Origin of the sequence: Microbacterium caowuchunii (assembly GCF_008727755.1) — a bacterium.
Classification (GTDB): domain Bacteria; phylum Actinomycetota; class Actinomycetes; order Actinomycetales; family Microbacteriaceae; genus Microbacterium; species Microbacterium caowuchunii.
In genome coordinates this window covers 2,610,457-2,668,127 of sequence record NZ_CP044231.1, presented here as the reverse complement: position 1 = coordinate 2,668,127, position 57,671 = coordinate 2,610,457, and the positions used below count along the sequence as shown (strand labels likewise).

Genomic DNA, 57,671 nt, shown 5'->3' with positions numbered 1-57,671 from the left:
GGTCGGGGACGGGGGCGACCTGCATCTCCGGTATCTCCGAGCGGAAAGCTGAGTGGATCAGGCGAGGTTGCCGTACCTCCCGCTGAAGAACACCAGCGGGGATCCGTCCCCGGCCGGCGAGCAGGCGCGTACTCTTGCGATGACCATTTCATGGTCTCCGGCATCGGCTACCGTCTCGACGGTCGCATCGAACCAGCTCAGTGAATCCTCCAGGACCGGGTGTCCGGATGGGGACGATGTCCAAGTCGAGGTGGCGAACCGGTCGATGCCGCGCTGCGTGAACCGGCGAGCGACGGGCTCATGATGGAGCTGCAGCACTGAGACGGCGAAACCGCCGATCTCGCGGATGTCGAGCCACGACGCGCTGGTGAGCATCGCGCAGAACGAGATCAGCGGCGGGTCTAGAGAGACCGAGGCGAACGAGTTGACCGCGAGCCCGACCGGGCCGCGTGACGTCGTCGCCGCCACGATGGCCACGCCCGTCGGGTACCGACCGAGAGCGTCGCGGAACGCCCTCGAATCGCGGTGCGCGTCGATAGCGAGCGGCTGCGCCGCGGAGGTGTCGGTGATCGTGCTCATAACGTTCCTCGTTTCGGTGCCGGTCTTTGCTGGTGGCGAGGACGTTACCCCTGTATCAATAAGTGCACAACAGGTATCAAATATGTACTCATATTTGTCTCTTGACGTAGTGAGTGCGACGCGGTCAAACTGAACCGATAGTACGAAAAGTATTCTTCGGGTCTCATAATGAGACTCCTCTCGATCCGGAATGCCCCTCGAAAGGAACGCGGATGAGCATCACCGTTGATACGCCGCAGGGCCCGCCTGTGCCGGGCGTGGACCGGCCCACCCTGTTGGAAGCCGCGCGCGAAATGGAGCCGATGCTTCGCGCGGCGGAGGAAACGATCGAGACCGAGCGCCGTGTTCCGGCGGAGATCACCGACGCCCTCTACGAGAACGGCATCTACCGAGCCTTCCTGCCGTATGAGCTGGGCGGTATCGAGTCACACCCCCTCGAGTGGCTCGACGCGGTCGAAGAGCTCTCTCGGGTCAACGGGTCGGTGGGGTGGCTGTGCATGCTCCACTCAGGAACCACGTTTCTCGCGCCGGATGTGATGCGCAACCTGCTGGAGCAGGATCGGTGGATCACAGCCTCGAACGTGGGGCGAGCCGGTGGGAAGGCCGTGAGGGTTCCTGGGGGATACCGAATCAGCGGCCGCTGGCCGTTCACCAGCGGATCTCCCGAGGCGAACTGGCTGTCCGGCCGGTCCGTCCTGTATGACGAGAACGACGAGCCCGTCATCCACCCCCACGACGGACTCCCGTGGTTCGTCGTCGCGTTCTTCCCGGCATCCGAGGCGACCCTGCACGACACCTGGGATGGTCACGGGCTGAGGGGGACCGGCAGCGGTGACTTCGAGGTGAACGATTTGTTCGTCCCCTCTGAGATGGTGAACGAGGCGGGGATCTGGGAACGCGAGTACGACCGGCCGCTGTATCGCTACTGGTTCAATGTGACGGCGCACGGCGCGCACGCCCTTGGGCTGGCGAAGGGGGCCATAGAAGAGTTCGTCGGCCTCGTCCAGACGTCAGCGAAGCGCGGTTCGTATCGCCAGGCCCGCCTGGGCAAGGAAGCGATGCACCAGTACGCACTGGGCAAGGCGGACACGATGGTGCGTGCGGCTCGTGCCCATCTCTGGGACCTGGTCGGCAAGGCATACGAATCGGCGGAAGAGCAGTGGCCGATCGACTACGAACTCCGAGTTCAATTGCACGCAGCCAATATCAACGCAGTGCACACGGCACGCGCTGCCATCGACATGATCTTTCAGCAGGCGGGTGCGCCGGCGGTATTCCGGGGTCGGCGGCTCGAGCGCATCCACCGCGACATCCTCACGGCGGCGAACCACGCGCTGATGGCGGAGTCGTCGTTCGACCGGGTCGGGCAGTACATCATGTCCAAGGACAGTCCGAACGGACCGGAGATTGAGATTCGGGAGATCGGGTATGTGCCCGGGCCGCACCCTCAGCACGACCGCAAGGCGGGCTCGGGTTCGGAGCGTTCCTTCTGAGGGTCGGGCGTGGTGCGGCGTCCTATCGGCGCATCCGCCCCGTCACCCTCGGTCACCCTCCAGCTTTCGACGAGCATCCCGTGGTGCTCTCGGGGTGACCTCATAGCAAGACGTCCTCGAAGACGAGGGCGGTAAGACAACCGCAAACGATGGAGTTTCCCTTGTCTTCAGTAAGCGTGCGCAACCTAGAGAAGCGGTTCGGCGATTATCACGCGATCCGCGGCGCAGATCTGTCGGCCGCCGACGGTGAATTCGTGACCCTTCTCGGCGAGAGCGGTTGCGGTAAGACCACGACGCTTCGATGTCTCGCAGGTCTGGAAACGCCGTCGTCCGGTCGGATCAGCATCGGTGACCACCTCGTGTACGACAGTGCAGAGCGCATTGACGTACAACCCGAGCGCCGGCGCACGGGCATGGTGTTCCAGAGCTACGCGCTCTGGCCCCATCTGACTGTGCTGGAGACGATCTTGTACCCGTTGCGGCGGCGAAAGGTGGCCAAGCCTGAAGCGCTGCGGCGCGCGCAGGAGATCCTCCAGACGGTCGGACTGGACCACCTCGCGACGCGGCCGGCGACGTCGCTGTCCGGGGGGCAGCAGCAACGCGTGGCGCTCGCCCGTGCCCTCGTCAGCCGCCCCGAACTCATCCTGTACGACGAGCCGCTCTCCAACCTCGATCCCTCGTTGCGCCGGCAGGTGCGCGACGAGATCCTGCGCATGCACCGGGACAACGGCACCACCTCGATCTACGTGACGCACGACCTCGAGGAGGCGATGCACCTCTCGGATCGGATCATCGTGATGCAGTCGGGGCTGCTGGAGCAGACCGGCACACCGGCGGAGATCTTCGCGAAACCGACGAACGAGTTCGTCGCGAAATTCGTGGGCTTCGAGAACCTGCTCAAGGGTTCGGTGAGCGCATCGTACGCCGACGCGATCACCGTGCACCTGGACGAGGCCGGCGTGGATGTCAGCCTCCCGAAGGAAACGCTGACCGGAGCGGCCGGACCCGGCGAGGAGGTCGTCCTCGCCTTCCGCTCCGCGAACGCGGAGATCGTCTCGGGCGAGGCTCCCCGCGGGACGGGGCTGCGGCTTCCGGGCACGGTCGAGCGGGTGGACTTCCTCGGTTCACGGAACGAGTTCCGGATCCTGACGGGGACGGCGACTCTCCGCGTGGCTGAATCGGAGCGCGACTATCGCCGGCAGAGCCTGCGGCGTGAGGCGGGGGCGGACGTGTGGCTGCACGTCGATGCAGAGCTGTGCTCGGTGATCCCCACCGGTCGGGGGTCCGACGGTGCCGTCGCGCCGGCGCCCGAGATGGTCGAGGTGGCAGTGTGAGGCGGCTGCCCGCCGAGTGGCGCGGGGAGCGCCTGTTCGGCAAGGTGCTCCTGGGCGTGGCGCTGGTCATCCTGTTCGTCCTCTTCCTGTGGCCGCCCATCATGATGGCGATGGCCGCGTTCCGCGTCGGCAACCTCGCCGGACAGGGCGCCTGGAGCATCACTCCGTTCCTGGAGACGCTCGGCAAGGAGAGCACCTGGCGGGTATCGCTGAACTCGGTGATCCTCTCTGCGGCCTCCAGCCTCGGAGCACTGGCGATCGGCACGTTCCTCGCCTGGGTGGCGGTGCGCACGACCACCCCGCTGCGGCGCTGGATGACACCGGTGATGGCGGTGATCCTGGTGATCCCGTCGCTCTTCTACGGCCTCGGGTGGTATCTGGTCGTCAACGGCAACGCGGCGCCGGTCAACATCTTCCTGCGCGAGGTGTTCGGCATCACCGGATCCCCGCTCGGGTCGGGGTGGCCCACGATGCTGTTCGTCGTCATCGGCTTCGTCGTGCCCGTCGGCTACCTGTTCATGGTGGGGCCGATGGCGCGGATGGATGCGGCCCTGGACGACGCGGCGCGGATGAACGGCGCCAGCCGGGGGAGTGCGTTCTTCACCGTGACCCTGCCGCTGCTGCGTCCCACGATGTTCGGCGTCTTCGTCCTGATGACGTCGTACGGGTTCAGCGCCTTCGAGCTCCCGCTCCTGTTCGGGATCCAGTCGGACATCAACGTCTTCTCGACCGCGGTGTACACGACGCTGACGGCGCAGGAGTCCGTGCCCAACTATGCCGGAGCCAGCACTCTCTCCCTGATCCTCATGGCGCTCGTGCTGGCACTGGTGCTGTTGCGGTCGCGGGTACTGGGCGGCCGGAAGTTCTCGACCATCACCGGAAAGGGGTTCCGGCCCGACCCGAAGAGCTATGGGCGAATCCAGTGGTTGTTCCTGGCGGTCTTCCTCGCTGTCGTGTGCTGGGCGGGTGTGATCCCGCTGGTCCAGATGATCCTCGGTTCGTTCCAGCCGATGTTCGGTATGACGCTGGGATTCACCACCGCGCACTACGACAAGCTGCTCTCGAACCCTCGGACCGGTTCCCTCATCGCCTTCACGCTCGCGCTCGCGGCCGTGGGCGGGTTCATCGCGGCGGCGGTCGCCCTCATCATGAGTCACCTCTCCGCTCAGTCCGGGCGGTTCCTGCGCTCGGCCACCGCCGCGGTGAGCTGGGCACCGGTGGCCATCCCCGGAGTGCTCGTGGGGCTCGCCCTCATCACGGCCTACCTGCCCATCCCGGGGCTCCGGAACCTGATCGGCACCCCGGTGATGCTGCTGTTCGGCTTCATCGTGGTGGTCACCCCGGTCGCCACACGCGCCATCGAGGGCGGTGTCCTGCAGATCGCGAATGAGCTGCAGGAGTCGGCCCGGATCTCCGGCGCCTCGAAGATCGTCACCTTCTTCACCGTCGTGGTCCCGCTCGTCCTCCCGAGTTTCCTGGCCGGGTGGTTCATCGCCGGAGTCGGTATCGCCGGCAATCTCAGTCTTCCCGTACTGCTGTCCTCGCCCAGCATGCAGACGGTCGCCGTGCAGGCGTACGACTCCTACCGGCAGGGTTACGCGCCGGAGGCGGCCGCCATATTCCTACTGCTCATGCTCACGGTCGTCGTGGTCGGCGCCGTGGCCTGGGCGGTGCTAGCGGGAGGGGCTCGTGTGCTCAACAGGCTCCGACTCACCCGCATCGAAAGAGCAACCCTATCGAAAGGAAGTGTCGTGCATGTCTAGGAGCCAACGGTGGCTGATGGCAGCTGCGCTCGTTGTTCCCATGGCCCTGCTGGGGAGTTGCGCGGGGTCGGCAGACCCCACGCAACCCGGCGCGGCGGCCGAAGAAGGAGGCTACGGCGGTGCGCTCGGTTCGGACGCGGAGGAAGCAGAGTTCGCAGAGCTCTACGCCGCCGCGATGGATGCGGGCGAGAATCAGGTGATCGCCTATGGTCCCCCGCCCGCTCGAGCCCTCATCGACGCGTTCCAGGAACGCTTCCCGGGGATCGAGATCACGTACCAGCAGCTGCAGACCGCTGAGCGCATCGCCAAGCTCGAGCAGGAGAAGCAGACCGGCAACTATGTGGCCGATGTCGCGTCGGACGGCCGCACCCCGATCGTCGCGATGGCGCTCGACAAATGGTGCCAGCAGATGGATCCGATCATGGACATCCCGGCGGAGTGGGTCGGTCCCGAATCCCGCGCGTTCTTCCCCTACGTCTCCGTTTTCGGGCTCGTCGTGAACACGGACATGATCGATCCCGAGGACGCCCCGAAGAGCTGGCAGGAGCTGGTGTCCCCGGAGTGGGAGGGGAAGGTCGTCATGGTGAGCCCCGCGGGCGGTGGCGCCGCCGCCTTCACCTTCGCGATGATGATGACCCCTGAAGAGAATGCCGAGAAGTACGCGGGTATCCGCGAGGGGATCAAACAGAACGTCACCCTTGTCGCCAAGGACGCGCTCGTCCTGCAGGAAGTCGCGCAGGGCACCTATCCCATCGGGGCTCTGGCGTACTACCCGTACTTCATGGAGACGGTCGCGCAAGGCGCTCCCATCGAGTTCGTCTTCCCGTTCGCCGAGGGCGGCGGGAACATGTGGACGAAGAGCGGGAACTGTCTCATCGAGAACGCACCGCATCCGAACGCCGGAAAGCTGTGGATCAACTGGCTCACGAGCGTCGAAGGCCAGGAGACGCTCGCTGAGGCAGGGTGGTATCCCACGATGCCCGGGATGGCCGGCCCTGGCGGCCTTCCCGCGCTCGAGGAGATCGACAAGATCAAGACGCTTTCGGACGAAGAGGCGATCACGGGTTACGGCCCCTACGTTCAGGAGGTCATCACGTTCTTCGGCGGATGACGCGAGCGGTCAATCCCTCGGTGCGGCGCACACGTGCCGCACCGAGGGCCATTCTCTGATGGCATGATCAGACTGCTCTGTTCCGAACCTGCGACGAAAGTAGATACTTGCCTGACACTGAAGCAGGTCAACCGTTCTCCACGACGGTTGCCCGGGCGGGGGAGGTCCTTCACCTCCTGGCCGAGAGCCCGGCGGGAATCGGAATCACCGATCTGACGCGCCGGCTCAACACGCAGCGCGCTCCCCTCTATCGGATCCTCGAGGCGCTGATCCGCCACCGTCTGGTGAGCCGAGATGACCAGAAGCGGTACCGGCTGGGGGTGGGCACGATTCAGCTCGCCCGCGCGTACTCCGCGCAGTTCCCGGCGGGGATGGAGCAGATGCTGCGCGACCTGGCGAATGAGGCGGAGATCACCGCGACGCTCGTCTCGGCGGACGGCGACGTCCTCACCACCGTCGTCTCCGTCACGCCGAGCACCAACGCCGAGCACGTCTTCACGCCGCCCGGTTTCCGGCACCCGATGGGTCCACTGGCGACGAGGATCGCGATCGAGGCGTCACGGCCCCCGGCGGAGGGCGACTCGGAGGCGGTGCGTGACGCGCGGAAGAAGGGCTATGCGGTGGCCCAGGGGACGGTGGCGCCCGTCCGGTTCGCCGTCGCGGCGGCGGTCCCGTCGGCGTCCGCCACCGGATCGACTCTGGCGGTCGCCCTCGTGTCGCTCGAGGACTTCGACGCGGACGCCATCGCGCCGAGCGTGGTGCGGACCGCGCAGCTGCTGTCGATGACGATGTGACGATGCGGTGTCGCCTCTGGCACCCGGCGACGCGCGGATGCTGGTGAGCGAGTCCACCCGCAGGCCGGAGGCGACGCCCGCGGGCGTCTCCCGGGCGAGCGTCTCGGCCCCCTAGTTCATCGCTCCGGCGAAGCCCTCTCGTCGAATCGGCTCAACCAGCCCCGGTAGACAGGCCCACTCGTCCGAGATCATGTCGTGCCCGACGCTCGGAGCGAGGCAGCAGACGGTGTGCCCGGGGGCGGCGAAGTCCGCGAATCGCCGCGGCCGGGCGCGGGGATCCGGCCGACGTTGTCGGCGGTGATCCTGGCGAGATGTCTGGCGGCACGCGCAGTGGCTCTCTCGTGATCGGTCTTGCCGCGTCCTCTGCGCCGCGACCGTGTGGGAACGGAGAGGTCATGGTGGGCACGCCCGCGGCCCCCGCCGGCGCGACCTTCGGCGCGAGATTCCCGGGTCATTCCGGCTGTGCTGGTGCGCCATCCATGGTGCAGAACCGGGTGTAGATGATTCGTCGGCTCCGGAGCGAGGCCCTTTGAATGACCTCACTACCGGCGCGCACATACCCGACACAGCGATCCCGCTCCCTGATGTGCCGCTGGATTCACTACCGCTGGGGTGCGCACCGCATCCACCCGAATGGAGCATCACTCACGATGAAAAAACACACATCCTCGCGCGTCCTCGCCGCGCTCGGCGTGGTCGCGCTCAGCACGCTCGCCATCGCCGGTGGTTCGTCCGCGGCGTTCGCCGCCCCGGCCGAGTACGGCAACATCGACTTCACGGAGACCGGCTCGCTCACGGTGCACAAGTACCTGCACCAGGCCGCCCCCGGCGCCATCGGCGACATCAGTGAAGCCCCCGAGCCCGGAACCTTCACCCACCCGGTCGAGGACGTCATCTTCACGGTCTACCCGCTCACGCAGAGCGGCGGCGCGGCGCTCGATATGACCGCACCGGCGACCTGGGAGGGGCTCCGGGCGATCCAGCCGAACTCCGCGTGTGCCGCGCCCTCCGGGTACAGCCTGGGCACCGGCATCCCGATGCCCGCCACCGGCGCGGACGGCGTCTCGACCACGAGCCTCCCGATCGGCTTCTACCAGGTGTGCGAGACCTCGGCCCCGGAGCGCATCACCGAGATGTCGCAGCCGTTCATCCTGGCGGTGCCGATGCCGCACGAGGGTGGCTGGGTGTACGACGTGCACGCCTACCCGAAGAACGGCGAGACCGGCGCTCCCGTCAAGACCGTGAGCACCCTGGACCGCACCAACGGACTGGGTTCGATCCAGAACTTCCCCGTGACGCAGCAGATTCCGCGCAAGGTCGGCGACTGGACCCAGTTCGCCATCTCGGACGCGTTCGACGCGCGGCTGAAGCCGGTCGACACCGGCGTGCTGTCGGTGGAGCTCGATGGAACGGCGCTCGACACCACGTACTACACCGTGTCGGCTGCCATCGTCTCCGGCAAGACCAAGGTCACCGTCGCCTTCACTCCCGCAGGCCTCGAATGGCTCAACGCGGAACCGCGGAACGTCCAGGCCGGCAAGACGATCGAGATCGTCTTCACCACGAAGGTCGTCTCCCTCGGAGCGGATGGCGTGATCCACAACACGGCGGAGTTCTCCGGTGACGAGACGGTGGAGTCGAATGAGGTCACCGTCAACTGGGGCAGCGTCGAACTGCTGAAGCGCGCGGCCGGTACGACCGGTACGACCGGGCTCCTGGAGGGCGCCAGGTTCGAGGTCTACAACGCCGTGACGCCGTACGCGGCGGACTGCACGGCGGCCGTAGCGGATGTCGCAACAGGGCCCATCACGGTGGGCACCGCGTCGACGTTCACGTCGAACGCGTCCGGTGTGGTCGCCATCCCGGGTCTGTTCGTCAGCGACTCCGTGAACCCCTCGGTGGACGCGGTCGAGCGCTGCTACGTGGTGAAGGAGATCGCGGCCCCCACCGGTTACCTGCTTCCGACCGGCGCCGCCGCCTTCACCGGTGTCACCGTCACCGCCGGGGCGACACCTGCTGTCCTCAACCTGGACCTCGTCAACACCCCGGTCGATGGCCCTGACCTTCCGCTCACCGGTGCCAACGGCCAGCTCATCCTGCTCTACGCCGGTGGCGCTGCCGCTGCGATCGCCGTCGGCCTCGTGCTGGTGAACCGCCGCCGCGCCCGGGCGAACAGCTAGCACCATCCGCACACCGTGGGGGCGCATCTCCGAATGCGTCCCCACGGTATGCACCCTTTGTCACAGATCATGCGAAAACCAGAGGTCGGTCCCGTGCCACACCCCACACCCATGTCACGACGCGTGAGAAGGCTGCCCCGTGCGGCGCGCGCGGTGCTCCTCTTCGGCGTCGCGCTCCTCGGTGTGGCCGTACCCGCAACCGTCGCCGCCCCCGCTGCGCAGGCCGCGGACGAGGCGGCGCCTCCGGTGGCGTTCAACCCGCTGTACCCGCAGGTGTTCATCGGGCAGCACATTCCGACCACCCTGCTCGGCGGCCAGCAGCAGAACGGCAACCTCGCGCTGACCGACCTCGGCACCGCCGACGGCATCGGCTACAACGCCATCGGCTTCAACACCAACGACGGATTCATCTACGGCATCCGGGCGAACGAGGATGCGAACGGCACGAACAACCTGGTGAAGATCGGTCAGGACGGAGTGACCGTCGACCTCGGCAGGATCGCTGGCCTGCCCGCCCCGGAGCCGTCGACGGGCGGCAACGTGAATACCTACACACAGGGCGCCTTCGGCGGCATTCCGGGTCCAGGCGGCAACAGTCATCTGCTGTACGTCCGCGATTACAACAACTCGAACCACAACAAGACCATGTGGGCGGTCGACGTCGCGCAGAAGACGGCGACCAAGATCACGTTCACCGCGAACAGCCAGAGAATAGAGGGCGTCGCCGACTTCACCTGGGTGGGCGGCAGAGACTTCCTGGGCACCCGCGGAAGCCTCGTCGGTGCGTCGCCCACGCACATCTTCGTGATCACGGAACAGCCGGCGGGCACGTTCGTGGTGACGTCGTTCCCCAATCCGATCCCGAACACGGACGGGCGCCAGTTCGGTGCGGCTTGGACGCTCGGCAACGGACGCCTCGGTTTCTCGGACAACAAGACCGGCGCGGTCTTCCTGGTCGACATGGATTCCACCGGCGGGGGGAACATCTCCTTCACCCTCGCCGCCCAGTTGACGGGTCCCCCGACGAGCAACAACGACGGCACGAGCGCGCCGGGTGGTGACGTCGACCTCGGAATCGTCAAGGACGGCCCCGCGCAATACGCGGTGGGCGACACGCTGAACTACACCATGACCGTCACCAACCACGGGCCGGAACACGTGTCCAGTGGCAGCGTCCTCACCGACACCGTGCCGGAAGGACTGGGCGAGGTCGCGTCGACGACCGAGGGGTGCACGGTCGTGGGCCGCGCCCTGACATGCGTGCTCGGTGCGCTGGAGGTGAATGAGACCACGGAAGTGCAGATGTCGGCGAAGGTAATGACCGAGATCACCGCTCCCGGGAGTCAGGTCATCAACACGGCCCACATCGAAGGCAACGAGCACGACCCGAACGAGGCGAACAACTCGTCCACGACCGCAGCCGACCCGTACCCTCCGGTGCTCGAAAGGGCGAAGAGCTCGATTCCGGTATCGGGAACCTCTGTGACCGCCGGTGACCTCGTCTCGTACGAGCTCACCTTCCACAACCCGGGCCGTGTTCCGGTGCAGGTCGATCAGGTCGACCGATTCGCCGACGTGGCGGATGACGCCGACCTGGAGGGGCCGGTCGTCGCCGAGACGCCGCTCGCGGTCGTGTCAGGAGCCACGGAGATGTCCATCACCGGAACGCTCGCGCCCGGGGCCACCGCCACCGTGCACTATGCGATGCGCGTGAACGATCCCCTCCCCGACGACACGAACGGGGTGCTCGGCAACTTCCTTGTGACGCGCGGCGAGACCCCGCCCAGCACGTGCGACCCGACGACCCGGCTCTGCACAACGCATCCGCTGGTCGGCACGCTCACCTGGAACAAGGTCGACGGCCAGACACCCGCGGCGGCGCTCGCCGGATCCGAGTGGACGCTGACCCGGTACGACGATGCGGCAACGCCCGCGCTCGTGCCGTCGTCGCAGATCGTCGTGACCGACTGCGTCGCCGAGTCGGATGCGGACTGCACCGGTGCCGACAGGGATCCCGCCCAGGGCGGTTTCCATGTGCGGGACCTGCCGATCGGGACCTACCAGCTCGCCGAGACGCGAGCGCCCGCCGGGTACCAGCAGATCCAGCCGATCGACATCCGGGTCGTGTCGAACGTCGACTACGGCGACATCGTGAACATCCCGGTGGAAGGGCCGACGCTGCCGCTGACGGGTGGCATGGGCACGTCGATGTTCTGGGCACTGACCGGCGGGTTCGGCATCATGGCGATCACCGCGCTCATCCTCCAGCGTCGACGGATGCGGGCCTGATCCGGTGACCGTAGAACTCGAGACGCGTCGGTCTCGCTCGCGCCGCTCGCGCGGGCGAGGCCGGCGGTGGCGGCCGAGCGTGCTGACCCTCACGGTCGCGCTCTTCGCGCTCGCCGGTCTCGGGGCGGGTCTGTATCCCATGACCGCGTCCTGGTGGTCGCAATACAACCAGTCGCAGATCCTCCGCAACTATGAGCGCTCCCTCGAACGGGTCACCCCGACTGCCGAGGAGCAGCTCGCCGCTGCGCATGCCTACAACGATGCCCTGAGCGCCGGCGTCGTGCTCGGCTCGAACGCGAACGTCCCGGTCGGTGACGGGACCTCGAGCGACGACGCACTGGAGTACTCCCGGACGCTCACGGCGTCGGATGCGGGACTGATGGCGCGGGTGCGGATCCCGCAGATCGACGTCGACCTGCCGATCTACCACGGCACCAGCGATGAGGTGCTGTTGAAAGGCGTGGGCCACCTCGAGGGCTCGCACCTGCCCGTCGGTGGAAGCGGGACCCACGCGGTGCTCACTGCTCACCGCGGCCTCGCGAACGCGACCATGTTCACCGACCTCGATGGCGTGGACGTGGGCGATCGGTTCACCGTGGAGGTGTTCGGTGAGGTGCTGACTTACGAGGTGCGCACGAAGGAGGTCATCGACCCCGCCGACACCGGCACGCTGCGCGCTGAACCCGGGCGGGACCTCGTCACCCTCGTGACCTGCACACCGCTCGGGATCAACTCGCACCGCATCGTCGTCACCGGGGAGCGGGTGCTGCCCACCCCGCCGGAGGATGTCGTGGCGGTGGGGAGCGACCCGACCATCCCGGGATTCCCGTGGTGGAGTGTGTACCTCATCGCGGGGATGACGGTGGTGACCGGGTACGTCTGGCGACAGGGCTATGCCGACGCGCGGCTCGTTTCACGACGGGGGGAACGATGACAGCCGGGCCCGTCGTCGTGGCGATCCCACCCGCGCCGACCGAGCGACGCTGCTCAGCCCGAGTTGCCGTGGCCGGGCAGCAGCCCCATCCGCGTGGCCTGCAAGATCGCCTCCTCGCGGCTACCGACCCGGAGCTTGCGATACACGGCCAGCCGGTGGCGCTTCACGGTCGCAGGGGCGATGTCGAGGGCGAGCGCCGCATCCGCCAGCGCGGGGTGGGTGGCCATCGACTCGAGCGCACGTTGCTCCATGTGCGTGAGGCTTTCGCGCCGCACGCAGCGCGCCGCCTCGGGGACGCTGTCGATCAGGGTGGTGATATCGCAGACGCCGGCGTCGCGCGCGGCCGCCGCGATCTCGACGAGCGGGTCGAAGGGGACGGACCGCAGCATCATCGACAACTCGCACCGCTCGATGAGCTCACCGGCATCGCGGAGCGACACGAACGCCTCCTGGGTGCGTCCGCATCCCCATGCCGCCACCGCTCCGATCAGCAGGGCATCGATCCGCTGCCGCAGGTTCAGGGCGGCCGTTCCCAGACGTTGGATGGTCAGCAGCGCCCGCACGTCGTCGCTACGGAACAGCGCGAGGCGTGCCTGCTCGATCTGCACGAACGAGTTCTTCGCCGGAAGGGAATCGATCATGCTCTTCGACGTCGCGAAGTTCCCCGACGTCGTGTTGAGCATCGCCTGGTACAGGGCGAGGTAACCGCCCCACACGCCCACGCCGTGCCGCTCGCGTTCGACCTGAGTCACCGCCGCGCGCAGATGAGGCAGGGCCCAGTCCGGTCCGCGCTGGTAACGCACGCTCTCGGCCTCGGCCATGATCACCATCGGCCATTGCTCGATCCGGTCGTACCAGGGGGAGATGCGTGCGACCGCCTGCGCGAGCAGGTCAGGTCGCCGGAACTCATAGGCGTGGTGAGCGCGGACGACCTCTGCGTTCACCCATCCGAGGGCCGGGCCCGGACCGTGTGCCTCACGTATGTCATCGGATCGGGCGAGGAGCTCCGCGCCTTGTCTGAAGTCCCCTTCGTTCGATTCGACCAGAGCGAGTCCGCTCAGTGCCACGTGCAGCCAGGGGCCGTGCCGCACCGTGCTGCGGGTCATCCCGGCACGGGATGCGGACGCTTCAGAGCCGGGACTGAGTTCCACCAGGGTGGCCAGCTTCTGCCATGCGCGGCGGGCAAGGCCGGCGTCTCCGCCCATGAAGGCGGTGAAGGCGATCTCGGCGAGGAGGGCCGGGTCGGTGTACGGGCCGTGGGAGGGAACGTCGTCGGGATCGCCGTCCACGAGTCCCGCGGGAGAGCTCAGCCGGGCCTCGATCTCTTTCGCGATGGCGAGGGCGGCGGGGGCGTCGCCCCGCACGCGCTCGCCCACCATGACCTGCGCGCGGTGCGCGAGGTACAGCGGGTCGTCCGGGTCCGGGTTCATCTCGAGTCGGCGCTGCGCGCCACGGTAGGACAACTGTGATGTGTGCCACAGGCGTTTGGGTGAGACGGTGGCGAGTTCGAACTCGAGGAAGAACCGCGCTGCCGCAAGAGTGGGGTGCGTGGACAGATCGTCGTCCGTCAGGGGATCGAGCGCGGCCAGGCAGGTGGCACGGTGGTCGGTGATCAGGGTGAAGTTGGCTGCGAGGACCCGCTCGGCCTCAGGCAGGTACGAGAAGCGAAGATATGCCCGGAAGGCGTCGAGCGGTGTGCCGCGTTCTCTGTCCCGGGTCGCGCGGAGCACCAGTGCCCGCCGCTTCGACGAGCTGATTTCGCGGGTGGCTTGTGCGGCGACGGTGGCACGCACGGCCGGGTGCACATGGAAGGTCTCGGTGGGCGTGGACCCGACCGCGGTGATCACCCCGAGTTCTCGCAGCGTTCTCACGTGCATCAGCGTTGCGACCGCCGGCCTTCCGAGGACCTCTTCTGCGTGCTTCAGGGTGAGCCCGTCGACGAGGGATGCGGCGAGCACGAGCCCCCGGGCGGCGGGGTCGAGCTGGCCGAGGACGTCGAGGATGTCGACGGCGAGGCGCTGGAGCGCGGGGTGGGGGGTGGACGAATGTCGTGGGCTCGGGTCGTCATTCCCCTCGCGCAGATCGGGGGAGCTCTCGGATGACTGCGCGGAGCGGAGGAGGGCGGTGACGGCGATGGCCCATCCGCCGGCCTGAGCGAGCGCGTCGGTCAGGGCCGGTGAAACGTCGACGCCCCACTGTGCGGCGAGGTCGCGCGCTTCAGCGGGCGTGAAGGCGAGGTCTTCCCGGGTGATGACGCGGACACGGTGCCGGTAGAGCGGGCCGTCGAGGATGTGCACGGATCGCGCGAGCACGCAGAGGCGGAGATGAGGGCTGGTTCCACTCAGTTCCAGGAGGGCGCGGTCGTTCTCGACGCTGCTGACGTGATGGTAGTCGTCGATCACGAGCAGTGTCGGTTCCGTCATCGCGCCGACGAACTGGCGCACGTGCTCGCGGGCGTCTGCTTCGTGGAGGACCGGTGGCGCGGCCTCCCTCTGCGCGAGGGCGTCGGCGAGCGTGCGCCAGAGCGAGCGGTCGGGCCGCGCAGATGCATGTGTCACGTATACGCGGGTGCCGACCACCGAGGGCGAGTCGATCAGTTGAGCTGCCAGGGTGCTCTTTCCGGAGCCGGCGGGAGAGACGAGCAGCACGAAGGGGGTGAGGTTTTCCTCTGCGTCCCAGAATCGCCGGAGTAGTCGCTCCCTCACGATGAGTTCGCCGGTGTCCACAGCCGAGTTCGTGCGCATCGGTAGTCGTCCCCCACAGGTGCCCCGCCATTCTCCGCTTCGGGGCGGAGGCGGGCGTTCGTGATTGTGAGTGTATTGGCTGCGGCGAGCGCAGGCGGGCCTGCGTACCAACCAATGAGACAGGAAGCCCGACGTGATGCGGTGTTCAGAAGTGCGGCGGGCCGCCTGACTGCTCAGAAGGGTGGTGGTTCTCCGTCGGGGGTGAAGGTGACCGACGGTCTGCCGGTGCCTGTGCCGACGAGGGATGCCGCGGTGGCGCCGGGGAGTGCGGGTCCGGGTGGGTGGTCGGTGTAGGTGTGTCCGGCGGGGGAGGTCCATTCCAGGATCCCGGCGGCCAGTTGCCTGACCCGCCAGGGTGTGGCGTGTTTGAGGGTGTGGTGTCCGCGGCAGAGGTGGGCGAGGTTGCCGGCGTCGGTGGGTCCGCCGTGGGCATAATCCCGGGTGTGGTCGACGTCGGAGCGGATGGCGGGCATGCGGCAGCCGGGGAATCGGCAGCGGTGGTCTCTGCCGCGCAGGAATCGTTTCAGGTCGGCGATGGGCTGGTACCGGTCGGTGGCGAGCACGGCCCCGGTGATCGGATGGGTCAGGATCCGGTCCAGCCCCGCGCTGTTCCCGGCGAGTTTCCGGGCGGTGGCCCCGTCGACGGGGGACATTCCGGCGAGGTCGGCCGGTTCGTCGCCCGCGCCGAGGAGGGTGAGGACGGGGACGGTGACCTGCACGACTGCCCGGATCGCGCCGAGTCCGCCCGCTCCGTCACCATCGAGGTGCGGGTCGGTTCCGGGGGTGGTGGTGAGGAGCATGTCGGCGAGCAGGTCGGCACGGATCTGATCGGTGGTCCGCTCATCCGACGCGAGGACCTCCGCGGGTGACGGCTCGTCATCCACCCCGAGCAGACCCTCCTGCGCCGTGACCGCCACCCGTGCGCGTTCCCGGACGTCCTTCACCGCGGTGGCCTGCCGGGTGAGCCGGTCCAGGATCGCGTGTGCCAGCGTGGCCGGGAGCGTGACGATCAGTTCCGCCATCCCGTCTTCGAGCGGCAGCACGCGGACGCGGCGGTGTTCCCTCGCGTCCTGGTGCCGATCGGTGAGCGTGCGGGGCTGCAGGGATTCCGCGAGCATCTGCAGCAGGGGTCTCGCCCGGTTGGGGGAGTTCTGTTCGCACTGCACGACCGCGGCCGCATCCAACAACCCGCGCGCCTCCGCATCCAACGGGGCGCCGCATTCCACGACCAGATCCACGTGCCGGCGGAGGATCCGGCCCTGCTCGTACGCGGTGAACGTGTCGGGGTAGTGGTCGATGAGGGTCATCGCCCGGTTCATCCGGGAGAGCACGGACCGGTCGGAGTCGTTCCACGCCGCCGCGATCTCCGCCGCGACGGACCGTAACGCCATCTCCTTCGCCTGCACGGAGTTCTTCCCGGCTTGGCGCAGCGCGAACGCTCCCGCGTCGGCGAGGAACCGGACCTCGCCCGCATCACCGGCGTTCTTCTGCGCCAACACCTGCCGCGATGTCGACACCAACCCGGCCAGCACGGCGGCGTCAGCGTCGCTCGTGCCGAAGGGGAGCCTCGATGTCGTCATACCCCCATTCTGGCCAGGGCCACCGACATTCCCCGGCCCGATGAAGCCCCAGATCAGGGGATGTTTCAAACCCGTGGATAAGTCGTAAACACGCCACCTGTGGAGGACAAGACGGAGCGCGCGTCGCTACCGCGCCGCACGCGTCCCCGGAGCCTCGTCGCGCCGAGCGGCGGGGGCGGCGGGATGGTCGAGATCGGCGATGGCCGCCTGGAGCCACTCTTCCAAGCGCCAGGACGGCACACGGAACAGACGCGCAATCGCCGAGACGGGATACCCCGCCTCCAACACCGCAGCGACGGCGAAGTCCTGCATCGACGCGAACTCGCGGTCTGCCAGCATCGTCCGTAGATCCCGCAGTGAGCGCACCGGGCGACGCGCAGGGCGGCCCGCCCGCTTCATGGCACCCCCGGCCGAGGCGCCGGACACCGGGATGCTCCCGCTCACAGGCATCGGCGCGTAGCCTGCACTGTCCCCCCGCGGCTGGCCGGCACTCGGTCCCCTCGCGTCGGGACCTCCAGGGCCGGAGGAAGCGGCCGACCCCACCGACGCGCCGGCATTATCGACGCCATCGCACCCCTCCTTTGGTGGGCTCAGGCCGCAGAAAGCGCCCAAGTTCGCCCTCGTGACGGAGGTCGGGAGGGACCGCGCCGAGTTCGTACACCCGCCGTTGCCGGGCCGAGGTGGAGAGCCCGCCGCCTTCAAAGCTCCGGGAACGACGCGCCACGCACGACCGTGTCCGCCGTGACCTGCTTGAGTAACGGCTGAGAATTCTCGACGGGTCGCTCGCTGCTGATCGAGCACAGCGCGGGTTTCTCCGTTCAACTTCCCCCGCCCGTGATGCTGGCCTGCGCCGAACTAAGGGTTAACCACCATGGTGGTGCTCAACCTATCGCCCCAAGCCATGGTCATTGCGCCCCAAGGTAACTGGGGACTGCTGAGGGTTTGGGTAGTTCTGGACCCACGCCCGACAAGGTGCAACGTCGGCCGAATGCTACCCTCCGATGGTGGCGGGGGAACCGATTGATTCGGCACCGAGCGTGCACCGGTATGACAGCATCCAGGCCCTGCGGTTCGTCGCAGCACTGCTGGTGGTGATCACTCACTCGACCTACTACGTCGCAGACAGGCTCGACCCGAGCTTCTTCGTCTGGAAGGGCGGCACAGTCGGCGTCGACATCTTTTTTGTGATCTCGGGATTCGTGATGATGATCACCGCATCGCCGTTCCAGAAAATCCGCGGCGGCTGGAAGTACTTCGCGATGCGCCGCGTAACCCGCATCGTACCGATGTACTGGATAGCCACGACGGCGAAGATGGCTACCCTACTAGTCCTGCCCGGTGTCGCTATAAACAGCGCGTTGAACCCTCAGCATGTCCTGTTTTCGTACCTCTTCCTGCCCACGCTGAACGAGGCGGGCAAGGGCGAACCCGTGCTTGGCGTCGGGTGGACGCTCACCTTCGAGATGTTCTTCTATGCCGTGTTCGCGATAGGACTTCTGGTCCGCGCGAACCCATACATGTTCGCCAGCGCAATTATGGTGCTGGCCGCAGCAGGCCACCTCATACGCGGAGACGGCGTCTGGCCGATCTGGGCGTTCTACTTCGACAAGGTGGTGCTGTACTTCGTGATTGGGATGACCATCGCAAAGGTCGCCACAAGCCCTACCCTCCGGCGATACATCCCGCAGATGCTTGCCGGGCTCGCGGCTGTCGGAGTCGCACTGGCCGTGATCGGCCATGGCGACTGGTCGCGCAACGCGTGGTTCCGCACCGTGGTTGTCGCAGCGATTGTCCTCGCCGCTGTGGCGGCCGAACGCTGGGTCGGTCACAGCATCCCGCGCCCGGTTCTGTTCTTCGGTGACGCCTCGTACTCTCTCTATCTATTCCACCCGCTGATCGCCCCGCTGGTGCCCGCGGTGCTTGCCATCATCGGGGTGAGAGTCGGTTGGCTCTCCGTGCTGGGCTCGATCATGGCTGCACTCGTTGGTAGCGCGCTGATCTACCTGTGGATAGAGAAGCCCATTACGAAAGCAGCGCGGAAGCTGCCCTACGCCGGGAAGCTCCCGCGCCACGCATCCAGCGTCAACCAACCATGACAGCCCCGCGTGCCTGCACGGAAATGTTCAGCACTCCGGACGTTAGGTTCACGGGCGTTACCTGGGGATACAGTTCACTGCGCGAGTCGACAGAAGCACATCGATGACGGTCTTCCATCCGGCGAGTCCTTCTAGCCCTACGGCCTTGCCAAAACGCTGTCGGACAAGTGCCGCATCACCGCCGACCTGCGCTGCTCACGTCCCGATCGGCCGCCGTTTTGAGCCGCGACGCCGGAGGGAAGCATGATGGGTATGACGAAAGTGCGCCCGGTGCAGGTTGTCACCATCAAAATGAACACTCCCCAGCCGGCACCGACGCAAGTGCCCCCACACTTCGGGCAGACTTTCCTGCCGGTGACTTGAATAGATCCATTCCCGCCGAAAAGAGAGCGTAGGGCTGATAGCGCTGGATTCGGCCTGCCGCGTGGAAGACGACAACGAGCAGGATCATCGCCCCACGTAGCGCATCCATCCAAGCAAGACGACTTTCGGGGCCCGCGAACGACACATTTACCAGCCTGAGGCCCACGGTGCGGCGACTCGGCGCTGCGATTTTCGCGCTTGGGGATCTTAGCCCTGCATCGCCATCGCGGCGAGCGCCACCCCCGCGACGAGGCAGATCAGGGTGAATCCGACCTTCTCTGTCTTGGTGAGAGTCGCGCGGCGCGAGAGGGCATCAGGCGAGAACTGTCCTACGGGGTCTGGGCGCCGGAAGAGGATCGATATGATCGGCCAGATGATCGCGCTCGCGGGCGCCAGGATCAACGCGCGCAGAGGGTCCTCGATTACCGACAACAGCAGAATCGTCATCAGCACGAGCAACGGGACCGCATCGTACGCGTAGCGGCGTGCACCTGATGTGAGCATTGTAAGGAGCGCGACCACGAACCCGACGATGCCGATGAGGCCACCGATCGTGGCAACTGTCACGAACACGTTGTGACCAGTGTTGATGATGTCCCCGATCCGAAGGGACAGATCAGACGCCTCCATAAAGGCGTTCGCGGCGGTCCCAGTCAGCGGCGACTCCATGAAGGAGATTAGGCCTTGCTGCCAGATCATGCCGCGCTGCGTGAAGGCTGTCGGGTCGTCGTTGATCAGAGGCAGCGCAACCATCGCCACAAAGGCTGCGACCGCCGCCCAAAGGACGAGGACCCGACTCGCCGCACGGTGGGCCCACAGCGTAACCAGGGTGATAATTAGCACCGCGACCGCAACGAGTATTGATGTGCGCGACGCCGACCAGAGAAGCACGAGGCCTACAAGCCCAATTGCCCCCACGCGCCCGAATCCACGGGTCGTCCACGCTACGAAGGGCAGACCCAGGGCCATGTTGAGGCCAAGTTGATTCGAGTGCCCATAGGGGCCAGCGAGGATCGACGAACCGATAATCGCTTTCTCCCCGCCGCTGTGGAAGCTCATCGGCATCATTCCGGGTTGCCCCGGGAGCAGGGCAAGCATGAGGCTGAGGCCCGCGATGAACAGTGTCATGTTCCGGATCAGCGTGTAGACCCGCTCGGCCGGGAGGTTGGCAATGCTGAGTATCGCCATCGCGGGCGGGTACATCCAGGCTTGCCATGGCACGCCGCCGTTCGTGAAGACGTCCACAACGTAGATGGACGCCCACGGGACGATCGCAAGCAGGATGCGCCCGAGGTCGACTTTCGCGCGCGCCACAGCTGCGTCGAGCGCAGCGACCAGAATCAGCCCAATTGACAAGTATTGGAGTGCCTTAGCGGCGAGACCCGCTAGCGGGCTCACGACGACGTCGCCCAGGCCCGCGTACTGGCGGCCGATAAGCACCGCGTTGATGAGCGAGGGAACCCAGAAGTGCGCCCAGATCGCGAGGATCATCCCAAAGGCGGCCCACTGGTAGATAGCTAGGCGGGGCTTACTCTCCTCGAGCGCTCGACTGCGCGCGCGCTCAGCTGCCCCAACTACACCGCCTGCTCCTCGACTCATCCCCGAGCGTCCTCCCCGGAAGACTCTCTCGCGCCCCCCCGCCTCAACGACGAGCCTATGGGGTACACGGCGCCGAGGACAGCTACCACCCTCATGGGTCGCGCCAACATCAAGAGTTATCGGCGCGACCCATGAGTCGGCACTATCAGGGGGCAGTGATCCGCGACCAAATGTTCACGGCACCGAACTCGGGCTGGTTGAACTCAACCAGCCGCTGACCCGTCATGTCATTCGAGTACACCCCGAAGCGGAACTCTGGCCCGTCGTTCCGGCTGTAGCCGAGCGGAACGTTGCCGTTGAAGCTCTGCGCACCGTCAATGCAGAAACGCTCGTAAACCGCCGCCACTCTTCGAGGACCGCATGCGGAAATACACCTGGTACCGCTGTCCGATGTCGATCGCCTGCGGGCAGGGCACCTCGGTTTCAAGGCCAGCGGGTAGCCCGATTCCGTCAGGTGAATCGGCCTGACTTTCGTTCCGTTCTTCAAGCAAGGATGGAACACGGTGAACAGGAAGTACTCGCCGGAGATGCGTGAGCGTGCGCTACCGATGCTCGCGGAAGTCAGGCCGATTCAGAGGGCATCGCACGGCCTAAAACCCTTAGCGCTTGACACGCATGCCGAGCTGACGAGTCAACCCAACGCTCCCATGGGTTTCATGCTCTTACCTGCTCGCAAAGGCGGGGCTTCGTTCAGCGGCGCGTTCACTTGGGCGCGCATCGGTGTTCGCGTCCGGATAGGCCGACGATCCCATTACGCACCTGGGAGTTCCGCTGCGAGCTCCTCCATAACCGGATGATCGGGTGGTTGGACGGGGCCGGCGCCGCAGGCGACAACGACGCCGCGGAGTCGTTCTTCGCTCCGCTGCAGGAGAACGCACTCAACGGGCGCTCCTGAGCAAGTCGCGAGGAGCAGGGGATCACGATCGTGACCTGGATCGAGGGAACCCGCCGCCGCCGCCGCCAACGATCGGGCGTTGGACGTCTGACCCTGGCGTAGTCCGACACCCATCGTGGACACGCCACCGCCCTCGCGGCGTGACTAGAACTTTTCACCTGCACCTGCCCCTGCCCCTGCCCCTGCACCAGCGCCGATTCGGCGAATAGGCGGTGGCTGGGCGTGTGCCGGGATCAGAGCGCCCTTCGCGCTGCGCGGCGTCAATATGCGTCGACGGTCACTTCGGGATCAGCATTAACCAGGCGTGAAGCGATGAAACGGTCGTGTTCACCAGGAGACCATCCTGGTGAACACCACCGAATAGCGGTTAGTAGAAGGCCTACGGTCGACCCATCCCGTAATAGGTCCAGCCAGCCTCACGCCAGGCAGCGGCATCGAGGCAGTTGCGTCCGTCGATCACGATCCGCCCCTGGGTCAGCGTCGCGGCGTGCTCCGGGGAGAGCTGGCGCCGGTATTCGTCCCATTCGGTGACGACGATGACGGCGTCGGCGCCGCGGAGAGCTTCGTCGCGGTCGTCGACGTAGTTGAGCTGGGGGTGGATGCGGCGGGCGTTCTCGATTGCGGCCGGGTCGGTGATGGTGACCCAGGCGCCGAGGCCGTGCAGGCGAACGGCAACGTCGAGAGCCGGCGAATCGCGGATGTCGTCGGAGTGGGGTTTGAACGCGGCGCCGAGGACGGTGATGTTCTTTTTGAACACCGATCCGCTGAGGCCTTCGACGACGAGGTCGACGGCGCGGTCGCGGCGGCGCATGTTGATCTCGTCAATTTCGCGCAGGAACGCGACGGATTCACCGCGACCGAGCTCTTCGGCGCGGGCGGAGAACGCGCGGATGTCCTTGGGCAGGCAACCGCCGCCGAAACCGATGCCGGCGCCGAGGAACTTCCGGCCGATCCGGTCGTCGTAGCCGATCGCGTCGGCGAGCTGAGTGACGTCCGCGCCCGTGACTTCCGCGATCTCAGCCATCGCGTTGATGAAACTGATCTTCGTGGCCAGGAACGCGTTCGCGGACACCTTCACCAGTTCCGCGGTGGCGTAGTCGGTGACCAGGAACGGAGTGCCCTTGCCCACGGACGGGTGGTACACCTTGCGGAGGATCTCCGCGGCCCGCTCGCCCGCCGGGCCTGCGGGGACGCCGGCGACGAGCCGGTCCGGGTCGATGGTGTCCTGCACCGCCCACCCTTCGCGGAGGAACTCGGGGTTCCACACCAGCGTCGCCCCGGTCGGAGCCACCCGCTCGGCGAGGGTTGCGGCGGTGCCGACCGGGACAGTCGACTTTCCCGCGACGATGTCACCCTCAGCGAGGTACGGCAGGAGAGCGTCGATGGCGGCGTCCACGTAGGTGAGGTCGGCGGCGTAGCCACCCTTGACCTGCGGGGTACCCACGCCGACGAAGTGCACCTGCGCGCCGGCAGCCTCGGCCATATCGGTCGTGAACCGCAGCCGCCCTGACGCGATGCCCTCAGACAGGATCTCCGGCAGCCCGGGCTCGAAAAACGGCGCCTCCCCCTTCGACAGCGACGCGATCTTCCGCTCGTCCACGTCGATACCGACCACATCATGGCCGATCGAGGCCATCGCCGCAGCGTGAACCGCGCCGAGATACCCGCATCCGATGACAGACAGGTGCATAGAACTCCTCTTAGATAAAGGCGACCCAGGGTGGGTCTATGTGACTGCTAGTGGCTCACCTGCTCGCGACAGTGCAATTCAGGTTTCGTCGGACGGTTAACGAGCAAGGGCTTCGAACAAGGACTGCTATTTCTGACCGCGCATCATTCGCCGGACCCGACGGACGAGAGAAACCACGTCACTGATCCTGATGACATAGAACGAACTTACAGACATGCCGTATCGAGCACGGAGCTGGAGGATGTTGATGTTGCTTGATACCAAGTTGCCCACGAGTGTCGCCAGAGCAGCGCCCATCGCCCCCAAAGGCGGAACGAGGAAGAAGACTAGTGCAACGTTAAGAACGCACGCTACGACCAGCGAGTAGCTTCGAAGCTGGGGATGCCCTCGTGCGCTAAGGCCCGCACCTGCGACAGATCCCGGAATGCCAGCCACAACTGCGGCTAAGAGCATGATCGCGATCGGCGCCGCGGGCCCAAAGTCGTCCCCGAACGCGATCGGAATCCACCAGAAGCATGTTGTCCCGAGTGTGACGCCAATGCAGAGACACACCAGAAGCGACAGCCGCGCGGCGCGGGACAGGTCTGCATTCGATGCTTTCTTGGCATCCGCCGCAAACACCACCTCCCGAATGGCGGTATTGACCACTAGAGGCAGTTCCGCAATCGTCACGGCGACGACATATAGTCCGAGCTCCTGCGCGGAACTCAAGGGCACCATCGCAACTTGATCGATCCGCATCAAAATCACGCCAGCGATGGAGCCCAGCCACGCACGAGCCCCATAACCTGCGACCGCTTTTAGGCCGGGAGGGGAGGGTGCAGGTTGAGCAGTTCGCTTGAGCAGCCGCGCGTAGACGAGGCCGGCGGCGATGGGTGAATATGCAATGCACAGAGTCGCTGCGAGGACGGTGAGTTCGCCAGCAATCGCTAAAATCGCGATGAGCGCCAACCGGAGTAGCGGGCCGGTCGCCCGTTCGACCGCGACCAGCGTCCATAGACCGAGCCCCGCTGCAACTGCGCGGAGCACGCCGACAACAACAGTTGGGAGAATCCCGAGCGACGCCAATATGATCAGCGAGCGCAGTTGCTCGTCGCCTGCCGCCAGTAGGGGAGCGGTCACCACTGCGGCAATGGTCGCTACCAAGCCGGCAGCACCAACCAATAGTATTGCCCGCACGGTGACGCTGAGTTTGTGTCCGGGCTGGCGGGCTACAAAGTAGGTCACAGCATCAGGGATTCCGACAGCTGCAATGGTGGCCAGCAGGAGAAATGGCGCGGTTGCTCCTGCCAACTCGCCGCGGCCCTGCGCACCAAGCGTGTGCGCCAAGATTGGGGCGCTAGCAAGTCCAGCGAGCGGTGCAATAGCATTCCCGAAGAAGTTTTTCAGCGCGCTTGTGAAAGACGAGCTATCCCCTCGACTTCGGCTCATTTTTCGCCTGCAGTAGGTGCGGAGATCGCTGCGCTGAGTGTCGCGAGGGCCTTCGCGTCGTACGTGGCAGAAATCTGTCGGTCGTTCGCGCTCTGACCCGTATTCGTGCGGTGCAAGGCAACCAATTGAGTGGAAGCGATCTCCGGAAACTTGCGGGGGCGGTGATTGATTTGGCGGACGGGCCATCCATGCGTGACAGCCCGATAGTGGAGCCAAACGTCGTCAGCCTGTGGACAAGATTTCAGGAAGGCTTCACCGTCAACGCGAAGCTGATTCAGGAAAGTGGGTGGGTAGTAGACTCCCGACACTCCCGTCGCGAAGTTCAGAATTGAGGCTGATTTACCATCGGCCGAACCCCACGAATTGTACGGCGCGACATTCGCATGGTCATCAATCGAGATACGGTGTGCCCGGTAGCACACAATTGTCCCTGGGGATAATGATGCTGCCGATTCCAGTTTGGCCAACCATGATCTGGGGTACAAAGAGTCATCGTCGGCAGTTACCAGCGGGTCGGTGTGGGTAGTGTTGCTCGTCACGTAGGGGTAGTACTTCGTGTGTGGTCCGAATCGGCCCTGGCTCGTGAGTATCTCGAGCCCACGTGAGCGAAGCCTGAGCAGCTGTGGGGGCAGATCATGGTCCGTCACCCCGGGGTCAGTCCACAGTATGAGCCGACGGGGGCGAGTGCGGCCGCGTCCGATCGATTCGATTGTTAAATGAACCGTATTGAGTCGTTGTCCGTAGCTGGTCAGCGACACAACGGTAGTCCCGGATGGGTCGGTCAAGAATCGTTTCGTCCGGCGGCCACGGGCTGCGAGTATAGGCACGATGAGGCGCGAGGCCGCACCGCGTCGAACCTTGGAGGCTCGTCGAGCGACGCGACCGAAAATGCTGGTTCTCATCGTTCAATCCGCTCCTGGCGCAGTTCTTGCGCCCTCGAGATCGCTCTTCTCACCGAGGCGTCTATCGTGAGTTGTTGCGCGTTCGAGTGGACATGCTCAGAGACAGCCTCGCGGAGATCTGCGTCGTCGAGCAGAGTTCGGACTGCGCGTGCCCAAACTGCCGGGTCATCGGAGTCGACGACGCATGCTCTCCGAATGCCCTGATCGGTGAAAAGCAGCGGAGCCGCCCCATACTGCGCCCCGAGCACGACGGGAAGCCCAGCGGCGGCAGCTTCAACGGCGCTGCGGCCAAAAGCCTCCCGAGTAGAGGTCCCCACGAACACGGACGCATCAGCCCAGAGCGAGTCGGAATCCGTCCACCCCTCCCACCGAAGGCCTGGGACGCTCCGGCTTTTCAAGGTTCCCAGAAGTGGTCCGTCTCCGAACGCAACACCGGCGTGGCCTGTCTTGGCGACGATATCTGCAAACAATCCGGGGCGCTTATCAATGGCGACGCGCCCAGCCCATACCAAAGGTCCGCTTCCGTCTTGCCCGTTGGCAATGCGACGGACGGGGGCGATTCCCGCTGGCACAATGTGTGCCTCTCTTGCGGACGCGAACTCGCCGGCCAGCACCGGTGTCGTTGCCCACACGTCGTCCGCCTGACGTAACGCCGCCGTTTCAACGACACGTAGGATGGCTCGCCGTAAGAGACTTTGTTCACCGACAGCGGGCCAAGGTCGTCCACGGACCCAAGCGATCCAGATTCTGCCTTCGCGAATTCCGGATTTCGCGAGAGCTACGTCGCTTTGTGAAATCAAGGAGATCACCACATCGGCGTCCGCTGCCTCAGGGGCGGCCCCGATAATCTCGCGAATATGCCGTATTCCAGCGTTCCCGCGGGCCGAAAAGCTGAACTCGCGTACGCCCGGGGTGATCAGAGGGGCGCCGGGGGCGCCGGGACGCATTCCGACGAGGGCCTTCCAGCTGAATCCAGCACTCTGAGCCGCTCGCACGAGGTCGTGAGTCGTTCTATACACGCCGCTCCGGGCCATGAGCGGGATCGCGACTAACAAGACCCGGGGGGACTCGTTCAAGCGCGCGCCCCCAAGCCAAGGCGATCGAGAATGAAGTCCGCCTTTCCGTCCCAGCGAACGTCGGGAGGTAGGGGAGATGCGACACGAGTGACTCGCTGAGTCCCTCGTTGCGCGATTGCAGTGAGCCAGGTGACGTGATCGCTCGCAGGTAGGACGGTGATCGCGTCTAGGCCGCGACTCGCTGCGCCGGTTACTGGAGTCGTGAGTACAGGAAGACCTGCGGCGCGGTACTCATACGTCTTGATGACGTCCCCACCCACCTCGCCCTCACCGACGCGATGGGGTACCCATCCCAGGTCGAACTTAGTCAGGAGCTGCGGCACGTCGTTGTAGTGGACGTCTCCAAGCATCGTGATGTTCGACCGCGCTTCCATGGGCCGACGGTATTCCTGGTCCAGCACGGGACCAGCGAAAGTGAAACTGATATGCGGTAGGGCATCCGCCGCATCGAGGATAAGTTCCAGATTCAGGCGCTTCCCGATCTTCCCCACGTAACCGATGGTCAGGGGCCCGGAAGCATTCGAGTTCTGGCTGAATCGTTCGGGGTCGCACCCGTTCGGCAGAAAGACGACATCGTCGCGCCCGAAACGTCTCGCCAGCTCGACTGTGCCCTCGGCATTCGCCGTTACGACGGAAGCGTGATCGAAGAGCGCCCGGTATGCATCGGTTACCTCACGGCGCACACCCGAGAAGGCATAGTGAATTGTCCAATCGTCGAGAAGGTCGAACGCCACCGGCATTCGTGACCGGACGACCTCCGGCCACGCTGACGACAACGACACGAACGGGTTCCAGGTGATCACCGGGGCTGTCACCGAGGGGAGCCGGCGATGATACGACTTCAGCGAATCAACCCACCACCGCTGCCGATCCTTCGAGGAAGGCAGCTTCCAAACGCGGGTGGATATCGGGGTCGTATTCGGTGCCACGCTGGCGGAGGGGTACCGGCGCAACGGTGCAAGGACCAGCGGCTCAGGGCGGGAGATGACTCTCACGTCTCCCTTGCCGCGCAGCTTCTTGCCGAACCATTCGATGAAATGACCATCACGGGTACGGTAGCCCTCGTTGGAGAGCTTGTGTTGCCCGTGCATCGGAAATGCGATGAGTCCAGGCCTAGAGTCGGTCACTTCATTTTCCGTTCTGCAAGGGCGCTCAGCTGCTGCTCATAGCTGGCGCAGACGCCTTCCCACGTATAGACCGCGCGGGAACGCGCGAAATTCTGCTGCGAGGCCGCTTCCTGAGCGTCCGCATCCCGCGCGAGTGCCACCACGGCCTCCGCGATATCCGCCGGATTGGGCGCGCAGAAATGCCCGCCGCCGCCCAAGACCTCGCGGTTGTACGCGGTATCCCGAGCCACGATCGGAGTGGCCGTCGCCATAGCTTGCACCAACGTCGGATTGGTGCCGCCCACACTATGACCGTGGAAATACACGGCAGCGTGCTGCCACAAGGCGAGGAGCCGCTGGTCGTCGCTGATGTGGCCCATCCACGTGATCGACTCGTGTCGGCGGGACAACTCGGCCACCTGCTCATCAAGTGGTCCTCCATATCCGGAGGAACCGACGATCACGACCGGAATATGGCGGGAGATAGCCTCGGCGGCGTCGAGAAACTCCGGAATGGTGTTCTCGGGGACGAACCGCGCGACCACGAGAACATACCCGCGATGGGTGAAACCCGGCTCGACGGGTAGCTCCGGAGGGACGTCACCACCGTACGGAATGAAATGACCGTGACGCTCGAACGTGTCTTTCCATCTACGTCCGATTTCGTGTGAATCGTAAACGAGTTCATCACCGAACCACTTCGTCAGGCGGGCTCCGACACGGAATGCCTTCTTCGCGCGAGGGCCCCATTTGGCGCGGTGCCATTCAATCCCGTCCACGTTCACGAGCGTGCGAACGCCTCGAACCTTCAGGAGAGGGAGGAAATAGCCGTTCGCGACGTTCATCACCAATGCGACGTCTGGTTTCATTCGAAACGCATGCAGTGACGCTGTGAAGCCATAGGAGAGCGTGCTGATCGATTTCGATTCGACGCCGCGTGTCATGATGCTTCTGACGCGCAGGTCCCGTCCTGGATCGTCGTCTTTGGTTGCGCCATCACGCCCGTAGACGGTCACGTCCCAGCCCGCGTCAACGAGGTAGGGCGCTAGCTTGCGAACCGCGGTCTCGAAACCGCCGTAATAGCTCGGATAGCCTCGCGTGCCGATGATGGCTACGGATTTTCTCACCGTGTAATGCTCCTGGTGCTGAGTAAATGTCAAAACGCAGTCTGGCCTGGCGCTAAGGCTGCTTTCGCTGTCTTCGAGAGGATTGCGAAGTCTCCCATGAGGCTCCAGTTCTCGACATACGAGAGGTCGAGGCGAACGGTGTCCTCCCAGGAGAGGGAAGAACGCCCGCTCACCTGCCATAGCCCCGTAACCCCGGGCTTCACAAGAAACCTGCGATGTACGTGATCCGCATACTGTTCGACTTCTCGGGGTAGCGGTGGGCGGGGGCCGACCAACGACATCGACCCGCCAATCACGTTGAAGAGCTGAGGCAACTCATCCAGGCTGAATCTCCGCATTACGCGACCCACGCGAGTCACCCGCGGATCGTTCTTCATCTTGAAGAGCACCTCGTTGCCTGAATCGACGCCGACTTCGGCGCGCTTCTGCTGCAGGCCCTCCAGCAGATCTTCGGCATCGACCACCATTGACCGGAACTTCAACATCTTGAACTCACGGCCGCCGCGGCCGATGCGCGTCTGGCGGAACAGCACCGGGCCGGGGGAGGAGAGGCGCACGGCGATTGCGAGGGCGATGAGGATCGGGCTGATCACGATCACGCCCAGTGTGCTCGACAGCAGGTCCATGCTGCGCTTGAGGAACAGTTGGCCCTTGCTGAATCGCGGGGTCTCGACGTGGATGAGGGGCAGCCCGGCGACGGGGCGCGTGTGCAGCCGGGGGCCGGCGATGTCGAGGATGCTCGGCGCCAGCACCAGGTGCTGTTTTCCGGCCTGCAGGTTCCAAGAGATCTGCTTCACCTTCGACGGGGGCAGCTCGTCCGTGCTCGTCACTGCCACGGTGTCGGCAGAGGTCAGCTCCATGGCCCGTTCGACCGCATCCACGGAACCCATCCAGGGGATGTCCGTGCCCGGGATCGTGCTGGCGATCTGGCCCGTGGGGGTGCAGGCGCCCACGACGTGGTACCCCGCGCTCGGCACGCGGCGGAGCTCGCGAGCGATCTGCGTCACCGAGTCAAGTGAACCGACGAGCAGCACGCGAGCGGAGAAATCACCTGACTCACGCTTCACGACGAGCCATTGGCGCCACAGCCAACGGGTGAACAGCAGTACCAGGATGCCCATCGGCAGACTGATCAGCAGGAACCCGCGGGCGACGTCGATCTGGGTGAGGAAGGCGATGATGGCGATCGCGCCGAAGAGCCTGAAACTCGACTCGCCGATCCGCACGTACTCCGCGAAACCGGTGCCGATGACGCGGTAGCTCCGGGAGTCGCTCCAGGCGAGGGCACCCATCCAGGCGATGATCAGGCCGGTGGAGAAAGCCCAGTACGACACGTCGCTCAGACGGGCATCCTCACGCATGGAGAGTTGGGCGTTGCCCAGCCCGAACCAGGCGATCTGGGTGCCGTAGACCACCCAGATCAGCGCGAGGAGATCGGTGATCCACAGGCGCCGGGCGTAGCTGCGCCGCCAGTCCGTCCGTCCCTGCACGGCGGAGGAGGGAGCGGGATTCTTCGAAGTTTGTGTGTGCGTCAGCGACTCCGTTGTCGCATCGACCTGACTTTCGGTCGACACAGTGGTTTCCCCTCTCCACCTCCAGCGAGCAGCTGACATCGGAAACCTAGCAACCGTTTGTGACGACTGTGTGCCGGATGCAGAGTACGTCGTTGCACTGAGGTTCCGCAGCGATCGTAGCGCGGTCGGGACCTTCGGCTCTGTCGGCCTTTTGGACTACATTCCCGAAAATCACAAGGGGCTTTCGCCCCCATTTTGCGCTGGGCGAACCCTAGGGGGTGGCGACCGTCTCCAACGTATCGAGGGCCCAGATCAGGGTGTTCGGACCCGAGGTTGTGATGGCGGAGGGCGCGGAGGGGCTCTCGACCTGCACGCAGGTGCTCGCCACGCCGGAGATCGTGATGCCATTGCAACCTGGGGCGACCGCGGCGGTGACGACGGCGCCCGACTGCAGTGCTACCGCCAGGGCGTTCTCGGCCACCTGCTCCCACTCGTCGTCGACCAGCGTGTAGGCGATGCCGTCGCACACGAGCGCGGTGGCGCCGCCCCCGGCGCGGACCCCCCAGGGAGCGTCGCAGGGGGCTTCGACGCGTCCGGACGGGGTGATGACCTCCGCGCCATCCGGAACAAGGTAGGTCGCCCCGGCGAGCACTTCGGCGTTCGGCTCCCAGAAGCGGCCCTGCGTGAACGTGCGCAGACCCTGCACCTCGCAGTCCGCACCCATCAGGGCCACGAGCTGCGCCTCGGTGCCGGCGAACGCGTTCAGGCTCAGGATCTGGCCGATGCCGAGGTAGCGAGGGGTGACGTCGTTCCAGGTGCGCCCCTCATCCGTCGACCGCTCCAGCAGCGGCTCCGTCCCGCCGCACGCGCCCGCGGTAGCCCGCCACAGGGCGCCGCTGCCGGCGGAGAGGAACCGCTCCTCGGCGCCCGGGGCGGTGATCACGACCGGCGTCGGGGTCGCGGTCGGGGTCGCGGTGGGGGAGGGTGTCTCATCCGGGCTCGGCGAGAAAGACGGGACGGGGCGGGGGCTCTGCTCGACCGGCGCGCCGCCCCGGGTGCGCTGGAAGGCCAGCACGACAAGAACGATGACCACCACCGCGAGCACCGCGACGAGCACCCCGGACCACCATCTGACCCGGGTGCTGGTGCGGAATCGAGGTTGCCTCATTGCCCTCTCATCTCTCGGACGATCAGGGAACGGCGGTGGGCACGTCCTGCGAAGTCTGAGGGTGAGCGTCCCCGCCGCGACGCTTCTTGCGTGCTGTGGGAGCGGGCTTCGGGGGAGCGGCTGTCACCGAGGTGTAGGCGCCGTACCCGCCGTAACCGTAGCCATAGCCGTAGCCGTACGCATCCGCACCCCGGGTGGGCACCATGGCCAGGATGATGCCGGCGACCTTCGCGTCGACGGTCTCGAGCGCGGTGAGTGCGCCCTCGAACTGGCCGGACGTCGTGCGCCCGGCCGCGACCACCACGAGCGCTCCGCTCGTCACGCGGGCGAGCACCGCCGCATCCGTCACCGGAAGAAGCGGGGGAGCATCGAGCAGGACGACATCGAAGTCGCGGCTGATGGCCTCGAGCAGCTGCGCCATCTGCTTCGACCCGAGCAGCTCGCTCGGGTTCGGCGGCACCTTGCCCGCCGGCAGCACGAACAGCGGACGCTTGCCCCACGGGAGCATCACATCGCCGACCTTCGCCCGGCCGATCAGCACGTCGGTGAGACCCGCGCCGCCCTCGATGCCGAGGTACTCGGCCACCTTGGGCTTGCGCAGGTCGGTGTCGATGAGCGCGACGCGCTTACCCGCATCCGCCAGCGCGATCGCGAGGTTCACGGTCGTCGTCGACTTGCCCTCGCTCGGGATGCTGGAGGTGACGACGAAGCTGTGCCCGCCGTCCATCTCGATGAACTGCAGGTTCGTGCGGAGGGCGCGGAACGCCTCGGAGCGCGGGTTGTGCGGGTCGGCGTGCAGGATGAGCGGACGCTCCTGCGCCTTCGGGTCGAACGGGATCGCACCGAGGATCGGACGATCGGTGAGGTTGTTGATGTCGCGGGCGCTGCGCACCTTCGTGTCGAGCACCGTGCGAAGCACCGCGAAGCCGATGCCGAGCGCGAGACCGACCAGGGTGCCGAGGGCGAGGTTGAGCGGGACGTTCGGGCTGACCGGCACGTTCGTGGGCAGGGCGTCCTGCACGCGCGTCAGCTTGACCGGGCTGAGCTCCTGGCCGGCCGGCGTCTCGATGTCCTCGACGGCGGTCGTGAGACTCGCGCCCAGCGCGTTCGCGATGTCGGCGGCGAGCACCGGGTCGGGATCCGTGACCGTGATGCCGATCAGCGTCGTGTTCAGCGGCGCGGATGCGGACACCTGCTTCGCGAGCTCACCCGCGGTCATGTCGAGGTCGAGCTCGTCGAGCACGGGGTTGATCACGATCGGCGTCGTCACGAGGTTGACGTACGTCGTCACCCGCTGCTGCGTGAACGCCGAGCCCTGCTGCAGCTCCTGCACGGATCCGCTCGTCTGCGTCGAGACGAACACGCGGCTCTCCGCCTCATAGAGAGGGGTGCGCGTGAGCGAGTAGGCCGCCGCGGCTCCCAGGCCCACCAGCGTCACGACGACGATGACGAGCCAGTTCTTCCGCAGGACACGGATGTAGTCGCTGAGCTCCATGACGCCTCTCGGATATGGGGGTATCTCGCCTAATCCTGCCACAGGCGGTATGACGTGCAGGGAAGGTGTGCGGAGGAGCCCTGGGGTGAGCTCGCCTGTCGCCTCCACGCGGGGGCAGGAACCGGTCGACTCGCCAAGAAGTGCGGATGCCGGCCCCGCTGTACCCGCAGTTCTTGGCGAGTCGACCGGAAAAGAGGGGGGCGGGGGTCAGCGGATGCCGACGTAGAAGCGGGACTCGTCGCTGCGGTGCAGGGCGTGGTAGCGCTCGAAGGGCACGCCGTCGGAGTCCCAGGCGACCGACTCGATCGACAGCACCGGCTGGCCGGGGCCCAGCTCCAGCAGCCCCGCATCCTCGGGTGTCGGCACGACCGCGCTGATCCAGCGGTCCGCGCCGCTCGGCTCCACCCCGAAGTGCCGGCGCAGGTGCTCGTACAGCGAGCGGTTCTCGAGGTTCGCGCGGCCGAGCGTGGGGAAGCGGTCGTGCGGCAGCACGGTGTCGACCAGCAGCCAGGGCGTGCCGTCCACGTGCCGGAGGCGCCGGAGCCGCACGACGGGGCTCCCCTCGGGGATGCGGAGGGCCTCGGCATCCTCGGCATCCGCCGTGCCCAGCTCGAAGTCGAGCACGCGGGTCGTGACGCTCCGCCCGGTCGTGGACAGGTCGTCCGAGGAACCGGTCATCGACCCGATGAACTTCAGATCCGGACGCTGCGGGGACACGAACGATCCGCGGGCACGCACCTTGTAGATGAGACCGGCGCGAACGAGTTCGGCGAGGGCCTCACGCACCACCGTGCGGGAGACGCCGTAGCGATCGATGAGCTCCGATTCCGAGGGGAGAGCCTGATCGGCGCGCAGAAGGCCCGCCTCGATCTCGTCGCGGAGAACACGCGCCAGCTGCTGCCACAGCGGTGCGTCCGCCTCGCGGTCGAGAGCGACGTGCGTCGCGGGTGTCGGCATGGACGGCCTCCTTTGGTCCGGCGCGCGCGGTGCTCAGAGCGTATCAACGCGCAATTGACAGCACCGACGCCGGTCCCTATGTTAGTCACAACCAACTCGTCATGACAGGTTGGTTGTAACAGGTTGACAGACCTGGCGCCCGAACGCACAGCGCTCGTCACCTCGCGACGAAGCGAAACCAGGAGGCAATGACAATGAAGTTCCCGAACATCCGCCGCACGGCGACCGCGGTCACCGCTGCCGCCGCCGCGGTCCTGCTGCTCGCCGGTTGTGCCGGTGGCAGCGACGCCGGCACCGCTGACGGCACCGAGCCGGAAGGGCTGAAGATCGCCCTGTCCAACGGCTTCGTCAACGGATGGCGCCTGACCCTCATCGACAAGTTCGAGACCGAGGCCGAGAAGCTCAAGGACGAAGGCATCGTCTCGGAGTACTCCGTCGTCAACGCTCCGGGCGAGAACAGCGCCACCGAGCAGGCGTCCCAGATCCGCAGCCTCATGCTGCAGAACCCCGACGTGCTCATGGTCATCCCGGCCTCCTCGAGCGCGCTCAAGCCGGTCATCGAAGAGGCCTGCACCGCGGGCATCAACGTGATCATCCTGGACGCCGAGATGGAGACCAGCTGCGGCACGGTCGTCCGTAACGAGTACGGCCAGTGGGGTGCCGACTCGCTCGAGCCCGCTCTCGAGGCCATCGGCGGCGCCGGCAACATCGTCATCAACCGCGGCGTCATCGGCTCGCAGCCGGAGGAGGCCTTCCACAACCGGCAGCTGGAGATCCTCGCGGACTACCCGGACGTGAACGTCGTCGCCGAGGTCAACGGCTTCTGCGACTCCGCCACCGCGCAGAAGGAGCTCGTCGGCATCCTGGGCTCGCTGCCCGAGGTCGCCGCGGTCCCCGGCTGCATCGGCGGCATGGGCGTCGTGCAGGCATTCGAGTCCGCCGGCCGTGAGGCCCCCGTCGTCGTCTTCGACACCGACGGCAAGTCGCTCAGCTTCTGGAAGGAAAGCGGCATCTCGAACGGTTCGTTCGCTGCGCTGACCGACCCGGGCCAGGTCGTCGCCGCCCTCTACGTCGCCCTCGCCAAGGAGCGCGGTGAAGAGGTCCCCGCCGACGTCGTGCTGCCCCTCGTGAAGATCAGCCAGGACGAGCTCGACTACTGGGTCGCCGAGCTGAACGCGGACGAGTACGCGTCCATCGCCTGGGACGACGCATCCATCGAGGCCGCGCTCAAGGCGCTGGCCGACGGCGAGAAGGTGCAGGCTCCGGCGGTCTCCTGACCGCCCGGCCGACCGGTTCGAAGGAGAACACCCGATGACATCCGTGACGCAGAGCTCGAACTCTGCCACCCCCCGAGCGACCGACGTCGTGCTGACCGCGACGGACGTGTCCAAGCGGTACGGCAACACGAGGGCACTCGCGGGAATCGACGTCACCGTCGCCGCGGGGGAGATCCTCGGACTGGTCGGCCACAACGGCGCCGGTAAGAGCACCCTGATGCGGGTGCTCGCCGGTCGCGAACAGCCCGACACCGGGCGCGTCACCTGGCGCGGCGGCGACGCGTGGAACCAGCGCGCCGCCGCCGACGCCGGGGTGCGCATGATCTACCAGGAGCTCGCGCTCTGCCCCGACCTCACCGTCGCGGAGAACATCGCGCTCTCCGACCGCTCCGCGCGCGGGTGGGGCTGGCGCCGCACCGCCGAGAAGCACGTCGCCGAGACGCTCGACGAGGTGTTCCCCGGCCACGGCATCGGCATCGTCCGCCGCACGAGCAACCTCACCATGGCCCAGCGTCAGATGGTGGAGATCGCCCGTGCCCTGTGCACGCCGAACCTCGCCATGCTCATCCTCGACGAGCCGACCGAGTCCCTCAGCGTCGACGCCACGCGTCAGCTCTACACGCACCTGCGCCGCCTCACCGCGTCGGGCGTGAGCATGGTGCTCATCTCGCACCGGATGCAGGAGGTGCTCGCCAACGCCGACCGCATCGCCGTGATGAAGGACGGCCGCATCGTCGACACCGTCGCGGCATCCGCCACCTCAGAGGAAGCGCTGCTGGCGACCATGGGCGGCGAGGTGCATGCCGACACCGCCACCATCCGCCGCGTCACGAACGCCGACGGCGCCCCCGTCGACATCCGCAACGACGGGCTCGTCGCGCGCATCGAGAACGAGGGCTCCGTGCCCTTCACGGTGCAGCCGGGCGAGATCATCGGACTCGCCGGCCTCGCCGGACACGGCCAGGACACGCTGCTGCGCCGCCTCTGGGCCGGTGGCCGCGGCGTGACCGTCGCGAAGCGCCGCGCGTACGTGCCCGGCGACCGCCAGACCAGCGGCATCTTCCCGCTCTGGAGCGTCGCGGAGAACCTGACCGTGTCGGCATCCCGACAGCTGTCCCGCGGCGGTGTCATCCGCTCGGCGGCCAAGCGCGCCCTCGCCGCGCAGTGGGTGGAGCGCCTCAACGTCAAGGGCGGCGCCCGCGCCCCCATCACCTCGCTCTCCGGCGGTAACCAGCAGAAGGTGCTCGTCGCGCGCGCGTTTGCCACGGATGCCTCCCTCGTGCTGCTCGACGACCCGTTCCGCGGCGTCGACGTCGCCACCAAGAACGAGCTGTACGCGCTCATGCGCGTCGAGGCCGCCCGCGGCCGCTCGGTCGTCTGGTACTCCACCGAGAACGGGGAGATGGCCCACTGCGACCGCGTGTACGTGTTCCGCTCCGGCCGCATCGTCTCGGAGCTCGCCGGCGACGAGATCGCCGAAGACCGCATCATCGCCGACTCGTTCGGCAGCGACGCCCCCACTGAGGAGGACGCTCGATGAGCACCGCCACCGTCTCTTATCCCACCGCCGGGCAGCGGGCCCGCGCGAGCGCCTCGAACGGCTCGCCGGCACTGCTCTCGCTCGTCGCCCTGGTCGCGATCTTCGCGATCACCGCGACCCTGCAGCCCGGCATCCTGAGCGTTCCCGGCCTCACCCTCATGCTCATGTCGTCGGTGCCGCTCGTGCTGGCGGCCCAGGCGCAGATGATCATCATGAGCGTCGGCGACATCGACCTGAGCGTCGGCTACCTCGTCGGCCTCGTCACCGTCATCGCCGCCACCCTCTTCATCGACGCGCCGCTGCTCGCGCTCGGCACGATCGTCGGGATCGTCGCGATCTACGCCGTCATCGCCTACGTGGTGCAGCGCCGCGGAGTGCCCTCCATCATCCTGACCCTCGGGATGTCGTTCGTCTGGCTCGGCATCGGCCTGCAGATCCGGCCCACCCCGGGCGGGGCGACCCCGGACTGGCTGTCGGTCATCTCCACCTGGCGTCCGACCTGGTTCCCGGCGCCGGTCATCTTCATCATCGCCGCGACGCTGCTCGGCTGGTACGTCACCCGCCGTGCCCGCATGGGCACCCGGATGCGGGCACTCGGCTCGCAGGCCCCCACGCTCGAGAAGGCCGGGGTGTCGCTGGCCGGCACCCGCATCACCGCCTACGTGATCGCCGCCGTCTTCATGATCCTCGCGGGGCTCATGCTCGCCTCGCAGACCTGGTCCGGCGACATCAACGCCGCCAGCGAATACACGCTCATGACGATCGCCGCGGTGATCCTCGGCGGCGGCACCTTCTCCGGTGGCCGGGCCCTGCCCATCGGCGCCACGCTCGGCGCGGTCACCCTGGGGCTCATCACGGTGCTCCTCAGCCTCATCAACCTTCCTTCCAGCCTGCAGTCGGCGGCGCAGGGCGTCATCGTCATCGCCGTGCTGGCCGGACGCATCATCACGGAGAGGTTCGCCCGATGAACGCCCTCGACAACAGCGCCACCCGCGCCCGCCGCGGTTTCGTCTGGCCCGCCTGGGGCTGGTCGCTCATCGGCGTGCTCGCCGTCTGGGCCGTCATCATCTCGGTGCGCCCCGGCGCCCCGCTCGACCCGCTCACCCAGGCGCTCTCGCTCGCCCCGTTCCTCGTGCTCGTGGCGCTCGGGCAGATGATCGTGATCACCCTCGGACCCGGCAACATCGACGTCTCGGTCGGCACGATCATCTCGATGACGTCGTACATCTCGGTCGCCGTGGGTGCCACGGCGGGTCCCGTGGCGGGGCTCCTCGCCGCCGCGGGCGCAGGTGTCGCCGCGGGGCTCATCAGCGTCGCCGCCATCCTGCTCCTGCGCGTGCCGCCGATCATCGCCACCCTCGCCACGAGCCTCATCGTCACCAGCGCCACCCTGCTGCTGGCGGATGCGGCCCGCGGCTCGGCCGACCCGGCCCTGCGCTCCTTCGTCAACGCGAAGGTGCTCGGCATCCCGGCGATCGCCCTGCTGGTCGTCCTCGTCACCGTCGTGATCTGGTTCGTGCTGAAGCACACCCGGCTCGGACTCTCGATCATCGCCGTCGGTCAGAGCGACCGCGCCGCCGAGCGGGCCGGCATCAAGGTGGCCGGCGTCACCGCCACCGCCTACCTGCTCAGCGCCGGGTTCGCCGGTCTCGTCGGGGGCCTGCTGGCCGCGTTCATCTCGCCCAGCACCGTGCTCGGCACGTCGTACATGCTCGACTCCATCGCGGTCGTCGTCATCGGCGGGACGCTCATCTCCGGCGGACGCCCGGTACCCGCGGGCGCGTGGACCGGTGCGCTCTTCTTCGTGCTCCTCTCCGGTCTGCTGAACCTCGTCGGCTGGTCCGTCGGTGCGCAGAACGTGCTCAAGGGCGTGCTCGTCGTCCTCGTCGTGATCATCGCCTCGGCCTCCACCGGCACGGGCCGGGCCACCATCCGGCGCCTGCGCGCCTCACTCTCCCCGGGCTCGTCCCGGGCGGTCCCCACCACCACAGAAAAGAAGGAGTCCCTTCATGGCTGACCTCGACGACCTCCGCGACGGAACCGACTTCTCGGGGGCCAGCGCTCCCTCCGCCGGTTTCCACCTGAAGGGGCAGTCGGGCCAGGACTGGGGCATGCGCGCGCGTCTGTCGCGCGTGTTCGACCCGGCCGACGGCAAGACCCTCATGCTGGCCTTCGACCACGGTTACTTCCAGGGCCCCACCTCGGGTCTCGAGAACCTCGAGCGGTCCATCCTGCCGCTGGTCCCGCAGGCCGACGCGCTCATGTGCACCCGCGGTGCCCTGCGCACCACCATCCCGGCCGAGAACGGCAAGGGCATCGTGCTGCGCGCCTCCGGCGGCCCCAGCGTCCTCAAGGAGCTCTCGGACGAGGAGATCGCGGTCTCGATCGACGACGCCGTGCGCCTGGATGCGGCCGCCCTCGCGGTGCAGGTGTTCATCGGCGGTGACAACGAGACCAAGTCGGTCAAGAACCTCACCACGCTCGTCGACCAGGGTCAGCGCACCGGCATCCCGGTGCTCGCGGTGACCGCGGTCGGCCGCGACATGGTGCGCGACGCGCGCTACTTCCGCCTCGCGACCCGCATCAGCGCCGAGCTCGGCGCCGCGTTCGTGAAGACATACTACGTCGAGGACGGCTTCGAGACGGTCACCAGCTCCTGCCCCGTGCCGATCGTCATCGCCGGTGGCAAGAAGGTCGAGGAGAAGGAGGCCCTGCGCATCTCCTACCAGGCCATCCAGGAGGGCGCGGCCGGCGTCGACATGGGCCGGAACGTGTTCCAGTCCGAGCACCCCGCGGCCATGCTCTCCGCCATCCGCGGCGTCGTGCACGACGGGCTCACCCCCGCCGAGGCCTACGAGCTCTTCCAGTCCCTCTCCCACTGAACCGGTCTTGCGGGCGCCCCGGACGGGGCGCCCGCAAGCGTGAAGGACCACAGCACATGCCCCGTCTCAACACTTACAGTGCGCCGCGTTCGGCGGATGTCGTCGTCATCGGCGCCGGCATCAACGGCCTCGCCATCACGCGTGAAGCCGCCGCCCGTGGCCTTCACGTCGTCATGATCGACCGCGACGACATCGCCGCCCGCACCTCGGCGATCTCGACCCGCCTCATCCACGGCGGGCTCAAGTACCTGCCGCGGATGGAGATCCCGCTCGTCTTCGAGTCGATCCGGGAGCGGAACATCCTGCTGACCACGGCGCCCCACCTCGTGCTGCCGTACCCCATGCTCATCCCCTTCGCCCGGTGGAACAAGACCCCCGGCTGGCTGATGTCGTGCGGCCTGATCGTGCACGACGTGCTCGCCATCGGCAAGAAGCTGCCGCTGAACCGCATCGTGTTCTCCGGCCGGCTCAAGCGCGACTGGCCCTCCGTCGCCAAGGCCGGCGTCAAGTGGGGCGGTCTCTTCCAGGACGCCCACGTGCCGGTGACCGAGCGCTTCGCGACCGAGATCGCGATCGACGCGGACCGGCACGGCGCCACCATCCTGACCCACACCCCCGTCGTCTCGCTGCTGCGCGAGGGTGGCCGCGTCGCGGGCGTCGTCTACCGCGACCGCGTCACGGGCGAGGAGCGGGAACTCCGCGCCCCGGTGGTGGTCAACGCCGCCGGCCCGTGGGTGGACAGCGTCCTCGACCTCGCCGGCCCCCACGCCCGCAAGATCGGCCCCACCAAGGGCAGCCACCTCGTCGTGGACTCCTTCCCGGGCGCCCCCGACACCTGCATCTTCTTCGATTCGCCCCAGGACGGCCGGCCGATGTTCGTGCTGCCCTGGTGGGACGGCCGGTTCATGATCGGCACGACCGATCTGCCCTATGACGGCTCGATCGAGGACATCGCGATCGACGAGGACGAGGTCGCCTACCTGCTGCACTCGGTGAACACGATCATCCCGGAGGCGGGGCTTGCTCCCGCGGACGTGCTCTGGTCGTACTCCGGCGTGCGCCCGCTGCCCTACGTCGCCGATCTGAAGGACCCGTCCTCGGTCAGCCGAGACAGCGAGATCATCGTCCACGACGGCGATGCGTCCGGGCTCATGACGATCATCGGCGGCAAGTACACGACGCACCGCGCGCTCGGCGAGCAGACCCTGCGCAAGATCGAGAAGGCGCTCGGGATGCCGCGCGAGGCCTCGCCGACCCGAGAGGCACGGTTCCCCGGGGCGCCCGCCGAGACCGTGGGCCGCTTCCGCGCCGAGTTCATCGCCCGCAGCGCCCTGCCCGAGCGCAGCGCCGCCCGTCTCGCCGACGTGTACGGCGCCCTCGCCCGGCCGATCGAGATGCTCGCCGCATCCGATCCCGCCCTCGCCGAGGTCATCGACGAGGAGTCCGGCGCGATCGCCGCCGAGGTGCTGCACGCCGTCCGCGAGGAGGGCGCCGTCACCCTCGAGGACGTCCTGCTGCGGCGCACCGTGATCGCCCTCGGCAGCGACGTGGGCCTCGCCGCCGCGCCGCGCGCGGCCGCGGTGCTCGTCACCTACGCCGGATGGACCCCCGAGCAGGCGGATGCCGAACTCGCGCGATACCGTGATTCGGTTCGCCGCTTCATGCCGCGAGCGCTACGAGCAGGGACCGCTCCGAGCGGAATGCTCTGAGCGCGGAAGAAGGACGACGCACCATGAAGACCTGTGTCATCGGCATCGATGTCGGGCTGACCTCGGCCAAGGCCGCCGCTTTCGACGAACGCGGCGACGAGATCCGCACCGTCTCCGCACCGAACCCCCGGGTGGCGGTGTCGCGCGAGCGGCAGGAGATCGACATGGACGCCCTGTGGGACGTGGTCGCGGACGTGCTCCGCGACCTCACCGCGGAGCTCCTGCGCGAGGGGTGGACGATCGGTGCGATCGCCGCGACCGGCCACGGCAACGGGCTCTACCTCGTCGATGACGAGCTGCGTCCGGTGCGCCCCGCGATCGCCTCGACCGACAGCCGCGCGGAGGGCGTCGTCGCCGCCCTCGACCCCGCGCACGTCGAGCGGGTGCGCCTGCTCACCGGATCGATGCCGTGGGCGGCGCAGCCCGGTGTGCTGCTGCGGTGGCTGCACGACAACGAGCCGGAGACGCTGGCGAAGGCCCGGTGGGCCCTCACCTGCAAGGACTGGCTCACGGTGTGCCTCACGGGTGCGCCCAGCGCCGACTACTCCGACGCATCCGGATGCGGCCTGGTCAACCTCAGCGCCCGCGCCTACGAGCCCGCGGTCCTCGATCTGCTCGGCCTCCCGCAGGAGGACGCCCGGCTGTTCCCCGCCCTCCGCGGCTCGGACGAGATCGTCGGCGCGGTGACGGCCGCCGCATCCGAGCGCACCGGCGTCCCGGCCGGGACCCCGGTCGCGGCCGGCTGCATGGACTGCGTCGCCAGTGCCCTCGGGGCCGGTGCCACCGCCCTCGGTGACGTCACCGTGATCGTCGGCACCTGGGCGATCAACAGCGTCGTCGTGCCCGCCGATACCGTGCCCCCGCGCGTGACGCTGAACGCCCTGCTGCCGGACGAGAACGCCATGCTCGCGATGGAGGTCGCCCCGACATCCGCCGCCAGCATCGAGTGGGCGGCCGGTCTCCTCGGCGCGAGCGCCACCATCCCGGTCACTCCGCGCGATCTGCTGGAGGCGGGCCAGGACGCCCCGCCGCTCGCCGACGGACTGCTGTTCCTGCCCTTCATCCACGGCGCGCCCGAGCACCTCGGGGCATCCGGCACGTTCCTCGGGATCAAGGACAGTCACGGTTACGCGCACGTCGCCCGCGCGGTGGCGGAGGGCATCACCCAGTACCACCGGGTGCAGCTCGGGAAGGTGCGCTCGAGCGGCGCCGCCGTCTCGGACGGCCCCTGGACCCTCGCCGGCGGCGGAGCGAAGAACCCCGTCTGGGCGCAGATGTTCGCCGACATCGTCGGGCATCCGATGCGCCGCCAGCTCGGCACCGAGCTGGGCGCCCGCGGCGTCTCGTCGCTGGCCGCCCACGGCGTGGGCATGGTCACCGACGCCTGGAACACCGAGCCCGACCCGCGACTGGTGGTCGCGCCGGGGGAGGCCGCGGCGGACTACCGCACGCAGGCCGCGACATTCGACCGCGTCCTCACCGCGATGCGGGGAGTCTGGGAGGCCTGCGCATGACCGATCACCGGAACGCCGTCGACGAGATCGTGCGGGTCAGCCGCGCGCTCGGCGCCGACCCCGCCTTCGTCCTGCACGGCGGCGGCAACACCTCCATCAAGACGACCGGCACCGACGTGACCGGCGCCACTGTCGAGCTGGTCCTCGTCAAGGGCAGCGGCTGGAACCTCGGCACGATCGAGGCCGCCGGGTTCGCCCCGCTGCGCCGCGACCGCCTGCACGAGCTGCTGCAGCTCGAGCACCTCGACGATGCCACGATGGTTAATGAGCTGCGCCAGGCCTCCCTGGACGCGGGCGCACCCACCGCATCCATCGAGGCCCTGCTGCACGCCTACCTGCCCGGACGCGTCGTGCTGCACTCGCACGCCGACGCGATCGTGTCGCTCACCAACCGCGACGTGCCGGATGCCGACATCGCCGGCATCCTCGGCGAGGGCGTGCTCGTGCTGCCCTACGTCATGCCGGGCTTCCCGCTCGCCCGGCTCATCGCCGGGACCGATGTGACCGGCGTCGACGCGGTCGTCCTGCGCAACCACGGCCTGTTCACCTTCGGGGACGACGCGGATGCGACGCTCGCCCGCCACCGCGAACTCGTCGCGCGCGCCGCGGACGCGGCCGGGGTGACCGCCTGGGGCGACCCGGGGGAGAGCGTGCAACGCTGCGGTGATGCGGAGACCATCGCGGAGCTGCGTTCGGCCGTGTCCGCCTGCGCCGGGCGGCCGATGCTCGTGCGCCAGTCCGCATCCGCCCGCGGTCTCGCCTTCGCCCGGCGCGACGACCTCGAGACCGTCACCGGCCGCGGCACCGCGACCCCCGAGCACGTCCTCTACACGAAGCGCTCCCCGCTCGTCGGGACGGATGTCGCCGCGTACGCCGAGCGGTACCGCGCGTACGTCGCGGCGCACCGGTCGCGGAGTGCGACCGGGATCACGGAGCTCGACCCGGCGCCGCGGGTCGTGTTCGACCGCGACCTCGGCTTCCTCGTAGCCGGCGAGTCGGTGTCCGCCCTGCGGGTCACCAGCGACGTCGCGCTGCACACCATGGACGTCATCGATGCCGCCGACCGGCTCGGCGGCTACCGCTCGCTCGACGAGGGCGACACGTTCGACATCGAGTACTGGTCGCTCGAGCAGGCGAAGCTCGCCGGACGCACGCGCAAGCCCCTGACCGGCGAGGTCGCGATCGTGACCGGCGCCGCATCCGGGATCGGCCGCGCCGTGGCCGAGCAGCTCGCCGCCGACGGCGCCGCCGTGATCGGGATCGACCTCTCCGAGGCGGTGCGCACGGTCGTCCCCGGGGACGCCTGGCGTGGCGTCGTGGGCGACGTGAGCGACCCGGCCGTCCTCGCCACCGCCGTGGATCTCGCGGTGCGGGACTTCGGCGGCATCGACATGGTCGTGATCGCGGCCGGGATCTTCCCGCCCAGCCAGCCGATCGCCGAACTCGACGACGAGGTGTGGGACCGCGCGTTCCGCGTGAACGTGACCGCGGCGGCGCGGCTGCTGCGCGCCGTGCACCCGTTCCTGCGCCGCGCACCCCGCGGCGGGCGCGTCGTGCTGGTCTCGACCAAGAACGTCGTGGCCCCCGGTCCCGGGGTGGCCGCGTACTCCGCGAGCAAGACCGCCGCGGCCCAGCTCGCGCGCGTCGCCGCCCTGGAATGGGCGGGTGACGGCATCCGGGTGAACCAGGTGGAGCCGGATGCGGTGTTCGACACCGCGATCTGGACGCCCGAACTGCTCGCCGCGCGCGCTGCGAACTACGGGCTCACGGTGGAGGAGTACCGCACCCGCAACCTGCTGCAGGTGGAGGTGCGCAGCGCCACGGTGGCCGAGGCCGTGGTGGCGTTCTGCGAGTCGTTCCCCGCGACGACCGGAGCACACCTGAGCGTGGACGGCGGCAACGACCGCGTGATCTGAGGCTGCGGGTCGGGCGGCTTCTCTCTCCCGCGAGACTGCACGCACACCACGAGACGGACGTAACCAGCCGCTGTTTCGTGCTGGCTATGCAGTCTCGCGGGAAGGGGATGCCGCGGCGCGGGGCAGACGGTCGGGCAGGGGCGGGGCGGGTGGGTCAGGCGGGGCGCGGGGCCGCGGAGCGGCGGAGGGCGCGACCGGCCTCGCGGTACCACTGCGCGCACAGGACGGCGACGATGACCGCGTCGACGAGATCCCCGGCCGTGAACATCAGCATCGCGCCGGCCTCGGCATCCGCCGCCCGCACGCCCATGGGTGGATCCGAGTAGATCACCTTCGTGAGGATCCCGTGCGCCGCGAGGACCAGCACGAGCACCGCGGCGCGCATCGGGTAGCCCGCCCGGTGCGGGGCGGGGTCCACCGGGACGAGGGAGACCGTGAAGAGGTACCCGGCCAGCAGGAGATGGGTCATCACGAACAGGTGCACCCACGCGCTCCGCTGCATCGCCTCGAACAGCGGCGTCGTGTAGAGCACCCAGAGACCGCCGACGTTCAGCACCGCCGCGACCGCCGGTGTCGTGAGGATACGGGCCGGGATGCTGCGCAGCATCCCGGACAGCCGTCGCGCGGGGACGAGCGGAAGAGACCGGAGCGCGAGCGTGACGGGCGCGGCGAGGACGAGGAAGACGGGCGCGACCATCCCGACCAGCAGGTGCGCCCAGGTGTGGGCGACGAAGTCCCCGTGGGACGCTGCGGCGAGCGGACCCACGAACCCGGAGGCAGCGGCGGCGATCCCCGCGACCCACAGCGCACTGCGCCACCACGGCCACGCCCGCCCGCGGTGCCGCTGCAATCCCACGCCGATCGCGTACGCGAGCAGCGCGAAGCCGAACGGCGTCGCCAGGTATACCTCGGCGGAGACGGCGGAGGAGTCGTGACCGTGCACGGGTCAGCCCGCGGACGCCGGCGCGCGCCGGGTGCGGACCGTCAGCACGATCCCGGCCACCACGAGAGCCGCGGCCACGACGTTCCAGATCACGTCGTAGACGATCAGGTCGGGCACGTAGCGGATCTGATGGATGCCGAGCAGCTTGTGCTGGATGGTGCCGTCGTAGAGCTGGAATGCGCCGGCGCCCAGCAGTACGCCGCCCCACCAGCGCGGCCACCGCAGCGGTCCGCGGCGGCGCAGGTCTGCGAGGAGGAAGAGGCCGCCGATCGTCGCGAGCCAGCTGACGGCGTGGAAGACGCCATCCGAGACGAGTCCGAGTGCGGGCGTGCCGCGGTCGTAGAAATGGTGCCAGTGCAGGATCTGGTGGAACACCGCCTCGTCCAGGAACGCGACGAGACCGACGCCGAACAGGATGCCGGACCACAGGGTGCGGGTCGACAGGTCGGCACGTGGGGCGGTCTGCCTCTCTGTTCCGGCGAGGTCACCCGTTGTCATGCGCTCTCCCTTCTCGGCGCGACCGATCGGCGTGCCCGGCCCGTTGGTCGAGCCTGCCGGGAGGTCCCGCATCCGCGCAGGTCCTTGACACGGCCCGCGCGGCGCGCTCGCCCGCCCGCGCCCCCGCGCCATCCATCCCCGCGAGACTGCACGCACAGCACGAGACGGACGTAACCAGCCGCTGTTTCGTGCCGCCTATGCAGTCTCGCGGGAAAAGAAGGGGGGGGCGGGGGAGGGGAGGGACAGGGGAGGGGGGGCTACCCCCATCGGGGCGGAAACGCCAGCCCCCCGGGCGCAACGAGGTCGAGATGTAACGTGAATGCACCGCAGGGGGCTTCGGCCCCGTTGATCGCTAAAGAAGGGGGTTCTATGGGACTCGACGACAAGATCAAGAACGCTGCCGAAGACCTGTCCGGCAAGGCGAAGGAGTCCACCGGCAAAGCCACGGACAACGAGCGCCTCGAGGCGGAGGGCCAGGGCGAACAGACCCGGGCCAGCCTCAAGAAGGCCGGAGAGAACGTCAAGGACGCGTTCAAGTAAACCGTCCACTCACGACCAGGCCCCCGGAAGCGCATCGCTTCCGGGGGCCTCCTCGTGTGCGGGGCGATCACCCCACCGGCCGGGGATCAGCCTCCGGACGGGTTGTCGACCGGCATGCCCTGATCGTCCGTGGTGTCGGGCAGATCCGGGTTGCCGGAGTCGTCGGGGGCGCCCCCGGATGCGGTGTCCGCTTCCTCGTCCGCGCCCGGGTCGCCGTGGGTGTTGTGGGTCGATTCGTCGTGCGTCATCTCGTCACCTCTCTGCCATGGGGCGTGCGGGGCATGCGCGCCTGACCGGCGACGTTACGGCCCTGCTCGATCGATCTGGAAGGGGTTGACGGCGCCGGAGAGCCCGGTGAACCCGGCGCCGCTGCGGCAGAGCGGCCGGCATCCCGCCGCCTGGGGGCGAGTCGGCGGCGGGATGCCGGACGAGGGGCGGTCCGTACAGACCGAGTGCAGGGCGGGACGGGGCCCGATGAGACCGTCTCGGGCGCGGGCGGCGTGCCGCCTCCCGCGCGGTCGGTGAGCGCGGGCTCCGGTGCAGGCCGAGGTCAGGCCGCGAACCGCGGCCGCGGGGTGCGGCCGGTCGGGGCGGGCGAGGCGACGACGGCGGGGATGCGCGCGTCCAGATCGATCGTGAGTCCGGCCGACGAATTGGCCTCGTTCGCCATCTCCTTGAGCAGGTCCGGGTTCAACTGCTCCGGCTCGTTCGTCTGGAAGACGAAGCGCAGCGGGATCGCCGGCTGCAGCCACAGCGTGGTGCGCCCCCCGGCGCCGCCGGCGGGGGAGTGCGCCCAGGACACCGTGAAGCTCTCGCCGCGGCGGAGCTTGGTGGCCGCGACGACTTTGAGGTGGGCGAGGACGGGATCGGGGATGAGGATCGGGTCGGCGGTGTTGCCGTAGTAGAGGTTTCCCATGTCGATCTCGCTCTCCGGGGGGATGGTCGGTGTCAGGGACAAGCTAGCCCTAATTAGCTAGCTCGTCTAGCTACCTTTTCCTGCCGGTGCGGAGAGTTGATCAGCGTGCACTGATGGCGGTGAGCACGTCCTGCAGGAAGTCGGCGATGACGGCGGAATCCTCCGGGGACAGGCGGGCGGCGAGAGCGCGCAGTCGCGAGGTGAGCGGATCGACGTGGTCGGCGTGGATGCTGTCGTCCATGGGGGTGACGAGCTTCTTGCGGCGGTCCGTCGGGTGAGGGGAAACCGTCGCGATGCCGGCGCGGCTGAGGCGATCGACGATGGCGGTCACCGCCGGGGGTGTCAGGTGGAGCCGTGCGGCGATGAACGACGGCGTGATCTCCGAGCCACGTGCCGTCTCCTCCAGGATCAGCCGGATGACGGCGCGGTCCGCGTCGCTGAAACCGGAGGGGGAGCTGCGCTGGCGCACCAGCTGGGCGTCGACGAGGCGGAGCTGCTCGACCAGCCGAGCCACGCGCTCGGGTCGGTCCGGGTCGCCCTCCGTGGGTGCCTGTGCGCTGTCGATGGGATGTGCGGCGCTGGTCATGGTGCCCTTCGTCGTCCCTCGCTGCGAGCGCGGCTGCCGAGCGCAGATGAGGAATGGATGAGAACTAGGAAGTTCACTATCGAAATGTTAAACCATGAACTAACCTGGCGACAGGCCCACATCAGGGCCGAGAAGAGAACGATCCCCACCGGGATCGCTGACGGAAGGTCTGCGCGATGGGCAGTTTGTACTACGGATCCGACCCCGAGCCGATCGAGATGCCCGACCGTCTGCTCGCACACGTCAAGGTCGTGATCGCCACGAAACTGCGTCGTGGCGAGAGCTTCACTCTCTCCTGGAGGCACACGACTGACGCGCCCGCGGGACGGAGCACGCTCTGGCTGCACCCGGCGATTCCGCTGCGCATCGTCTTCGACGACGCGGAGCCGGAGGTTCTGGATCCGCGCTGGCTGCAGGAGCTGGCCGTCAGCGCGAGCTCGACCGGCGGTCTGAGTGTGTCGCTGGAGGCCGAGGCGGACGCCGTCCGCCTCCCGCAGGCCACCTGAGGCCGGGCACGACACAGCCGGTCACCGGGCGAGGAAGCTCAGCAGGATCTCGTTGAACGCGTCCGCATGGCTCACGTTGAGCCCGTGCGGACCTCCCGGGATGACCGCCAGCTCGCTGCCCGCGATGGCGCGGTGCGTGCGAGCCCCCGATCCCTCGAGCGGTACGATCCCGTCGCTGTCGCCGTGCAGCACGAGCACGGGCACGTCGATGCGGGCGAGGTCCTGCCGGAAGTCCGTCGTGCCCCAGGCGTGCATGGCCGCCAGAGCGGCGTGGTGATCCGCGTCGCCGGTCATGGCGAGCGCCTGCCGGCGCTGCTCCTCGGTGACCTTCAGCACGCCGTCCGCCGAGAAGAAGTCCCGCGTGAACTGGTCGTAGAACCCCTCCTCGTCGGTACGGAGGGCCTTCTCCATGGCGGCGGCCGCCTCATCCGTGAGCGGGCCCTCGGGGTTGTCGTCGCTGTGGCGCAGATACGGCGTGACGGCGGCGGCGAAGACGACGCTGCGGATGCGGTCGCTCCCGTGCCGGGAGAGGTAACGGGCGACCTCGCCTCCGCCCATCGAGAAGCCGACCAGGGTCACGTCCCGGAGATCCAGCTCCGCGAGCACCGCGGCGAGATCATCCGCGAAGGTGTCGTAGTCGTACCCGGTGCGCGGTTTGCTGCTGCGCCCGAAGCCGCGCCGGTCGTAGGTGACGACGCGGTAGCCGGCCCCGGCGAGCGGCGGAGCCTGCTCCGACCAGGATTCGCCGGAGAGCGGCCAGCCGTGGATGAGGACCACGGGCCGCCCCGGACCGCCCGTGTCGTCGGCGTGGAGTTCGACGTTCTTCAACAGTCCGTGATGCGCGGTGATCTCGCTCATGCCCCCATTGTGCGGACGGCCCCCTCCCCGGGCGCCAGGGGTTGACGCGGCCACTGCGGGTGGGGAGGCTCAGTGGGCAGTGGGCGGGTCCGTCGCGAGAGTCAGGATGCGGACCACCTCGCCGAGGGCCGGCATCATCTCAGCGGCCATCTGCTCGTACACCGCCCAGGAGCGGCGGTAGGGATCGACGACGTCGTCCTCGCCGGGCTCGGCGGGGGGATCGAGTTCCCCGCGGACCCCGGTCAGGTGCGTCAGCAGGGCGGCCAGACGCGCGGCCGGGTCGCTGCCGGCGGCGTCCGCGATCCGCCTCGCCTCCTCATCCGGCACGTGCTGCGCCAGGCGCGCGAGTTCGCGGACGGTGAACGTGCGGCGCACCTGGGCAGGGGTGAGCTCCACCACGGCGCGCCGATGCTCGCGCGTCATCGCGAGGATCAGATCGGGCTCGACGAGATGGGACTCGTTCAGCCAGCGGGCCCGGTGGCCGGAGATGAGCTCCTCCGGCACCCCGTACTGGCGGGCCAGCTGCTGTGCCTCGGGCGTCATCGGGTCGTCGATCAGCGCGCGCACGCCGGCGCTGGCGACTCGGACCCCGCGGGCACCCAGCTCGTCCTGCAGGATGACCTCCGCGAACGGCGAGCGGCAGATGTTCCCGGTGCAGACCGTGAGGACGGTGATCATGGGCTTCCTCGTCGCGATGGTGTGGTCGGCGTAGACGGCGGAGGGCGGAGCCGCCCCGCACCGCCCGGTAACGTGGGCGCCGTGAGCGAGTCTATCGATCGGCGTGGCGAGCACCCCTCCGAGACGCCTCCCGTCGGGGACGTGCCGGATGCGGCGGGCGACGGGCCCGGGCGCTCGTCGCGCTTCTCGCGGTCGGAGTCCGGCGAGTGGGTCGCCGAGCGCACCGGCGTCGAGCCGTTCAGCGCAGGGGTGGGCGCCGCGCTCGCCGCGGGCGGCGGGACCGGCACGCTCGTGACCGGACCGCTCGACGCGGCGGACACGCTCGCCGTGCCCGACGATGCCGAGGAGCGGGAGCGACGCCGGCGACGCCGGCCGCGAGCACCCCGGATGTGGCTGCAGGGCGGCACGTCCACGCAGCCCTGGGGATGGATGCTGGTGGGCTGGGCACTGATCTCGCTCGGGGCGGGTGTGCTGGTCGCGACCATCGTCCGGGAGCTCGTCGGCGGGACGCTCGGCGGATGGATCGCCACCGTCATCCTGTGGGCGGCGATGATCGTGCCCGTCGTGCTCGCCTTCGCCCGCTCCGTGCCGCGCGGCCTCATGCGCTTCCGCGCCACCGACGTGCTCTTCGGCCTCGTCTTCGGAGTGGTTCTGCGGTTCGTGGCGGGCGGCCTCGAGCAGGCCGCATCCGGTCGCGCCGCCTGGCCGGCATACCCCACGGTGGACGGACGCCTCTCCGGGGACTGGTGGTTCACCGACCTCGCCGTGCCGGTCGTGGTGGCCCCGGCGATCGAGGAGTTCTTCTTCCACGCGCTGCTCCTCGTGGCGCTGTACACCGCGTTCCGCAGGCTGACCCGCCAGCGCGTCGTCGCCGGCTTCGGCGCGGCGCTGGTGAGCACCGGGCTCTTCGTGCTGCTGCACGAACTCACCGGCTCGCTCGGCGTCACGTGGCCCTCCGCGACCACGATCGGCCTGGTCGGCCTGGTCGGCTCGGTGCTGGTCCTGCTCACCGGACGCATCTGGGGCGCGGTGCTCACCCACGTCGTCTTCAACGCCACGTTCGTGCTGCTCGCCCTGGTCGGAACCCTCACGGGTGTCGGCGGGGGCGCCCTCTCCTGACGCTGCGCGACGCGGGCCCTCGCCTACCGAGCCACGCCGCCGCTGTCAAGAGACGCGGGGCCCGTTCTCTCTCGGAGGAGGATTCTCCAATCCCACCAGGAGAGAGGAGACGCCTGTGCCGCTCGACCAGCTGGCGACCGTCGACGCCGCCGGGCCCGGAGCGGAACCTGCCGCCCGCACCATCCGCGTCGCCACGGTGCCCGCGTCCCACGTGTACGTGCGGCACCTCGACCCCGTGCACCCGCTCAGCGGGCTGCCCCGCATCGATCGGTTGCCCGACCCCGATCCGGACGACCCGCGCCGTTCCACCGTCTCCACCTGGTGGCCGCCGGTCATGCTGCAGCCGGAGTGGGTGCGCGAGCACGCGGACGAGTTCGACGTCTTCCACCTGCAGTTCGGCTTCGACGCCCGGACCCCCGCGGAACTGGCCGAGCTCGCCGCCGCGCTGCGGGAGGCAGGCCGCCCGTTCGTGTACACGGTGCACGACCTCCGCAACCCGCACCACGAGACCCGGGAGGCGCACGACGCCCAGCTGGACGTGCTGATCCCCGCCGCGGACGCCCTGATCACCCTCACGCCGGGAGCGGCCGAGGAGATCCGACGGCGGTGGGGCCGGGTCGCGCACGTCCTCCCGCATCCGCACGTCGTGGACACCGAGCGGATGCGGGCCGCGCGCGCACGCCGGGAGGCGGAGCCGGTCCACCCGGACCGCCCGTTCCGGGTGGGGGTGCACGTGAAGAGCCTGCGACCCAGCATGAACCCGCTCCCCGTCCTCCGCGTCCTCACCGACGCCGTCGCGGACATCCCCGGTGGGGTGCTGCAGGTCAACGGTCATCGTGACGTGCTGGAGCCCGGCGGCGCGAAGTTCGACCCGGCGCTCGCCGACTACCTCCGCGCGCAGGAGCGTCGCGGCCGGATCGACCTGCGCGTGCACGACTTCCTCCCGGACGACGAGCTGTGGGAGTACCTCGAGTCCCTCGACGTCTCGGTGCTGCCGTACCGGTTCGGGACGCATTCCGGGTGGCTGGAAGCGTGCCGCGACCTGGGGACCGCGGTCATCGCGCCCGACTGCGGGTACTACCGCGAGCAGGGACCGGTCCTGGAGTACCGCAATCACGAGGGCGGAGTGGATGCCGCGTCGTTGCACGCGGCGGTGCGGCAGGCCCTCGCCCTGGGCCGGCCACGTCCGGCACCGGGCGAGGAGCGCATCCGGGAGCGGCAGCTCGTCGCGTCCGCGCACGCACATCTCTACCGGAGTCTGATGTGAGTCTCCGGATCTGCCTGATCGCCTCCAGCAGGTTCCCCGTCGCCGAGCCGTTCGCCGGAGGGCTCGAGGCACACACGCACACGCTGGCCGGTGCCCTCCTCGCGCGCGGGCACCGCGTGTCGATCTACGCGGCGCCCGGCTCGGACCCCGCCCTGAACGTGCAGACGCTGGACGTCGCCCCGTACGTCCCCACCGGGGCGGCGAGGCGCGACGTCGCAGCGCCGCCGGATGCCTGGATGCAGGAGCACCACGCCTACCTCTCGCTGATGCTCGACCTGCAGCGCACGGGGCGCGACCGCTTCGACCTCGTGCACAACAACAGCCTCCACCACCTGCCGATCGCGATGGCGGCGGCCCTCGACGTGCCCATGGTCACGACGCTGCACACCCCGCCGACGCCGTGGCTGGAATCCGCCCTACGGCTCTCGGCCCGCGCCTCCGCCTTCGTCGCGGTCAGCTCCGCCACCGCGGCGGAGTGGGCGCAGACCGTGGCGCCCGCGGTCATCCGCAACGGCGTCGATGTGGAGCGGTGGCTTCCGGGACCGGGCGGGACGGACGCGGTCTGGTTCGGTCGGATGGTGCCGGAGAAGGGCCCGCACCTCGCGATCGAAGCGGCCCGGCGCGCGGGCGCGCCGCTCGTGCTGGCCGGTCCCCTCCACGACCCGGAGTACTTCCGCCGGGAGATCGCCCCCCGCCTCGGCGACGGGATCCGGTACGCCGGGCACTTGGACAGCGAGCAGTTGATCCACCTGGTCGGCCGGTCCGCCGTGGCGCTGGTCACCCCGCGCTGGGAGGAGCCGTACGGGCTGGTCGCGGCCGAGGCGATGGCCTGCGGAACCCCGGTGGCAGCGTTCGCCCGCGGCGGACTCGTCGAGCTCGTCGGCGAGGAGGGCGGCCGGCTCTGCACGCCGGACGATCCGGATGCGCTCGCCGACGCCATGCGCGCGGCCGTTCGGCTGCCGCGCAGCGGGGTCCGTGAGCTGGCGGAACGGCACCTCTCGCTCGCGGCCATGGTCGACGGGTACGAGCGGGTGTACCGGGCCCTCGTGGACACCCCCGTCGCAGCGTGATCGGCTACTACGTCCATCACCACGGTCGCGGGCACCTCGTGCGCGCGCAGGCCGTGGTCGCGCATCTGGCGGAGCCGGTCACGGTCTTCTCGTCCCTCCCGCGGCCGGACGGGTGGGCGGCGGAATGGGTCGTGCTCCCCCTCGACACGGCCGAGGCCGTGACCGGACAGACGGCGTACGGGCGGCTGCACTGGGTGCCGACCGGGGTGCCGGGGCTGCGCGATCGGATGGCGGCCGTCGCCCGGTGGATCGCCAGGACGGCACCGACCGTGTTCGTCGTCGACGTGTCGGTCGAGATCGCTCTGCTCGCGCGCCTGCACGGCGTGCCGGTGGTCACGTTCGCGCTTCCCGGGGAACGGGAGGACGCGGCGCACCGGCTCGGCTACGACATCTCCGACGCGATCGTCGCGACCTGGCCGGCGGCGGCGGGGGAGTGCCTGACCGGGCTGTCCGCATCGGCGGCGCGGCGGGTGCACCACGTGGGCGGGCTGTCGCGCTACGACCCCTCCGCCGCGACGGTTCCCTCGGCCGGCGGCTCCGGGCACCGGCACGCGGTCGTCCTCACCGGAGCGGGCGGCGACGGGTTCACCGCCGAGCTCGTGCGATCGGCGGTGCAGAAGACCCCGGGGTGGCGGATCAGCCATCTCGGCGGCGGCTCCGGCCGGTGGGTGGACGACCCGTGGGACCTCCTGCGCAGCGCCGACGTCGTCGTCGTCCACGCCGGTCAGAACGCGATCGCGGATGTCGCGGCGGCACGGCGACCCGCGATCGTCGTCCCTCAGCAGCGGCCGCACGGGGAGCAGTCCGCGACCGCACGCGTCCTCGCCGGCGGGCGGTGGCCGGTGATCGTCGTGGACGATCCGCCGGAGGGTTCGTGGGCGACGCTCCTGGAGCGGGCGGCGGGGCTGGACGGCGATACCTGGTCGGGATGGGTGGACGGTGCGGCGGCCCCGCGGACCGCGCAGATCATCGCGGATGTCGCGGGCGGACGGCTGCCGGCATGAGTCGCGTGGCGCTCATCACGATCGCCCGGGGCAGGCATGCGCACTGGCTGCGGCAGAGCGACGCGGTCCGGCGGTCCGAGCGCGCACCCGACGACCGCATCCTGGTCACGATGGGCGACTCCGAGCTGGCCGAGCTGGCCCGCGCCGACCCGTCCGGGGTGCACGTCGTGGAGCTTCCCGGAGCGGCGCCGGAGCTCCCGCTCGCGCGGGCGCGGAACGCCGGGGCGGAGGCGGCGCTCGCCCGCGGCGCGGACGTGCTCGTCTTCCTCGACGTGGACTGCCTTCCGGTGCCCGGGCTCCTGGGCGCCTATGCGGACGCGGCGGCGATGCCCGCTGTCGGGGCGAGGCTCCTGTGCGGGCCGGTCACTTACCTGGAGCCGCCCCCCGCGACCGGGTACGCGCTCGATCAGCTGCCCGACTCCCCGCATCCGGCGCGTCCCGCACCGGCGCCGGGGGAGGTGCTCCTCGGCGATGACCCCGACCTGTTCTGGTCGCTGTCGTTCGCGCTCACCGCGGAGAGCTGGCGGAGGATCGGCGGGTTCTGCGAGGAGTACATCGGCTATGGCGGCGAGGACACCGACTTCGGGCACACCGCCCGGGATCGCGGTGTGGGGATGGCGTGGGTGGGGTCCGCTCGTGCGCATCATCAGCACCACGAGGTCGAGGACCCGCCGCTGCGGCATCTGGACGCCATCCTGCGCAACGGCGCGCTGTTCGCGGAGCGCTGGGGCCGGTGGCCGATGGCCGGCTGGCTCGATGCCTTCGCCGACCGGGGCCTCGTGGAACGCACGTCCGACGGCGGCTACCGGCGGGTCGGCGCGCCGCCCGGGTGAGGCCGCCTCGGATCACACGAAGGGCCGGGAGGCGTCGATGATGCGGCGGATGCAGCGCGCGGCGGTGAGCTCCTCGGCGACTCCGGACGGCGCCGCATCCGGACGCTCGTCGAGCGCGTGCAGGTACTCCGACAGTGCGGTGTGGGCGGCATCCAGGCGTTCCGCTCCACCGTCGGCCCCCACCGGCGTCGCGACGAGTTCGGCGGCGCCACGGATGGCCCGGGCGAGCAGCTCGCGCACGGTCCCGCTCACGGCGGGGTCGGCCTGGTCGGTCTGCTCGATGAGCACGTCGGCGAGGTCCCGCGCGAAGAAGGCGGTCCGCTCGAGCGCGCGCATGCGCTGGGTGTTCCGATCCTGGTCTTCGCGGTGCCGGCGCCCGCGCGGGTTCCCGCGTCGGCTCCGGTCGCCCTCGCGCACCTCCACGGCCACCTGGCCCACCGTGGCGGACAACTCCTCCATCGCCTGCTGGAGCTCGTCCGCGTCGATCGACCCGCCGGCGACCGCATCCGCCATCTCGCACATACGAGCGGCCACCTCGTCCCGGAGCGCGGAGAGGCGGACGCTCGCGCGCTGCACGTACAGGGGCGGGAAGACGAGCAGGTTCACGGTGATCCCCACCACGACGCCGAAGGCCATCGTCACGAGATAGGACGAGGAGAATCCGTCCGCGTCGCGGCCGCCCAGCAGTAGCACGAACAGGCCGGCCATGGCGATCCACTCCCGCCCCGCCCCGAGCGCGCGGATGCCGCCGAGCGCCACCCCGACACCGACGACGAGACCCACCGCGACGACCCCTGGGCCGCCGAGGGCGACCACGGTGATGCCCCCGAACCCCAGGGCGATGCCCATCGCGAGGCCGAGGAGGGTCTGCGCGCCGGAGCGCGCGGAATCCGCCAGTGTCGAGTACGTGCTCACCAGTACGCCGAGCGGTGCGTAATAGGAGTAGTCCGCGTCGGCGAACGGCACCCACGGGGCCAGGTACCAGGCGATGGCCGCCGCGACCGCGGTCTTGGCCGCGAGCACCAACCGGTCGAGGTCCGCCACGTCGCCGCCCGCCGAGCGCACCACGCCGCTCACTGCGCGTACGCGCATCCTGCTCCGCCTCTCTTCCCGCCCGGGCCCGACCGTACAAGCCCGCCCGGACCCGGCCCGGGGCCCTTGACGGGACCGGCGTGCACAGGCACCGGTCGGCCTCGGGGAGGGATCGGGGAGAATGGGGGATGAGGAGTGAGCGTGCTAAGCTGACTCTTTGGTGCCGTGTCCCTGCTGACACGGACCGCGAACGTGAGCCCTCCACTGGCGTCTTGCGACGGGATCCCCCGGCGCAACCACCCCGGAGTGGGATTCACGAACCTCTCCGTTCGATCAAGAAAGCAGCACTACTGTGACGCGCACTTTCACCCCCAAGGCTGGCGAGATCCAGCGCGAGTGGCTGGTCATCGACGCGACCGACGTCGTCCTCGGACGTCTCGCCTCGCACGTGGCCGTCCTCCTCCGCGGCAAGCACAAGGCCACCTTCGCCAACCACGTCGACAGCGGCGACTTCGTCGTCGTCGTCAACGCCGGCAAGGTCGCTCTGACCGGGCAGAAGCTCGAGCAGAAGAAGGCCTACCGTCACTCGGGCTACCCGGGTGGCCTCAAGTCGGTGACGTACTCGGAGCTTCTCGAGAAGAACCCGGTCCGTGCCGTGGAGAAGGCCGTCCGCGGCATGCTCCCCAAGAACAGCCTGGGTCGCCAGCAGCTGACGAAGCTGAAGGTCTACGCCGGCAGCGAGCACCCGCACGCGGCGCAGCAG

General features: G+C 68.4%; 49 protein-coding genes (2 of these 49 only partly in view). 26 read left to right on the top strand and 23 right to left on the bottom strand.

Annotated elements, in window-relative coordinates; translation table 11 throughout:
• On the top strand, positions 1 to 52 hold the end of the coding sequence (locus tag F6J84_RS12645) for a pyrimidine reductase family protein (RefSeq protein WP_150974189.1). It extends 695 nt beyond the left edge of the window; the window shows 52 of its 747 coding nt (coding positions 696–747); the start codon falls outside the window, past its left edge; its stop codon occupies positions 50 to 52.
• Between the two features lie 5 nt (positions 53 to 57).
• Here the strand turns inward: F6J84_RS12645 and F6J84_RS12640 are convergent, their stop codons facing one another.
• The gene (locus tag F6J84_RS12640; RefSeq protein WP_150974188.1) at positions 58 to 579 is read right to left on the bottom strand and encodes a flavin reductase family protein; all 522 of its coding nucleotides are present in this window, start codon (positions 577 to 579) and stop codon (positions 58 to 60) included.
• 212 nt (positions 580 to 791) lie between these two features.
• Between F6J84_RS12640 and F6J84_RS12635 the strand changes: the two genes are divergently transcribed.
• From F6J84_RS12635 to F6J84_RS12600, 8 genes are all read left to right on the top strand, one after another.
• A complete protein-coding gene (locus F6J84_RS12635) occupies positions 792 to 2,072 on the top strand; it encodes an acyl-CoA dehydrogenase family protein (protein ID WP_150974187.1) in 1,281 nt (426 codons plus the stop codon).
• A 149-nt stretch (positions 2,073 to 2,221) separates the two neighbouring features.
• A complete protein-coding gene (locus tag F6J84_RS12630) occupies positions 2,222 to 3,406 on the top strand; it encodes an ABC transporter ATP-binding protein (RefSeq protein WP_150974186.1) in 1,185 nt (394 codons plus the stop codon).
• Positions 3,403 to 5,169, top strand: a complete 1,767-nt coding sequence (locus tag F6J84_RS12625) for an ABC transporter permease (RefSeq protein WP_150974185.1) — start codon at positions 3,403 to 3,405, stop codon at positions 5,167 to 5,169. The genes F6J84_RS12630 and F6J84_RS12625 overlap by 4 nt, the downstream gene beginning before the upstream one ends.
• A 16-nt stretch (positions 5,170 to 5,185) precedes the next feature.
• On the top strand, positions 5,186 to 6,280 hold the full coding sequence (locus F6J84_RS12620) for an ABC transporter substrate-binding protein (RefSeq protein ID WP_191905673.1): 1,095 nt from the start codon (positions 5,186 to 5,188) through the stop codon (positions 6,278 to 6,280).
• A gap of 107 nt (positions 6,281 to 6,387) precedes the next feature.
• Positions 6,388 to 7,074 (top strand): helix-turn-helix domain-containing protein, encoded by a 687-nt coding sequence (locus F6J84_RS12615; RefSeq protein ID WP_191905672.1) that lies wholly within the window; start codon positions 6,388 to 6,390, stop codon positions 7,072 to 7,074.
• Between the two features lie 650 nt (positions 7,075 to 7,724).
• Positions 7,725 to 9,254 (top strand): SpaH/EbpB family LPXTG-anchored major pilin, encoded by a 1,530-nt coding sequence (locus tag F6J84_RS12610; RefSeq protein WP_191905671.1) that lies wholly within the window; start codon positions 7,725 to 7,727, stop codon positions 9,252 to 9,254.
• A 123-nt stretch (positions 9,255 to 9,377) separates the two neighbouring features.
• Positions 9,378 to 11,543 (top strand): DUF6923 family protein, encoded by a 2,166-nt coding sequence (locus F6J84_RS12605; RefSeq protein ID WP_191905670.1) that lies wholly within the window; start codon positions 9,378 to 9,380, stop codon positions 11,541 to 11,543.
• Between the two features lie 79 nt (positions 11,544 to 11,622).
• Entirely contained in the window at positions 11,623 to 12,477 is an 855-nt protein-coding gene (locus F6J84_RS12600; RefSeq protein WP_150974180.1) for a class C sortase, read from the top strand.
• Between the two features lie 53 nt (positions 12,478 to 12,530).
• Here F6J84_RS12600 and F6J84_RS12595 read toward each other — a convergent pair whose 3' ends face one another.
• The 3 genes from F6J84_RS12595 to F6J84_RS12585 form a co-directional block, all read right to left on the bottom strand.
• On the bottom strand, positions 12,531 to 15,221 hold the full coding sequence (locus F6J84_RS12595; protein WP_191905669.1) for an AAA family ATPase: 2,691 nt from the start codon (positions 15,219 to 15,221) through the stop codon (positions 12,531 to 12,533).
• A 173-nt stretch (positions 15,222 to 15,394) separates the two neighbouring features.
• Positions 15,395 to 16,801, bottom strand: coding sequence for an HNH endonuclease signature motif containing protein (locus F6J84_RS12590; protein ID WP_150974178.1), 1,407 nt, complete (start codon positions 16,799 to 16,801; stop codon positions 15,395 to 15,397).
• 126 nt (positions 16,802 to 16,927) lie between these two features.
• The gene (locus F6J84_RS12585; protein WP_150974177.1) at positions 16,928 to 17,140 is read right to left on the bottom strand and encodes a hypothetical protein; all 213 of its coding nucleotides are present in this window, start codon (positions 17,138 to 17,140) and stop codon (positions 16,928 to 16,930) included.
• A 698-nt stretch (positions 17,141 to 17,838) separates the two neighbouring features.
• On the opposite strand from F6J84_RS12585, the gene F6J84_RS12580 reads away from it, so the two are divergent.
• Positions 17,839 to 18,897, top strand: coding sequence for an acyltransferase family protein (locus tag F6J84_RS12580; protein ID WP_191905668.1), 1,059 nt, complete (start codon positions 17,839 to 17,841; stop codon positions 18,895 to 18,897).
• Positions 18,898 to 19,467: 570 nt separating this feature from the next.
• On the opposite strand, the gene F6J84_RS12575 is transcribed toward F6J84_RS12580, so the two are convergent.
• The 11 genes from F6J84_RS12575 to F6J84_RS12525 all read right to left on the bottom strand — a co-directional run bounded on the left by F6J84_RS12575 (position 19,468) and on the right by F6J84_RS12525 (position 34,220).
• Positions 19,468 to 20,751 (bottom strand): O-antigen ligase family protein, encoded by a 1,284-nt coding sequence (locus tag F6J84_RS12575; protein ID WP_191905667.1) that lies wholly within the window; start codon positions 20,749 to 20,751, stop codon positions 19,468 to 19,470.
• Between the two features lie 253 nt (positions 20,752 to 21,004).
• A complete protein-coding gene (locus F6J84_RS12570) occupies positions 21,005 to 21,205 on the bottom strand; it encodes a hypothetical protein (protein ID WP_150974174.1) in 201 nt (66 codons plus the stop codon).
• A gap of 928 nt (positions 21,206 to 22,133) precedes the next feature.
• A complete protein-coding gene (locus F6J84_RS12565; protein ID WP_150974173.1) occupies positions 22,134 to 23,444 on the bottom strand; it encodes a UDP-glucose dehydrogenase family protein in 1,311 nt (436 codons plus the stop codon).
• Positions 23,445 to 23,570: 126 nt separating this feature from the next.
• Positions 23,571 to 24,875 (bottom strand): oligosaccharide flippase family protein, encoded by a 1,305-nt coding sequence (locus F6J84_RS12560; RefSeq protein ID WP_191905666.1) that lies wholly within the window; start codon positions 24,873 to 24,875, stop codon positions 23,571 to 23,573.
• 898 nt (positions 24,876 to 25,773) lie between these two features.
• Positions 25,774 to 26,724, bottom strand: a complete 951-nt coding sequence (locus tag F6J84_RS15840; RefSeq protein ID WP_420846200.1) for a glycosyltransferase family 4 protein — start codon at positions 26,722 to 26,724, stop codon at positions 25,774 to 25,776.
• Between the two features lie 125 nt (positions 26,725 to 26,849).
• Positions 26,850 to 27,944 carry a glycosyltransferase gene (locus F6J84_RS12550; RefSeq protein ID WP_202980445.1) on the bottom strand — a complete coding sequence of 365 codons (1,095 nt, stop codon included), beginning with the start codon at positions 27,942 to 27,944 and terminating at the stop codon, positions 26,850 to 26,852.
• A gap of 32 nt (positions 27,945 to 27,976) precedes the next feature.
• On the bottom strand, positions 27,977 to 29,086 hold the full coding sequence (locus F6J84_RS12545; protein ID WP_150974170.1) for a glycosyltransferase: 1,110 nt from the start codon (positions 29,084 to 29,086) through the stop codon (positions 27,977 to 27,979).
• A gap of 29 nt (positions 29,087 to 29,115) precedes the next feature.
• On the bottom strand, positions 29,116 to 30,660 hold the full coding sequence (locus tag F6J84_RS12540; protein WP_420846159.1) for a sugar transferase: 1,545 nt from the start codon (positions 30,658 to 30,660) through the stop codon (positions 29,116 to 29,118).
• Between the two features lie 211 nt (positions 30,661 to 30,871).
• Entirely contained in the window at positions 30,872 to 31,768 is an 897-nt protein-coding gene (locus F6J84_RS12535) for a hypothetical protein (protein ID WP_150974168.1), read from the bottom strand.
• 22 nt (positions 31,769 to 31,790) lie between these two features.
• Complete coding sequence (locus tag F6J84_RS12530; protein ID WP_150974167.1) at positions 31,791 to 33,263, bottom strand: tyrosine-protein kinase domain-containing protein; 1,473 nt, start codon at positions 33,261 to 33,263, stop codon at positions 31,791 to 31,793.
• 207 nt (positions 33,264 to 33,470) lie between these two features.
• The gene (locus F6J84_RS12525) at positions 33,471 to 34,220 is read right to left on the bottom strand and encodes a GntR family transcriptional regulator (RefSeq protein ID WP_150974166.1); all 750 of its coding nucleotides are present in this window, start codon (positions 34,218 to 34,220) and stop codon (positions 33,471 to 33,473) included.
• Positions 34,221 to 34,414: 194 nt separating this feature from the next.
• On the opposite strand from F6J84_RS12525, the gene F6J84_RS12520 reads away from it, so the two are divergent.
• Genes F6J84_RS12520 through F6J84_RS12485 form a run of 8 tightly spaced genes read left to right on the top strand, consistent with a single transcriptional unit; the run spans position 34,415 to position 45,058 of the window.
• Complete coding sequence (locus tag F6J84_RS12520; protein ID WP_191905664.1) at positions 34,415 to 35,497, top strand: substrate-binding domain-containing protein; 1,083 nt, start codon at positions 34,415 to 34,417, stop codon at positions 35,495 to 35,497.
• A gap of 34 nt (positions 35,498 to 35,531) precedes the next feature.
• Positions 35,532 to 37,037 carry a sugar ABC transporter ATP-binding protein gene (locus tag F6J84_RS12515; RefSeq protein WP_150974164.1) on the top strand — a complete coding sequence of 502 codons (1,506 nt, stop codon included), beginning with the start codon at positions 35,532 to 35,534 and terminating at the stop codon, positions 37,035 to 37,037.
• Positions 37,034 to 38,005: an ABC transporter permease gene (locus F6J84_RS12510; RefSeq protein ID WP_150974163.1), complete on the top strand. Its 972-nt coding sequence runs from the start codon at positions 37,034 to 37,036 to the stop codon at positions 38,003 to 38,005. Before F6J84_RS12515 ends, F6J84_RS12510 begins: the two co-directional genes overlap by 4 nt.
• Entirely contained in the window at positions 38,002 to 39,054 is a 1,053-nt protein-coding gene (locus tag F6J84_RS12505) for an ABC transporter permease (RefSeq protein WP_150974162.1), read from the top strand. Before F6J84_RS12510 ends, F6J84_RS12505 begins: the two co-directional genes overlap by 4 nt.
• Positions 39,047 to 39,919 carry a 3-hydroxy-5-phosphonooxypentane-2,4-dione thiolase gene (gene lsrF / locus F6J84_RS12500; protein ID WP_150974161.1) on the top strand — a complete coding sequence of 291 codons (873 nt, stop codon included), beginning with the start codon at positions 39,047 to 39,049 and terminating at the stop codon, positions 39,917 to 39,919. The genes F6J84_RS12505 and lsrF overlap by 8 nt, the downstream gene beginning before the upstream one ends.
• A gap of 56 nt (positions 39,920 to 39,975) precedes the next feature.
• Entirely contained in the window at positions 39,976 to 41,628 is a 1,653-nt protein-coding gene (locus F6J84_RS12495) for a glycerol-3-phosphate dehydrogenase/oxidase (protein ID WP_150974160.1), read from the top strand.
• A 23-nt stretch (positions 41,629 to 41,651) separates the two neighbouring features.
• A complete protein-coding gene (locus tag F6J84_RS12490; RefSeq protein WP_150974159.1) occupies positions 41,652 to 43,142 on the top strand; it encodes an FGGY-family carbohydrate kinase in 1,491 nt (496 codons plus the stop codon).
• A complete protein-coding gene (locus F6J84_RS12485) occupies positions 43,139 to 45,058 on the top strand; it encodes an SDR family NAD(P)-dependent oxidoreductase (RefSeq protein WP_150974158.1) in 1,920 nt (639 codons plus the stop codon). The genes F6J84_RS12490 and F6J84_RS12485 overlap by 4 nt, the downstream gene beginning before the upstream one ends.
• 154 nt (positions 45,059 to 45,212) lie before the next feature.
• Here the strand turns inward: F6J84_RS12485 and F6J84_RS12480 are convergent, their stop codons facing one another.
• Positions 45,213 to 46,001, bottom strand: coding sequence for a cytochrome c oxidase assembly protein (locus tag F6J84_RS12480; RefSeq protein WP_150974157.1), 789 nt, complete (start codon positions 45,999 to 46,001; stop codon positions 45,213 to 45,215).
• A 3-nt stretch (positions 46,002 to 46,004) separates the two neighbouring features.
• On the bottom strand, positions 46,005 to 46,499 hold the full coding sequence (locus tag F6J84_RS12475) for a DUF2243 domain-containing protein (RefSeq protein ID WP_150974156.1): 495 nt from the start codon (positions 46,497 to 46,499) through the stop codon (positions 46,005 to 46,007).
• A 369-nt stretch (positions 46,500 to 46,868) separates the two neighbouring features.
• Between F6J84_RS12475 and F6J84_RS12470 the strand changes: the two genes are divergently transcribed.
• Positions 46,869 to 47,039: a CsbD family protein gene (locus F6J84_RS12470; protein ID WP_150894415.1), complete on the top strand. Its 171-nt coding sequence runs from the start codon at positions 46,869 to 46,871 to the stop codon at positions 47,037 to 47,039.
• A gap of 86 nt (positions 47,040 to 47,125) precedes the next feature.
• Here the strand turns inward: F6J84_RS12470 and F6J84_RS15550 are convergent, their stop codons facing one another.
• The 3 genes from F6J84_RS15550 to F6J84_RS12460 all read right to left on the bottom strand — a co-directional run bounded on the left by F6J84_RS15550 (position 47,126) and on the right by F6J84_RS12460 (position 48,541).
• Complete coding sequence (locus tag F6J84_RS15550; protein ID WP_191621868.1) at positions 47,126 to 47,287, bottom strand: hypothetical protein; 162 nt, start codon at positions 47,285 to 47,287, stop codon at positions 47,126 to 47,128.
• A gap of 302 nt (positions 47,288 to 47,589) precedes the next feature.
• Positions 47,590 to 47,955 (bottom strand): DUF7882 family protein, encoded by a 366-nt coding sequence (locus tag F6J84_RS12465; protein WP_150974155.1) that lies wholly within the window; start codon positions 47,953 to 47,955, stop codon positions 47,590 to 47,592.
• Between the two features lie 100 nt (positions 47,956 to 48,055).
• Positions 48,056 to 48,541, bottom strand: coding sequence for a MarR family winged helix-turn-helix transcriptional regulator (locus F6J84_RS12460; RefSeq protein ID WP_150974154.1), 486 nt, complete (start codon positions 48,539 to 48,541; stop codon positions 48,056 to 48,058).
• A gap of 176 nt (positions 48,542 to 48,717) precedes the next feature.
• On the opposite strand from F6J84_RS12460, the gene F6J84_RS12455 reads away from it, so the two are divergent.
• Positions 48,718 to 49,047 (top strand): DUF7882 family protein, encoded by a 330-nt coding sequence (locus F6J84_RS12455; RefSeq protein ID WP_150974153.1) that lies wholly within the window; start codon positions 48,718 to 48,720, stop codon positions 49,045 to 49,047.
• Positions 49,048 to 49,068: 21 nt separating this feature from the next.
• Here the strand turns inward: F6J84_RS12455 and F6J84_RS12450 are convergent, their stop codons facing one another.
• Positions 49,069 to 49,905 carry an alpha/beta fold hydrolase gene (locus F6J84_RS12450; RefSeq protein WP_150974152.1) on the bottom strand — a complete coding sequence of 279 codons (837 nt, stop codon included), beginning with the start codon at positions 49,903 to 49,905 and terminating at the stop codon, positions 49,069 to 49,071.
• A gap of 69 nt (positions 49,906 to 49,974) precedes the next feature.
• A complete protein-coding gene (locus F6J84_RS12445; RefSeq protein ID WP_150974151.1) occupies positions 49,975 to 50,583 on the bottom strand; it encodes an arsenate reductase/protein-tyrosine-phosphatase family protein in 609 nt (202 codons plus the stop codon).
• An 81-nt stretch (positions 50,584 to 50,664) separates the two neighbouring features.
• Here F6J84_RS12445 and F6J84_RS12440 point away from each other — a divergent pair, with 81 nt between their 5' ends.
• The 5 genes from F6J84_RS12440 (at position 50,665) to F6J84_RS12420 (ending at position 55,876) form a co-directional block, all read left to right on the top strand.
• Positions 50,665 to 51,702, top strand: a complete 1,038-nt coding sequence (locus F6J84_RS12440; RefSeq protein WP_150974150.1) for a CPBP family intramembrane glutamic endopeptidase — start codon at positions 50,665 to 50,667, stop codon at positions 51,700 to 51,702.
• 115 nt (positions 51,703 to 51,817) lie between these two features.
• On the top strand, positions 51,818 to 52,969 hold the full coding sequence (locus F6J84_RS12435) for a glycosyltransferase family protein (protein ID WP_238702488.1): 1,152 nt from the start codon (positions 51,818 to 51,820) through the stop codon (positions 52,967 to 52,969).
• Entirely contained in the window at positions 52,966 to 54,039 is a 1,074-nt protein-coding gene (locus F6J84_RS12430; protein ID WP_150974149.1) for a glycosyltransferase family 4 protein, read from the top strand. The genes F6J84_RS12435 and F6J84_RS12430 overlap by 4 nt, the downstream gene beginning before the upstream one ends.
• Positions 54,036 to 55,043, top strand: a complete 1,008-nt coding sequence (locus tag F6J84_RS12425; RefSeq protein ID WP_150974148.1) for a glycosyltransferase — start codon at positions 54,036 to 54,038, stop codon at positions 55,041 to 55,043. Before F6J84_RS12430 ends, F6J84_RS12425 begins: the two co-directional genes overlap by 4 nt.
• Entirely contained in the window at positions 55,040 to 55,876 is an 837-nt protein-coding gene (locus F6J84_RS12420; RefSeq protein WP_150974147.1) for a glycosyltransferase family 2 protein, read from the top strand. The genes F6J84_RS12425 and F6J84_RS12420 overlap by 4 nt, the downstream gene beginning before the upstream one ends.
• A 12-nt stretch (positions 55,877 to 55,888) precedes the next feature.
• On the opposite strand, the gene F6J84_RS12415 is transcribed toward F6J84_RS12420, so the two are convergent.
• The gene (locus F6J84_RS12415) at positions 55,889 to 56,968 is read right to left on the bottom strand and encodes an aromatic acid exporter family protein (protein ID WP_150974146.1); all 1,080 of its coding nucleotides are present in this window, start codon (positions 56,966 to 56,968) and stop codon (positions 55,889 to 55,891) included.
• 292 nt (positions 56,969 to 57,260) lie between these two features.
• Between F6J84_RS12415 and rplM the strand changes: the two genes are divergently transcribed.
• Positions 57,261 to 57,671 carry the 5' portion of a 50S ribosomal protein L13 gene (gene rplM, locus F6J84_RS12410; protein ID WP_150974145.1) on the top strand. Its footprint extends 36 nt past the window's final position, so the window shows 411 of its 447 coding nt (coding positions 1–411); it begins with the start codon at positions 57,261 to 57,263; its stop codon lies beyond the right edge, outside the window.

Excerpts from the sequence above, each read along its gene's own strand:
- F6J84_RS12640 (WP_150974188.1), bottom strand. The coding sequence starts at position 579 with ATGAGCACGATCACCGACACCTCCGCGGCGCAGCCGCTCGCTATCGAC.
- F6J84_RS12635 (WP_150974187.1), top strand. The coding sequence starts at position 792 with ATGAGCATCACCGTTGATACGCCGCAGGGCCCGCCTGTGCCGGGCGTG.
- F6J84_RS12630 (WP_150974186.1), top strand. The coding sequence starts at position 2,222 with ATGGAGTTTCCCTTGTCTTCAGTAAGCGTGCGCAACCTAGAGAAGCGG.
- F6J84_RS12620 (WP_191905673.1), top strand. The coding sequence starts at position 5,186 with ATGGCAGCTGCGCTCGTTGTTCCCATGGCCCTGCTGGGGAGTTGCGCG.
- F6J84_RS12610 (WP_191905671.1), top strand. The coding sequence starts at position 7,725 with ATGAAAAAACACACATCCTCGCGCGTCCTCGCCGCGCTCGGCGTGGTC.
- F6J84_RS12595 (WP_191905669.1), bottom strand. The coding sequence starts at position 15,221 with ATGCGCACGAACTCGGCTGTGGACACCGGCGAACTCATCGTGAGGGAG.
- F6J84_RS12590 (WP_150974178.1), bottom strand. The coding sequence starts at position 16,801 with ATGACGACATCGAGGCTCCCCTTCGGCACGAGCGACGCTGACGCCGCC.
- F6J84_RS12585 (WP_150974177.1), bottom strand. The coding sequence starts at position 17,140 with ATGCTGGCAGACCGCGAGTTCGCGTCGATGCAGGACTTCGCCGTCGCT.
- F6J84_RS12575 (WP_191905667.1), bottom strand. The coding sequence starts at position 20,751 with ATGATCCTCGCGATCTGGGCGCACTTCTGGGTTCCCTCGCTCATCAAC.
- F6J84_RS12565 (WP_150974173.1), bottom strand. The coding sequence starts at position 23,444 with ATGCACCTGTCTGTCATCGGATGCGGGTATCTCGGCGCGGTTCACGCT.
- F6J84_RS12560 (WP_191905666.1), bottom strand. The coding sequence starts at position 24,875 with ATGAGCCGAAGTCGAGGGGATAGCTCGTCTTTCACAAGCGCGCTGAAA.
- F6J84_RS15840 (WP_420846200.1), bottom strand. The coding sequence starts at position 26,724 with ATGCGTCCCGGCGCCCCCGGCGCCCCTCTGATCACCCCGGGCGTACGC.
- F6J84_RS12550 (WP_202980445.1), bottom strand. The coding sequence starts at position 27,944 with ATGCACGGGCAACACAAGCTCTCCAACGAGGGCTACCGTACCCGTGAT.
- F6J84_RS12535 (WP_150974168.1), bottom strand. The coding sequence starts at position 31,768 with ATGAGGCAACCTCGATTCCGCACCAGCACCCGGGTCAGATGGTGGTCC.
- F6J84_RS12530 (WP_150974167.1), bottom strand. The coding sequence starts at position 33,263 with ATGGAGCTCAGCGACTACATCCGTGTCCTGCGGAAGAACTGGCTCGTC.
- F6J84_RS12525 (WP_150974166.1), bottom strand. The coding sequence starts at position 34,220 with ATGCCGACACCCGCGACGCACGTCGCTCTCGACCGCGAGGCGGACGCA.
- F6J84_RS12520 (WP_191905664.1), top strand. The coding sequence starts at position 34,415 with ATGAAGTTCCCGAACATCCGCCGCACGGCGACCGCGGTCACCGCTGCC.
- F6J84_RS12515 (WP_150974164.1), top strand. The coding sequence starts at position 35,532 with ATGACATCCGTGACGCAGAGCTCGAACTCTGCCACCCCCCGAGCGACC.
- F6J84_RS12510 (WP_150974163.1), top strand. The coding sequence starts at position 37,034 with ATGAGCACCGCCACCGTCTCTTATCCCACCGCCGGGCAGCGGGCCCGC.
- F6J84_RS12505 (WP_150974162.1), top strand. The coding sequence starts at position 38,002 with ATGAACGCCCTCGACAACAGCGCCACCCGCGCCCGCCGCGGTTTCGTC.
- lsrF (WP_150974161.1), top strand. The coding sequence starts at position 39,047 with ATGGCTGACCTCGACGACCTCCGCGACGGAACCGACTTCTCGGGGGCC.
- F6J84_RS12495 (WP_150974160.1), top strand. The coding sequence starts at position 39,976 with ATGCCCCGTCTCAACACTTACAGTGCGCCGCGTTCGGCGGATGTCGTC.
- F6J84_RS12490 (WP_150974159.1), top strand. The coding sequence starts at position 41,652 with ATGAAGACCTGTGTCATCGGCATCGATGTCGGGCTGACCTCGGCCAAG.
- F6J84_RS12485 (WP_150974158.1), top strand. The coding sequence starts at position 43,139 with ATGACCGATCACCGGAACGCCGTCGACGAGATCGTGCGGGTCAGCCGC.
- F6J84_RS12475 (WP_150974156.1), bottom strand. The coding sequence starts at position 46,499 with ATGACAACGGGTGACCTCGCCGGAACAGAGAGGCAGACCGCCCCACGT.
- F6J84_RS12470 (WP_150894415.1), top strand. The coding sequence starts at position 46,869 with ATGGGACTCGACGACAAGATCAAGAACGCTGCCGAAGACCTGTCCGGC.
- F6J84_RS15550 (WP_191621868.1), bottom strand. The coding sequence starts at position 47,287 with ATGACGCACGACGAATCGACCCACAACACCCACGGCGACCCGGGCGCG.
- F6J84_RS12465 (WP_150974155.1), bottom strand. The coding sequence starts at position 47,955 with ATGGGAAACCTCTACTACGGCAACACCGCCGACCCGATCCTCATCCCC.
- F6J84_RS12460 (WP_150974154.1), bottom strand. The coding sequence starts at position 48,541 with ATGACCAGCGCCGCACATCCCATCGACAGCGCACAGGCACCCACGGAG.
- F6J84_RS12455 (WP_150974153.1), top strand. The coding sequence starts at position 48,718 with ATGGGCAGTTTGTACTACGGATCCGACCCCGAGCCGATCGAGATGCCC.
- F6J84_RS12450 (WP_150974152.1), bottom strand. The coding sequence starts at position 49,905 with ATGAGCGAGATCACCGCGCATCACGGACTGTTGAAGAACGTCGAACTC.
- F6J84_RS12445 (WP_150974151.1), bottom strand. The coding sequence starts at position 50,583 with ATGATCACCGTCCTCACGGTCTGCACCGGGAACATCTGCCGCTCGCCG.
- F6J84_RS12420 (WP_150974147.1), top strand. The coding sequence starts at position 55,040 with ATGAGTCGCGTGGCGCTCATCACGATCGCCCGGGGCAGGCATGCGCAC.
- F6J84_RS12415 (WP_150974146.1), bottom strand. The coding sequence starts at position 56,968 with ATGCGCGTACGCGCAGTGAGCGGCGTGGTGCGCTCGGCGGGCGGCGAC.